Origin of the sequence: Streptomyces sp. NPDC047017 (genome assembly GCF_040644175.1) — a bacterium.
Classification (GTDB): domain Bacteria; phylum Actinomycetota; class Actinomycetes; order Streptomycetales; family Streptomycetaceae; genus Streptomyces.
The window spans coordinates 1-56,241 of the sequence record NZ_JBEYVW010000026.1 but is presented as its reverse complement, the minus strand read 5'-3'; the positions used below and the strand labels follow the sequence as shown (position 1 = coordinate 56,241).

52 protein-coding genes and 1 tRNA gene are annotated in these 56,241 nt (G+C 73.0%); 21 read left to right on the top strand and 32 right to left on the bottom strand.

Features of this window, described 5'->3' with window-relative positions; all coding sequences use genetic code 11:
* The first annotated feature begins 43 nt into the window (after positions 1-43).
* The gene (locus tag ABZ858_RS33265) at positions 44-538 is read left to right on the top strand and encodes an LURP-one-related family protein (protein WP_361387298.1); all 495 of its coding nucleotides are present in this window, start codon (positions 44-46) and stop codon (positions 536-538) included.
* A gap of 57 nt (positions 539-595) precedes the next feature.
* Here ABZ858_RS33265 and ABZ858_RS33260 read toward each other — a convergent pair whose 3' ends face one another.
* Positions 596-1,390: a carbon-nitrogen family hydrolase gene (locus tag ABZ858_RS33260; protein ID WP_361387295.1), complete on the bottom strand. Its 795-nt coding sequence runs from the start codon at positions 1,388-1,390 to the stop codon at positions 596-598.
* 217 nt (positions 1,391-1,607) lie between these two features.
* On the opposite strand from ABZ858_RS33260, the gene ABZ858_RS33255 reads away from it, so the two are divergent.
* Positions 1,608-2,432, top strand: a complete 825-nt coding sequence (locus ABZ858_RS33255; RefSeq protein WP_361387292.1) for a maleylpyruvate isomerase family mycothiol-dependent enzyme — start codon at positions 1,608-1,610, stop codon at positions 2,430-2,432.
* A 209-nt stretch (positions 2,433-2,641) separates the two neighbouring features.
* Here ABZ858_RS33255 and ABZ858_RS33250 read toward each other — a convergent pair whose 3' ends face one another.
* Both ABZ858_RS33250 and ABZ858_RS33245 read right to left on the bottom strand, forming a co-directional pair.
* Complete coding sequence (locus ABZ858_RS33250; protein WP_361387289.1) at positions 2,642-3,958, bottom strand: MFS transporter; 1,317 nt, start codon at positions 3,956-3,958, stop codon at positions 2,642-2,644.
* Positions 3,955-4,605, bottom strand: a complete 651-nt coding sequence (locus tag ABZ858_RS33245) for a GntR family transcriptional regulator (protein WP_361387286.1) — start codon at positions 4,603-4,605, stop codon at positions 3,955-3,957. Before ABZ858_RS33245 ends, ABZ858_RS33250 begins: the two co-directional genes overlap by 4 nt.
* Before the next feature lie 216 nt (positions 4,606-4,821).
* Here ABZ858_RS33245 and ABZ858_RS33240 point away from each other — a divergent pair, with 216 nt between their 5' ends.
* Complete coding sequence (locus ABZ858_RS33240) at positions 4,822-5,724, top strand: serine hydrolase (protein ID WP_361387283.1); 903 nt, start codon at positions 4,822-4,824, stop codon at positions 5,722-5,724.
* Between the two features lie 62 nt (positions 5,725-5,786).
* Here ABZ858_RS33240 and ABZ858_RS33235 read toward each other — a convergent pair whose 3' ends face one another.
* The 3 genes from ABZ858_RS33235 to pdhA (ABZ858_RS33225) are packed head-to-tail and all read right to left on the bottom strand — an operon-like array spanning position 5,787 to position 9,474.
* Complete coding sequence (locus tag ABZ858_RS33235) at positions 5,787-7,238, bottom strand: dihydrolipoamide acetyltransferase family protein (RefSeq protein WP_361387280.1); 1,452 nt, start codon at positions 7,236-7,238, stop codon at positions 5,787-5,789.
* An 11-nt stretch (positions 7,239-7,249) separates the two neighbouring features.
* On the bottom strand, positions 7,250-8,215 hold the full coding sequence (locus ABZ858_RS33230; protein ID WP_361387277.1) for an alpha-ketoacid dehydrogenase subunit beta: 966 nt from the start codon (positions 8,213-8,215) through the stop codon (positions 7,250-7,252).
* A gap of 32 nt (positions 8,216-8,247) precedes the next feature.
* Complete coding sequence (gene pdhA, locus ABZ858_RS33225) at positions 8,248-9,474, bottom strand: pyruvate dehydrogenase (acetyl-transferring) E1 component subunit alpha (RefSeq protein WP_361387274.1); 1,227 nt, start codon at positions 9,472-9,474, stop codon at positions 8,248-8,250.
* 529 nt (positions 9,475-10,003) lie between these two features.
* Here pdhA (ABZ858_RS33225) and ABZ858_RS33220 point away from each other — a divergent pair.
* Entirely contained in the window at positions 10,004-11,020 is a 1,017-nt protein-coding gene (locus tag ABZ858_RS33220) for a phosphotransferase (RefSeq protein WP_361387271.1), read from the top strand.
* Between the two features lie 67 nt (positions 11,021-11,087).
* Here the strand turns inward: ABZ858_RS33220 and ABZ858_RS33215 are convergent, their stop codons facing one another.
* On the bottom strand, positions 11,088-12,683 hold the full coding sequence (locus ABZ858_RS33215; protein WP_361387268.1) for a protein kinase: 1,596 nt from the start codon (positions 12,681-12,683) through the stop codon (positions 11,088-11,090).
* A gap of 419 nt (positions 12,684-13,102) precedes the next feature.
* Here ABZ858_RS33215 and ABZ858_RS33210 point away from each other — a divergent pair, with 419 nt between their 5' ends.
* The gene (locus ABZ858_RS33210) at positions 13,103-14,749 is read left to right on the top strand and encodes a protein kinase (protein ID WP_361387265.1); all 1,647 of its coding nucleotides are present in this window, start codon (positions 13,103-13,105) and stop codon (positions 14,747-14,749) included.
* Between the two features lie 127 nt (positions 14,750-14,876).
* Here ABZ858_RS33210 and ABZ858_RS33205 read toward each other — a convergent pair whose 3' ends face one another.
* Positions 14,877-15,413: a bacterial proteasome activator family protein gene (locus tag ABZ858_RS33205; protein ID WP_361387262.1), complete on the bottom strand. Its 537-nt coding sequence runs from the start codon at positions 15,411-15,413 to the stop codon at positions 14,877-14,879.
* 233 nt (positions 15,414-15,646) lie between these two features.
* Between ABZ858_RS33205 and ABZ858_RS33200 the strand changes: the two genes are divergently transcribed.
* Positions 15,647-16,294 carry a hypothetical protein gene (locus tag ABZ858_RS33200; RefSeq protein WP_361387259.1) on the top strand — a complete coding sequence of 216 codons (648 nt, stop codon included), beginning with the start codon at positions 15,647-15,649 and terminating at the stop codon, positions 16,292-16,294.
* Positions 16,295-16,432: 138 nt separating this feature from the next.
* Here ABZ858_RS33200 and ABZ858_RS33195 read toward each other — a convergent pair whose 3' ends face one another.
* From ABZ858_RS33195 to pdhA (ABZ858_RS33165), 7 genes are all read right to left on the bottom strand, one after another.
* The gene (locus tag ABZ858_RS33195) at positions 16,433-17,413 is read right to left on the bottom strand and encodes an NAD(P)H-quinone oxidoreductase (RefSeq protein ID WP_361387256.1); all 981 of its coding nucleotides are present in this window, start codon (positions 17,411-17,413) and stop codon (positions 16,433-16,435) included.
* 10 nt (positions 17,414-17,423) lie between these two features.
* The gene (locus tag ABZ858_RS33190) at positions 17,424-18,542 is read right to left on the bottom strand and encodes a potassium channel family protein (RefSeq protein ID WP_361387253.1); all 1,119 of its coding nucleotides are present in this window, start codon (positions 18,540-18,542) and stop codon (positions 17,424-17,426) included.
* Positions 18,539-19,981, bottom strand: coding sequence for a molybdopterin molybdotransferase MoeA (locus ABZ858_RS33185; protein WP_361387250.1), 1,443 nt, complete (start codon positions 19,979-19,981; stop codon positions 18,539-18,541). The genes ABZ858_RS33190 and ABZ858_RS33185 overlap by 4 nt, the downstream gene beginning before the upstream one ends.
* Positions 19,978-21,132, bottom strand: coding sequence for an NTP transferase domain-containing protein (locus tag ABZ858_RS33180; protein WP_361387248.1), 1,155 nt, complete (start codon positions 21,130-21,132; stop codon positions 19,978-19,980). The genes ABZ858_RS33185 and ABZ858_RS33180 overlap by 4 nt, the downstream gene beginning before the upstream one ends.
* Positions 21,133-21,194: 62 nt before the next feature.
* On the bottom strand, positions 21,195-22,697 hold the full coding sequence (locus tag ABZ858_RS33175) for a dihydrolipoamide acetyltransferase family protein (protein ID WP_361387245.1): 1,503 nt from the start codon (positions 22,695-22,697) through the stop codon (positions 21,195-21,197).
* Complete coding sequence (locus ABZ858_RS33170) at positions 22,697-23,701, bottom strand: alpha-ketoacid dehydrogenase subunit beta (protein ID WP_361387242.1); 1,005 nt, start codon at positions 23,699-23,701, stop codon at positions 22,697-22,699. The genes ABZ858_RS33175 and ABZ858_RS33170 overlap by 1 nt, the downstream gene beginning before the upstream one ends.
* Positions 23,698-24,837 carry a pyruvate dehydrogenase (acetyl-transferring) E1 component subunit alpha gene (pdhA, locus tag ABZ858_RS33165; protein WP_361387239.1) on the bottom strand — a complete coding sequence of 380 codons (1,140 nt, stop codon included), beginning with the start codon at positions 24,835-24,837 and terminating at the stop codon, positions 23,698-23,700. Before pdhA (ABZ858_RS33165) ends, ABZ858_RS33170 begins: the two co-directional genes overlap by 4 nt.
* Before the next feature lie 190 nt (positions 24,838-25,027).
* Between pdhA (ABZ858_RS33165) and ABZ858_RS33160 the strand changes: the two genes are divergently transcribed.
* Positions 25,028-25,510: an Lrp/AsnC family transcriptional regulator gene (locus ABZ858_RS33160; RefSeq protein ID WP_361387453.1), complete on the top strand. Its 483-nt coding sequence runs from the start codon at positions 25,028-25,030 to the stop codon at positions 25,508-25,510.
* 55 nt (positions 25,511-25,565) lie between these two features.
* On the opposite strand, the gene ABZ858_RS33155 is transcribed toward ABZ858_RS33160, so the two are convergent.
* The 3 genes from ABZ858_RS33155 to ABZ858_RS33145 all read right to left on the bottom strand — a co-directional run bounded on the left by ABZ858_RS33155 (position 25,566) and on the right by ABZ858_RS33145 (position 28,082).
* Complete coding sequence (locus ABZ858_RS33155) at positions 25,566-25,874, bottom strand: hypothetical protein (protein WP_361387236.1); 309 nt, start codon at positions 25,872-25,874, stop codon at positions 25,566-25,568.
* Between the two features lie 106 nt (positions 25,875-25,980).
* Positions 25,981-26,571, bottom strand: coding sequence for a TetR/AcrR family transcriptional regulator (locus tag ABZ858_RS33150; protein WP_361387233.1), 591 nt, complete (start codon positions 26,569-26,571; stop codon positions 25,981-25,983).
* The gene (locus ABZ858_RS33145) at positions 26,568-28,082 is read right to left on the bottom strand and encodes a 3-hydroxyacyl-CoA dehydrogenase (RefSeq protein ID WP_361387230.1); all 1,515 of its coding nucleotides are present in this window, start codon (positions 28,080-28,082) and stop codon (positions 26,568-26,570) included. Before ABZ858_RS33145 ends, ABZ858_RS33150 begins: the two co-directional genes overlap by 4 nt.
* Positions 28,083-28,275: 193 nt before the next feature.
* On the opposite strand from ABZ858_RS33145, the gene paaN reads away from it, so the two are divergent.
* Positions 28,276-29,967 (top strand): phenylacetic acid degradation protein PaaN, encoded by a 1,692-nt coding sequence (gene paaN, locus ABZ858_RS33140; RefSeq protein ID WP_361387227.1) that lies wholly within the window; start codon positions 28,276-28,278, stop codon positions 29,965-29,967.
* 25 nt (positions 29,968-29,992) lie between these two features.
* On the opposite strand, the gene ABZ858_RS33135 is transcribed toward paaN, so the two are convergent.
* From ABZ858_RS33135 to ABZ858_RS33125, 3 genes are read right to left on the bottom strand one after another with little or no spacing between them, the layout of a single operon-like run.
* Positions 29,993-30,739 carry a TrmH family RNA methyltransferase gene (locus tag ABZ858_RS33135; protein WP_361387224.1) on the bottom strand — a complete coding sequence of 249 codons (747 nt, stop codon included), beginning with the start codon at positions 30,737-30,739 and terminating at the stop codon, positions 29,993-29,995.
* Complete coding sequence (locus ABZ858_RS33130; protein WP_361387221.1) at positions 30,736-31,941, bottom strand: HTTM domain-containing protein; 1,206 nt, start codon at positions 31,939-31,941, stop codon at positions 30,736-30,738. Before ABZ858_RS33130 ends, ABZ858_RS33135 begins: the two co-directional genes overlap by 4 nt.
* Entirely contained in the window at positions 31,938-32,885 is a 948-nt protein-coding gene (locus tag ABZ858_RS33125; protein WP_361387451.1) for a DUF5819 family protein, read from the bottom strand. Before ABZ858_RS33125 ends, ABZ858_RS33130 begins: the two co-directional genes overlap by 4 nt.
* Before the next feature lie 373 nt (positions 32,886-33,258).
* On the opposite strand from ABZ858_RS33125, the gene paaA reads away from it, so the two are divergent.
* The 5 genes from paaA to ABZ858_RS33100 are packed head-to-tail and all read left to right on the top strand — an operon-like array spanning position 33,259 to position 36,953.
* Complete coding sequence (paaA, locus tag ABZ858_RS33120) at positions 33,259-34,290, top strand: 1,2-phenylacetyl-CoA epoxidase subunit PaaA (protein ID WP_361387218.1); 1,032 nt, start codon at positions 33,259-33,261, stop codon at positions 34,288-34,290.
* The gene (gene paaB / locus ABZ858_RS33115) at positions 34,287-34,574 is read left to right on the top strand and encodes a 1,2-phenylacetyl-CoA epoxidase subunit PaaB (protein ID WP_361387215.1); all 288 of its coding nucleotides are present in this window, start codon (positions 34,287-34,289) and stop codon (positions 34,572-34,574) included. Before paaA ends, paaB begins: the two co-directional genes overlap by 4 nt.
* Complete coding sequence (gene paaC, locus ABZ858_RS33110) at positions 34,571-35,290, top strand: 1,2-phenylacetyl-CoA epoxidase subunit PaaC (RefSeq protein ID WP_361387212.1); 720 nt, start codon at positions 34,571-34,573, stop codon at positions 35,288-35,290. Before paaB ends, paaC begins: the two co-directional genes overlap by 4 nt.
* Positions 35,284-35,889 carry a 1,2-phenylacetyl-CoA epoxidase subunit PaaD gene (gene paaD / locus ABZ858_RS33105; protein ID WP_361387209.1) on the top strand — a complete coding sequence of 202 codons (606 nt, stop codon included), beginning with the start codon at positions 35,284-35,286 and terminating at the stop codon, positions 35,887-35,889. Before paaC ends, paaD begins: the two co-directional genes overlap by 7 nt.
* Positions 35,889-36,953 (top strand): 2Fe-2S iron-sulfur cluster-binding protein, encoded by a 1,065-nt coding sequence (locus tag ABZ858_RS33100; protein ID WP_361387206.1) that lies wholly within the window; start codon positions 35,889-35,891, stop codon positions 36,951-36,953. The genes paaD and ABZ858_RS33100 overlap by 1 nt, the downstream gene beginning before the upstream one ends.
* Before the next feature lie 89 nt (positions 36,954-37,042).
* Here ABZ858_RS33100 and ABZ858_RS33095 read toward each other — a convergent pair whose 3' ends face one another.
* The 4 genes from ABZ858_RS33095 to ABZ858_RS33080 form a co-directional block, all read right to left on the bottom strand.
* Positions 37,043-37,372, bottom strand: coding sequence for a rhodanese-like domain-containing protein (locus ABZ858_RS33095; RefSeq protein ID WP_361387448.1), 330 nt, complete (start codon positions 37,370-37,372; stop codon positions 37,043-37,045).
* Between the two features lie 120 nt (positions 37,373-37,492).
* Positions 37,493-38,341, bottom strand: coding sequence for a hypothetical protein (locus ABZ858_RS33090; protein ID WP_361387203.1), 849 nt, complete (start codon positions 38,339-38,341; stop codon positions 37,493-37,495).
* A 160-nt stretch (positions 38,342-38,501) separates the two neighbouring features.
* On the bottom strand, positions 38,502-39,938 hold the full coding sequence (locus tag ABZ858_RS33085; RefSeq protein WP_361387445.1) for a DUF2252 domain-containing protein: 1,437 nt from the start codon (positions 39,936-39,938) through the stop codon (positions 38,502-38,504).
* A 293-nt stretch (positions 39,939-40,231) separates the two neighbouring features.
* Positions 40,232-40,315: transfer RNA gene (locus tag ABZ858_RS33080), tRNA-Leu, on the bottom strand.
* A gap of 573 nt (positions 40,316-40,888) precedes the next feature.
* Here ABZ858_RS33080 and ABZ858_RS33075 point away from each other — a divergent pair.
* From ABZ858_RS33075 to pknB, 6 genes are all read left to right on the top strand, one after another.
* A complete protein-coding gene (locus ABZ858_RS33075) occupies positions 40,889-41,785 on the top strand; it encodes a DUF3662 and FHA domain-containing protein (protein ID WP_361387200.1) in 897 nt (298 codons plus the stop codon).
* Positions 41,786-41,795: 10 nt separating this feature from the next.
* Positions 41,796-42,329, top strand: coding sequence for an FHA domain-containing protein (locus ABZ858_RS33070; RefSeq protein WP_361387197.1), 534 nt, complete (start codon positions 41,796-41,798; stop codon positions 42,327-42,329).
* 140 nt (positions 42,330-42,469) lie between these two features.
* Positions 42,470-44,002 carry a Stp1/IreP family PP2C-type Ser/Thr phosphatase gene (locus ABZ858_RS33065; RefSeq protein ID WP_361387194.1) on the top strand — a complete coding sequence of 511 codons (1,533 nt, stop codon included), beginning with the start codon at positions 42,470-42,472 and terminating at the stop codon, positions 44,000-44,002.
* 27 nt (positions 44,003-44,029) lie between these two features.
* Positions 44,030-45,466 carry an FtsW/RodA/SpoVE family cell cycle protein gene (locus tag ABZ858_RS33060; protein ID WP_361387191.1) on the top strand — a complete coding sequence of 479 codons (1,437 nt, stop codon included), beginning with the start codon at positions 44,030-44,032 and terminating at the stop codon, positions 45,464-45,466.
* Entirely contained in the window at positions 45,463-46,947 is a 1,485-nt protein-coding gene (locus tag ABZ858_RS33055; RefSeq protein WP_361387188.1) for a penicillin-binding transpeptidase domain-containing protein, read from the top strand. The genes ABZ858_RS33060 and ABZ858_RS33055 overlap by 4 nt, the downstream gene beginning before the upstream one ends.
* A 169-nt stretch (positions 46,948-47,116) precedes the next feature.
* Positions 47,117-49,144: a Stk1 family PASTA domain-containing Ser/Thr kinase gene (pknB, locus tag ABZ858_RS33050; RefSeq protein WP_361387185.1), complete on the top strand. Its 2,028-nt coding sequence runs from the start codon at positions 47,117-47,119 to the stop codon at positions 49,142-49,144.
* Positions 49,145-49,253: 109 nt separating this feature from the next.
* Here pknB and ABZ858_RS33045 read toward each other — a convergent pair whose 3' ends face one another.
* From ABZ858_RS33045 to ABZ858_RS33025, 5 genes are all read right to left on the bottom strand, one after another.
* Positions 49,254-50,003 carry a class E sortase gene (locus tag ABZ858_RS33045; protein ID WP_361387182.1) on the bottom strand — a complete coding sequence of 250 codons (750 nt, stop codon included), beginning with the start codon at positions 50,001-50,003 and terminating at the stop codon, positions 49,254-49,256.
* Between the two features lie 15 nt (positions 50,004-50,018).
* Positions 50,019-51,071, bottom strand: a complete 1,053-nt coding sequence (locus tag ABZ858_RS33040) for a class E sortase (protein WP_361387179.1) — start codon at positions 51,069-51,071, stop codon at positions 50,019-50,021.
* Positions 51,068-51,742 carry an aminodeoxychorismate/anthranilate synthase component II gene (locus ABZ858_RS33035; RefSeq protein ID WP_361387176.1) on the bottom strand — a complete coding sequence of 225 codons (675 nt, stop codon included), beginning with the start codon at positions 51,740-51,742 and terminating at the stop codon, positions 51,068-51,070. Before ABZ858_RS33035 ends, ABZ858_RS33040 begins: the two co-directional genes overlap by 4 nt.
* Entirely contained in the window at positions 51,739-51,900 is a 162-nt protein-coding gene (locus ABZ858_RS33030; RefSeq protein ID WP_173860855.1) for a hypothetical protein, read from the bottom strand. The genes ABZ858_RS33035 and ABZ858_RS33030 overlap by 4 nt, the downstream gene beginning before the upstream one ends.
* 106 nt (positions 51,901-52,006) lie before the next feature.
* Positions 52,007-52,786, bottom strand: coding sequence for a DUF881 domain-containing protein (locus tag ABZ858_RS33025; protein ID WP_361387173.1), 780 nt, complete (start codon positions 52,784-52,786; stop codon positions 52,007-52,009).
* 152 nt (positions 52,787-52,938) lie between these two features.
* Here ABZ858_RS33025 and crgA point away from each other — a divergent pair, with 152 nt between their 5' ends.
* Positions 52,939-53,199, top strand: coding sequence for a cell division protein CrgA (gene crgA, locus ABZ858_RS33020; RefSeq protein WP_361387170.1), 261 nt, complete (start codon positions 52,939-52,941; stop codon positions 53,197-53,199).
* 299 nt (positions 53,200-53,498) lie between these two features.
* Here crgA and ABZ858_RS33015 read toward each other — a convergent pair whose 3' ends face one another.
* Both ABZ858_RS33015 and ABZ858_RS33010 read right to left on the bottom strand, forming a co-directional pair.
* Positions 53,499-54,395, bottom strand: coding sequence for a rhomboid family intramembrane serine protease (locus ABZ858_RS33015; RefSeq protein WP_361387166.1), 897 nt, complete (start codon positions 54,393-54,395; stop codon positions 53,499-53,501).
* 197 nt (positions 54,396-54,592) lie between these two features.
* Entirely contained in the window at positions 54,593-55,120 is a 528-nt protein-coding gene (locus ABZ858_RS33010; RefSeq protein WP_361387163.1) for a peptidylprolyl isomerase, read from the bottom strand.
* 342 nt (positions 55,121-55,462) lie between these two features.
* On the opposite strand from ABZ858_RS33010, the gene ABZ858_RS33005 reads away from it, so the two are divergent.
* On the top strand, positions 55,463-56,176 hold the full coding sequence (locus tag ABZ858_RS33005; RefSeq protein WP_361387160.1) for a DUF5324 family protein: 714 nt from the start codon (positions 55,463-55,465) through the stop codon (positions 56,174-56,176).
* Positions 56,177-56,241 lie beyond the last annotated feature (65 nt).

Here is a 56,241-nt window from a genome sequence, read left to right as displayed (position 1 = left end):
GCCGGGCGGTACACCGGCTCGCGGCCGGGGAAGCGGTAACGGCATGAGATTCTTCGTACGCGACCGCATCCTCGGCATCGGTGACGACTACTGGATCGAGGACGAGCACGGCAGCAAGGTCTTCCTCGTCGACGGCAAGGCCATGCGGCTGCGGGACACCTTCGAGCTGAAGGACGCCCACGGCCGGGTCCTGATCGACATCCACCAGAAGATGCTCGCCCTGCGGGACACCATGGTGATCGAGCGGGACGGGGAGGCCCTGGCGAAGATCCGGCGCAAGCGGCTGTCGCTGCTGCGCCACCACTACCGGGTGTCCCTGGTGGACGGCACCGAACTGGACGTCAGCGGCAAGATCCTCGACCGGGAGTTCGCCGTCGAGTACGACGGCGAGCTGCTGGCGGTGATCTCCCGGCGCTGGCTGAGCCTGGTGGAGACCTACGGCGTGGACGTCGTACGGGACGACGCCGACCCGGCGCTGATCATCGCGGTGGCGGTGTGCGTGATCCACCTGGCGGAGAAGGAGCGCGACGAGGCGTGACCGGCCTCCCGCCACGGGTCGGCGGCCCGGGTCAGCGATGCGGGTCGGCGGCCCGGGTCAGCGGCGCGGCGGCGCCAGGCCCAGCACCCGGTCCTTGAGCGCCGGGAAGTCCTCCCGGGTCCGCGCGACCGCGCCGGGGTCGAACTCCACCGTGAGGACCTCCTCGTCACGGCCCGCCTCGGCCAGCACCTCGCCCCAGGGGTCCACCACGATCGAGTGACCCGCCTGGGGAACCCCCGCGTGGCTCCCGGCCGTTCCACAGGCGAGCACGAACGCCTGGTCCTCCACCGCCCGCGCCCGGGCCAGCAGCGTCCAGTGCGCGCGCCGGCGCTCGGGCCAGCCCGCCGGGACCACCAGGGCCCCGGCCCCGGCGTCCACCAGGGCACGGAAGAGTTCGGGGAAGCGGAGGTCGTAACAGGTCGCCAGGCCCAGCGTGAGCTGCGGCAGACGGACCGTCACCGGCTCGCGCCCGGCACCCATCAGCACGGCCTCGCCCCGGTCGAAGCCGAAGCGGTGGATCTTGCGGTAGGCGGCGGCCAGATCGCCGGCGGGGGTGAAGACGAGGGAGGTGTTGTAGAGGGTCCCGTCCGGGTCCCGCTCGGGGACCGAGCCCGCGTGCAGCCACACGCCCGCCGCGCCCGCCGCCTCGGCCATCGCCTCGTACGTCGGCCCCTTCAGCGGCTCGGCCGCCCCGCCGAACTCCTCGAAGGCGAAGGCCCCGGTGGTCCACAGCTCGGGCAGCACCACGAGATCGGCACCGGCCTGCTCGCGGACCAGCGCGGCCACCCGCCGCCGCCGTACGCCGACCGGCTCGTCCTCGTCCACGGCGATCTGGATCAGCGAGGCGCGCACATTACCACCGTCCTGGCATTCGAGTTGTCCACACGGCCTACGATCGTCACACGAAAGCACTGCCGGGGTGCCTCACAGCAGCGTAACTTGAGAATCCCCCCTGCTCGAAGCGGAGCGAGAGCCCGGGGGGTGCCAAGACGCCCGCCGACCGCGCCACCTCCGACTGGCAATGCCGCGACAACCTGCCCGTGTACCGACCGCCGAGGGGTCCCGTTCCGTGAGTCTGCATCCCACCCTCCAGCCCTACGCCGATGCCTGGACCCACTCCGTCGAAGCCATATCCGAGCTGGTGCAGCCGCTCGTGGAGGGCGAGTGGAACCGGCGCACCCCCTGCCCGGGCTGGTCGGTGCGCGACGTCGTCTCGCACGTCATCGGCATGGACTGCGAGGCGCTCGGCGACCCGCGCCCCATCCACTCGCTGCCGCGCGACCTGTTCCACGTGACCAACCAGCACCAGCGCTACATGGAGATGCAGGTCGACGTCCGCCGCCACCACACGGCGCCGGAGATGACCTCCGAGCTGGAGTACACGGTCATCCGCCGCAACCGCCAGCTGCGCAACGAGTCCCGCGACCCGGGGACCAAGGTGCGCGGCCCGCTCGGCGCGGAGATCACCCTTGAGGAGTCCATGCGCTACCGCGCGTTCGACATCTGGGTGCACGAGCAGGACCTGCGCGCCGCCCTCGGCCGCCCCGGCAACCTCGACTCGCCCGGCGCCCAGGTCGCCCGCGACCACCTGCTCGACGCGCTCCCGGACGTGGTCGCCGTCAAGGCGGACGCCCCGCGCAGCTCCGCGATCGTGTTCGACGTGCACGGCCCGGTGGAGTTCCTGCGCACGATCCGCGTCGACATCCAGGGCCGGGGCACCCTGGAGACCGTCCCCGCGCTCGGCCCGGCCGCCACCCTCACCCTCGACTGGGAGACCTACGTCCGCCTGGCCTGCGGCCGGGTGTCCCCGGAGGCGGTCACCGACCGCGTCAAGACGGAGGGCGACCCGGACCTGACGACGGCGATCCTGCGGAACTTCACGGTGACGCCCTAGTCCCTGGGCAGGGGCAGGGCCAGAGGCAGGGGCGGGAGCGGGGCGGCCGGCCGCGTCGCATCCGCCCGCCCGCCCGCCCGCCCGGCGTTCGAGGACGAGGCCGTTCGGGCCGAAGCGGGGGTAGCGGGCGGCAGCCCCCGGCGCGGCCGCACCGGCGCGGGTGCCTCACCCACGGACGTGCACACCCGCACCGGCGCGCCGCGCATGCCTCACGCGGGGACGTGCACCGTCTCCACCCGGCTCGCCACCAGCCGCTCCCGCTCCCTGCGGGCCGCCCGGCCGCGCAGCCGCAGGATCTGGCTGACGCCGAGCGTCTGGAGGACGAACACGGCGCAGAACGCCACCCGGTAGTCGTCGCCCGTGGCGTCCAGCAGCACCCCGATCGCGAACAGTGTCGTCATCGAGGCGGTGAAGCCGCCCATGTTGGTGATGCCGGAGGCGGTGCCCTGCCGTTCGGCCGGGTTGGCCGGCCGGGCGAAGTCGAAGCCGATCATCGAGGCCGGCCCGCACGCCCCGAGCACCGCGCACAGCACGGCCAGCAGCCACATCGGCGCCCGCCCGCCGGGCCACGCCAGGGTCGCCGCCCACAGGGTCGCGGTGGCGGCGACCGTGCCCAGCGCCAGCGGCAGCCGGGCCGTGTGGTGCCGGGCGACGATCTGCCCGTAGACGAGCCCGACGGCCATGTTGGAGAGCACCACGAGGGTGAGCAGCTCCCCGGCCGTACCCCGCGACAGCCCCTGCGCCTCCACCAGGAACGGCAGCCCCCACAGCAGCAGGAACACCATCGCCGGGAACTGGGTGGTGAAGTGCACCCACATGCCCAGCCGGGTCCCCGGTTCGCGCCAGGACGCGGCGATCTGCCGGCGCACGTACGCGGCGCCCTGGTGCGGCTGCGGCTCCGGCTCGTGGCCCTCGGGGTGGTCCTTGAGGAAGAGGACGAGCAGCACGAGGACCAGCACTCCGGCCAGCGCGCTGCCCGCGAACGCCCAGGTCCAGCCCAGGCCGTGCAGCAGCCGGGCGACGACCAGCGTGGACACCAGGTTGCCGGCCATGCCGACCAGTCCGGCGAGCTGCGCGACCAGCGGCCCGCGCCGGGCCGGGAACCACCGGGTGCCCAGCCGCAGCACGCTGATGAAGGTCATGGCGTCCCCGCAGCCCAGCAGCGCGCGGGAGGCGAGCGCCGCGCCGTAGGACGCGGAGAAGGCGAAGCCGAGCTGCCCGGCCGTGAACAGCACCACGCCGATGCCCAGCACCTTCTTGGTGCCGAGCCGGTCGACCAGCAGGCCGACGGGTATCTGCATGCCCGCGTAGACGAGCAGTTGGAGGATGGAGAACGTGGACAGCGCGGAGGCGCCGACGTGGAAGCGGGCGGCGGCGTCGAGCCCGGCGACGCCCAGCGACGTACGGAAGATGACGGCGACGAAGTAGACGGCGACGCCGGTGCTCCACACCGCCACGGCCCGCCGGCCGCCGGGCGGGTCGCCGGGCAGGACGGCTGCGGCGGTGGTGCCGGTCGGGGCGCTCATCGGACCTCACCCCGCGCCAGGTGCGAGAACCAGCTGACGTGCCGGTGCACGACGTCGACGGCCGCCTCCGCGTCCCCGGAGCGCAGCGCGTCCAGGATCTCCTGGTGCTCGGCCAGGGTCTTGGCGATCCGGTCGGGGTGGGAGTGCATGACGGCGACGCCCATCCGCAGCTGCCGGTCGCGCAGTTGGTCGTAGAGGCGGGAGAGGATCTCGTTGCCGCCGCTGCGGACGATCTCGGCGTGGAAGCAGCGGTCGGTGACGGCGGCGGCCGCCAGATCGCCGGCGGCGGCCTGCCGCTTCTGCTCGGCGAGCAGTTCCTCCAGCCGCCCGATCAGCGCGGCCGGGGCCGGGACGGCCTTCCTGGCCGCGTGCTCCTCGACCAGCTGGCGGGTCTCGACGACGTCCGCGATCTCCTGGGCGGAGACGGGCAGGACGAGCGCGCCCTTCTTCGGGTAGAGCCGCAGCAGCCCCTCGACCTCCAGCCGCAGCAGCGCCTCGCGCACCGGCGTGCGCGACACCCCGACGGCCTCGGCGAGTTCGCCCTCGGTCAGCAGGGTGCCGCCCTCGTAACGGCGGTCCAGCACGGCTTGTTTGACGTGGGTGTACACACGGTCGGCGGCGGGGGGCTGCTTCACGGCCAGGCTCATGCGGACAGCATAGATACAACACGTACGCATGAAGCGCCCCGTCCACCATCCGGACGGGTTCCGGTCAATCCGGCGCTACCACTGCTTCACCCCGACGCGCCCGGGCAGACGCACAACCATGTGTGCTAGTTACCTGTCTTACAGACGCGGCCCCCCTCTGTGGGCATTCAACTAGGTCGCACATCAGGGGCATTCGACATAATCGGGGTACCTCACTTGAATACCGGCATCCAGGCATTCCGGCTCCGCAGGACAGCGGCCGTCGCCATGACGACCGGCGCCGTGCTCGCCGCAGGCGCCTTCGCCGCGGCACCCGCGCAGGCCGTCGCCACGCCGTCCGTGGCGGCGAAGGGCGGCTACGCGATGAACAACGCGAACGGCGCCTCGCTGTACACGAAGAACGCGGACACCCGGCTCTCCACCGGCTCCACCACGAAGATCATGACCGCCAAGGTCGTCCTGGCGCAGCGCAACCTGAACCTCGACACCAAGGTCACCGTCCAGAAGGCGTACAGCGACTACGTCGTCAAGAACAACGCCTCCCAGGCCCACCTGATCGTGGGCGACAAGGTGACCGTCCGCCAGCTGCTGTACGGGCTGATGCTGCCCTCGGGCTGCGACGCCGCGTACGCGCTCGCCGACAAGTTCGGCACCGGCTCGACGCAGGCCGCGCGCGTGAAGTCCTTCATCGGCAAGATGAACAGCGCCGCCGCGGAACTGAAGCTGAAGAACACGCACTTCGACTCGTTCGACGGCATCGGCAACGGCAAGAACTACTCGACCCCGCGCGATCTGACGAAGATCGCCAGCAGCGCGATGGCGAACGCCAACTTCCGCGCGGTCGTCAAGACCAAGTCGTACACGGCCAAGACCATCACCAAGACGGGCAGCACCCGCACGATGGCCGCGTGGACGAACACCAACACGCTGCTGAGCAGCTACAAGGGCACCATCGGCGTGAAGACCGGCTCCGGCCCCGAGGCCAAGTACTGCCTGGTCTTCGCCGCCACCCGGGGCAACAAGACCGTCATCGGCACGGTCCTGGCCTCGACCTCGGTCAACCAGCGCGGCACCGACGCCACGAAGCTCCTGAACTACGGCTTCGCCCGCCTCGGCTGATCCCGGCGCACCCGCCAAGGGCCCGCTGCCTCCACGGCAGCGGGCCCTTCGCACACCGGCCGTCAGGCCCAGGTGATCAGCCGCTTGGGCTGCTCCAGGATCGCGGCCACGTCGGCCAGCACCTTGGAGCCCAGCTCGCCGTCGACCAGACGGTGGTCGAAGCTGAGCGCCAGCGTGGTGACCTGGCGGGGCTTCACCTTGCCCTTGTGCACCCAGGGCTGGAGCTTGATCGCGCCGACCGCCAGGATCGCGGACTCGCCCGGGTTGAGGATGGGCGTGCCCGTGTCGACGCCGAAGACGCCGACGTTGGTGATGGTCACCGTGCCGCCCTGCATCGCCGCCGGGGACGTCCGGCCCTCGCGGGCGGTGGACACCAGCTCGCCCAGCGCCCGCGCGAGCTGCGGGAGGGTCTTGTCGTGGGCGTCCTTGACGTTCGGCACGATCAGGCCGCGCGGGGTGGCCGCCGCGATGCCCAGGTTGACGTAGTGCTTGACCACGATCTCCTGGGCGGCCTCGTCCCAGGAGGCGTTGACGTCCGGGTTGCGCTTGATGGCGACCAGCAGGGCCTTGGCGATCAGCAGCAGCGGGTTGACCCGCAGGCCCTGCATCTCCTTGTCCTGCCGCAGCTCCTCGACGAGCTTCATCGTGCGCGTCACGTCCACCGTCACGAACTCCGTGACGTGCGGGGCGGTGAAAGCGGAGCCGACCATCGCGGCGGCCGTCGCCTTGCGGACGCCCTTCACCGGGACGCGGGTCTCGCGGGCACCGTCCTGGGCCGCGGCCGGGGCGGGAGCGGCCGCCGGGGCCTCGGCGGTCACCGGGGCCGGGGCGGCCACCGCCGCCGACACCGCCGCGTGCACGTCCTCGCGGGTGATCACGCCGTCCGGGCCCGAGGGGACCACGGTGGACAGGTCCACGCCCAGGTCCTTGGCGAGCTTGCGCACCGGCGGCTTGGCCAGCGGGCGCTCCTGCCCCAGGGCGCCGGCCGGCGCGGCATGGCCGTTCAGCTCCGGCTGGGGCGCCGCCGGCGCCTGCGGGGCGGCGGCCTGCGCGGCCGGAGCCTGCGGGGCCGGGGCCTGCGCGGCCGCGGGCTGGGCGCTCTTGCGCGGGCGCCGCTTGGCGGCGGCGGTGGAGACGCCGTAGCCCACCAGGACCGGCTGGCGGCCCTCCGGCTTCGCCTCCTCCACCGGCTCCGGCGCGGCCGCCGGGGCGGCCTGGGCCGGGACCTCGGCCTGCTCCCCGGCCGGGGCGGCGCCCGCCACGGCCACCGCGATGATCGCCGTGCCCACGTCCACCGTGGTGCCCTCGGGGAAGCGCAGCTCGCGGACCACCCCGTCGTACGGGATGGGCAGCTCGACGGCCGCCTTGGCGGTCTCCACCTCGCAGACCACCTGGCCGTCGGTGACCGTGTCACCGACCTGGACGTACCACTTGAGGATCTCGGCCTCGGTCAGGCCCTCGCCGACATCCGGCATCTTGAACTCACGCACGGACGCATCGGTCATCGTCGTCACGAACCTCTCCCTCAGTACGCCAGCGAGCGGTCGACGGCGTCGAGCACGCGGTCCAGGTCCGGCAGGTACGACTCCTCCAGGCGCGCCGGCGGATACGGCGCGTGGTACCCGCCGACCCGCAGGACGGGGGCCTCCAGGTGGTAGAAGCAGCGCTCGGTGATCCGGGCGGCGATCTCCGCGCCGGAACCGAAGAACACCGGCGCCTCGTGCACCACCACCAGGCGGCGGGTCTTCTCCACCGACGCCTGCACCGAGTCGAAGTCGACCGGGGAGACCGAGCGCAGGTCCAGGACCTCCAGCGACCGGCCCTCCTCGGCGGCCGCCGCGGCGACCTCCTGGCACAGCTTCACCATCGGGCCGTAGGCCGCCAGGGTCAGGTCGGTGCCCTCGCGGACGATGCGCGCCTTGTGCAGCGGGGCGGGAATGGCCTCGGTGTCGACCTCGCCCTTGTCCCAGTAGCGCCGCTTGGGCTCGAAGTAGATCACCGGGTCGTCGCTCTGGATGGCCTGCTGCATCATCCAGTACGCGTCCGAGGAGTTCGAGGGGGAGACCACCTTGAGGCCCGCCACATGGGCGAACAGCGCCTCCGGGGACTCCGAGTGGTGCTCCACCGCGCCGATGCCGCCGCCGTAGGGGATGCGGATCACGACCGGCATCTTGACCTTGCCCAGCGAGCGCGCGTGCATCTTCGCGAGCTGGGTGACGATCTGGTCGTACGCCGGGAAGACGAAGCCGTCGAACTGGATCTCCACCACCGGGCGGTAGCCGCGCAGGGCCAGGCCGATGGCGGTGCCCACGATGCCGGACTCGGCGAGCGGGGTGTCGATGACCCGGCTCTCGCCGAAGTCCTTCTGCAGCCCGTCCGTCACCCGGAACACACCGCCGAGCTTGCCGACGTCCTCGCCCATGATCAGGACCTTGGGGTCGGTGTCCAGGGCCCGGCGCAGCGACTCGTTGATCGCCTTGGCCAGGGGCATGCTCTTCACTGTCACAGCCTCCGCGGCCATCCTCAGACCCCCTCTGCGTCCGCGAACGACGCCTGGTAGGCGGCGAACTGGGCGCGCTCCTCGTCGACGAGCGCGTGCCCGTCCGCGTACACGTTCTCGAAGATGGCGAAGTGGTCCGGGTCGGGCATGGCACGGACCGCTTCGCGCACTCGCCTGCCCAACGTCTCGCTCTCCGCCTCGAGTTCCGCGAAGAATCCCTCGTCCGCGTGGTTTGACGCCTCCAGGTGGCGGCGCAGCCGCAGCAGCGGGTCCTTCGCCTCCCAGGCGGCCCGCTCGTCGTCGTGCCGGTAGCGGCTGGGGTCGTCGGAGGTGGTGTGGGCGCCCATGCGGTAGGTGTACGCCTCGACCAGGGTGGGGCCCTCGCCGGCCCGGGCCCGCTCCAGCGCCCACCGGGTGACCGCGAGGCAGCCCAGCACGTCGTTGCCGTCGACCCGGACGCCGGGGAAGCCGAAGCCCTGCGCGCGCTGGTAGAGCGGCACCCGGGTCTGCTTCTCGGTCGGCTCGGAGATCGCCCACTGGTTGTTCTGGCAGAAGAACACGACCGGGGCGTTGTAGACCGCGGAGAAGGTGAAGGACTCCGCCACGTCGCCCTGGCTGGAGGCGCCGTCGCCGAAGTAGGCGATGACCGCCGAGTCCGCGCCGTCCTTGGCGACGCCCATGGCGTAGCCGGTGGCGTGCAGCGCCTGGGAGCCGATGACGATCGTGTACAGGTGGAAGTTGTTGCCGTTGGGGTCCCAGCCGCCGTTGTTCACACCGCGGAACATGCCGAGCAGGTTGGTCGGGTCGACCCCGCGGCACCAGGCGACGCCGTGCTCCCGGTAGGTCGGGAAGACGTAGTCGTCGTCGCGCAGGGCACGCCCTGAGCCGATCTGGGCGGCCTCCTGGCCGAGCAGCGAGGCCCACAGGCCCAGCTCGCCCTGGCGCTGCAGGGCGGTGGCCTCGGCGTCGAAGCGACGGGTGAGCACCATGTCGCGGTACAGCCCGCGCAGGTCTTCGGGGGTGATGCCGGCGACGTACTTGTCGTACTCGGCGTTCTTGACGCGCTTGCCCTCGGGCGTCAGCAGCTGGACGAGCCCGGGCTCGGCGCCGTCCCCGGCCGTGCCCTTCCTGGCGGTGGTGCGGGTGGTGCGCTTGGTGCCGGTGGTGCCGGCCGCCTTGGTGCCGGACGTCCCGGCCTTGCTTGCGGCGCTGCGTCGCGATGTGCGCGCGGCAGTGCTCTCCACGGTCACGTGTGCTCCTCCGTCGGTCCGGCCCCCGGGGTTGCCGGTAGGCCAGTGCGGCTCACCTGTTCTGGACCAACCGGGCACGGGGTGGGTGCCACTCGGCCGGGAACAGGCGTGACAGGTGCCCCGGCGAGCGCCCTGCAACAGCCACGTTACCCAGTGCTTCACATTTCTGTGAAACCCCTCCTGACCTGCGCGTTTCCTTGGATTTCCAAGTATTTTCGCTTGGACGTCCGAGTAAAGCGCCGGGCACGGGGGGCAGCCGCTGGTCACAGCCTTGCAGGGGGCCGGAACACCGGCACGTTATCCCGGTCACCCCACGGTCGGGAAGGGTTCACGAGTGGCCGGAACCGCTCTTGACGGAGCACGCGCCCGGACGGCCGAGGGGCGGGAAACCGGGGCGAAGGGGCAACGGCACGGTGATCTCATGTGACCGAAAGCGACTACCGGGGACTGTCTGTGACAAGGCCCAGCTCACGGCCTCGCCCGGTGCCCTAACATCTGGCGCGTGCCGCGCTCATGTGTACCACCCTCTGTGCCCCACGCGCCCCCACTGCGCGTCTTGCTGCGGCAGTACGCCGCCGGTTCCGCCCTCACCTGCGAACCGGTCGACCAGGGCCTGCTCAACCGCGGCTACCGGCTGTGCACCACCCGCGGCCGCTACTTCCTCAAGCACCACTTCGACCCGGACACCGCCGACCCGGCGGCCATCGCCCGCCAGCACCGCGCCACCCGGCGCCTGGCCGACCTGGGCGTCCCGGTGGCGCCCGCGCTGGCCGGCCGGGACGGACGCACGGTCGTGGTCGTCGGCGGCCACGCCTACGCCCTGCACCCCTGGATCGACGGCCGGCACCGGCACGGCGGCCAGCTCACCACCGGGCAGTGCGCCCGCCTGGGCGCCCTCCTGGGCGCCGTGCACGCCGGCCTGGAGCGCGTGATGCCGCCCAAGGCGCGCACCCGCCCCGCCACGAGCCCCCACCCGGTGGAGAGCGCCGACCCGGACGACACCTTCGCCCTGATCGACGAGCTGCTCGGCCGGGTCCGCCGCCACCGGCCCCCGGACACCTTCGACGAGCTGGCCCGGCACCGGCTGCTGGAACGCCGCGCGCTGCTGGAACAGCACGCCGGCCGGCGTCCCCCGCCGGGCGGCCCGGTGGGCTGGGTGCACGGCGACTTCCATCCCTTCAACCTGCTCTACCGGGGCGACGCGCCCGCCGCGATCGTCGACTGGGACCGGCTGGGCGTGCAGCCGCGCGCGGAGGAGGCGGTACGCGCCGCCGCGATCTTCTTCGTCCGGCCCGCCGGCACCCTGGACCTGCCCAAGATCAGGGCGTACGCGGGCGCGTACCGGCGCGCCGCCGGGGCCACGCCCTCGGAGCTGGCGGCGGCCGTGCACCGGGTGTGGTGGGAGCGCCTGAACGACTTCTGGATGCTGCGCTGGCACTACGAGCGCCACGACACCCGCGCGGACCCCCAGTTCCCGGCCGCCTCGGCGCTCGCCGTGTGGTGGACCCGGGAGTACGACGCGGTGTGCGGGGCGTTCGCGGGGTGAGGACCCGGAGGCACACGTACGCGCGCGGGGAGCCCGGTCAGGCTTCCCGCGCGCGCGTGAAGGGTGATCAGCCGCCGGCCGGGGGGTTTCCGGTGGACCCGGCGTCGCCGCCCCCGTTGCCCGGGGAGTTGGACGGCTGCCCGGGGTCGGGCGACGTGTCGTCCGTGGGCGGCGGGGTCGACGGGTTGTGGCTGCCCGACGGGTTCGTCGGCTCGTCGCTGGTGTCGTCCGTCGGGGTGTCGGACGGCGTGTGCGACGGCCGGTGCGAGGGCGTGTAGTCCCAGCCGGGGCCGCCCGTGTTGTCGTCCGGGTCGGACGCGGTGTCCGAGGGGGAGTCCGTCGACCGGTCGCTCGGGGAGGAGCTGGGCTGCTGGTCGTCGGTGGTCTGGCTGCTCGTCGGCGACTGGGTGGTGCCGGGCGAGCCGCCACCGTCGCCGCCGGTGCTGTGCAGCGCCAGCGCCACACCCGCCGCGATGGCGATCACCGCGAGGACGGCCAGGATCCACAGCTTGCCGCGGCCGCCGCCCCGGTTGCCGTGCCCGTCGAAGCCGCCGTCGTCCCGGTTGCCGTACCCGGCGGGCAGGATCGGCTGCGGGATCTGCGTGGTGCCGGCCTGGGCGTCGCCCGTGTGCGGCATCACCGTCGTACCGGCGAAACCGCCCGCCGGGGTGTGCCGGCCGTCCGGCACCGCCACCGGGCCGGTGTTCCAGGTGCCGGTGTGCCCGCCCTGGTCGTAGAGCATCTGCAGCGCGTACTGGACCATGCCGCGCATCTCCTCGGCCGTCTGGAACCGGTCGTCCGGTTCCTTGGCGAGCGAGCGCATGACCAGGCCGTCCAGCTCGGGCGGGCAGGCGCCCTCCGAGGTCGCCGACGGCGGCACCGGCACGTCCTGGACGTGCTGGTAGACCACCGACAGCGGGGTCTCGCCGATGAACGGGGGCCGCAGCGCGAGGAGTTCGTACAGCAGGCAGCCGGTCGCGTACAGGTCGGAGCGGTGGTCGACGGCCTTGCCGAGGGCCTGCTCCGGGGAGAGGTACTGCGGGGTGCCCATGACCATGCCGGTCTGCGTCATCGTCGTGGACGCGCCGTGCAGGGCGCGGGCGATGCCGAAGTCCATCACCTTCACCGCGCCGTTGTCGGTGATGATGACGTTGGCCGGCTTGATGTCGCGGTGCACGATGCCGTGCTGGTGCGAGTAGGCGAGCGCCTCCAGCACCCCGGAGACGATGATCAGGGCCTGCTCGGGGCCCGGCGCCTCGGCGTTGAGCAGCAGGTCGCGGATGGTGCGGCCCTCGACCAGCTCCATCACGATGTACGGCACGGACTGGCCGCCGACGAAGTCCTCGCCGGAGTCGTACACGGCGACGATCGCGTGGTGGTTGAGGCCGGCGACGGACTGGGCCTCGCGGGTGAAGCGGGCCTTGGAGACGGGGTCCTCGGCCAGATCGGCGCGGAGCAGCTTGACCGCGACGGTACGGCCCAGACGCACGTCCTCGGCCGCGAACACCTCGGCCATGCCGCCCCGGCCGAGCCGGCGGGTCAGCCGGTAGCGGCCGTCGCCGACCAGGCCGCCGTTGCCCCACATCTCCGGCGCGTCCGACATGCCGCCGCCGCCAGTCGCCTCGGGGTCGGACGGGCCCTGGGCGCGCTGCGTCTGTGCCATCAGTCCTCGCCGTCGTTTCTGCCCGCGGTGCGTGCGCGGTGTTGTCACGGTCTCCGTCGGCCACGCTACAGGCTCCGCGCGGGCCACCGGTCCAGGTTCGCCGCCGGGAGAGGCCCGAGACGGACCGGTCATCAAACCCCGGGCGGCCGCTGTCGTGCAAATCACGTGTACCGGCCGTATGGCCGCTGTAACGCTTCCGCGACGCTTCTTTCGCGTACGGTCACGGAACGGGCACCGAGCTTGACGTGTCACCGCCCTGGGGCAGACTTGGCCGGGAATAACACATTCGATCATCGAGATCCGGACATGAGGTCAGGTCAGGTCCGATGCCGGGACCGGTCGAGGACCGGTCGACGGACAGCCGATCGCGCGAGCACAGCAGCTAGCCGGCCCGCGCGCGCCTATGGGGGACGCAGAAGATGAGCCAGGACGGCGCACAGGGCCGTTTCGCGGGGCGGGCGTTGGCCGGCGGCCGCTACCAGCTGCGTGACGTGCTCGGCGAGGGCGGCATGGCCTCGGTGCACCTCGCCTACGACTCCGTGCTCGACCGCCATGTCGCGATCAAGACGCTCCACACCGAGCTGGGCCGGGAGGCGGCGTTCCGCGAGCGGTTCCGCCGCGAGGCCCAGGCCGTGGCGAAGCTCACGCACACCAACATCGTCTCGGTGTTCGACACCGGCGAGGACGATCTGGACGGCATGACGACGCCGTACATCGTCATGGAGTACATCGAGGGCCGGCCGCTGGGCTCGGTGCTCGACGAGGACGTCCGGCAGCAGGGCGCGATGCCCGCCGACAAGGCCCTCAAGGTCACCGCCGACGTGCTGGCGGCCCTGGAGATCAGCCACGAGATGGGCCTGGTCCACCGGGACATCAAGCCGGGCAACGTGATGATGACCAAGCGCGGCGTCGTCAAGGTGATGGACTTCGGCATCGCCCGCGCGATGCAGTCCGGCGTCACCTCGATGACCCAGACCGGCATGGTCGTCGGCACCCCGCAGTACCTCTCGCCCGAACAGGCCCTGGGCCGCGGCGTGGACGCCCGCTCCGACCTGTACTCGGTCGGCATCATGCTCTTCCAGCTGGTCACCGGGCGGCTGCCGTTCGAGGCGGACTCGCCGCTGGCCATCGCCTACGCGCATGTCCAGGAGGAGCCGGTCACACCCTCCTCGGTCAACAGCTCGCTGCCCCCGGCGGTGGACGCGCTGGTCGCCCGCGCGCTGAAGAAGAACCCCAACGAACGCTTCCCCAGCGCCGAGTCCATGCGCGACGAGTGCCTGCGCGTGGCCGCCTCCTTCCAGCCGGCCCCGCCCAGCATCGTGCCGGGCGCCCGGACGTCGAGCGGCGCGGGTGTCGGCTCGGCGGTCTTCCCGCCGGTCGACGCGGCACCGCCGTCCGTGGGCAGCGTGCAGACGCCGTACCAGCCCGCGCCGCCCACCCCGAACCCGTACGGCTCCGCGGCCCCTTCACCGGCGTACGGCTATCCGCAGCAGGGCGCCGGTTTCGGGACACCCGCCCCCTCGCCGTACGCCCCGCAGTCCTCGACCCCGCCGCCGTACTCCGTCCCGGCCGCCTCCCAGGGCGGCGCGGCGGGCGGGTCCTCGGGCGGCGGGCGGAACAACAAGCCGGTGATCCTCGGGTCGGTCGCCGTCGCCGTCATCGCGGTCGTCGGCCTGATCGCCGCGCTGGTCATGAAGGGCGGCGGGGACGGCGACGCCCAGGGCGGGGACGGCACCCCCACCACCGGCGCCTCGACGTCGCAGGCCGCCGACCACCGCGGCCCGGACACCTCCAAGACCATCGAGGCGACCGAGTGCTCGGAGCCGGAGAAGTCGTACGACGACCCGAACAAGATCCGGGTCCCGGACTTCCAGTTCAAGTACATCGGGTCGGTCAAGGAGTGCTTCCAGGCCGCGGGCTGGAAGATGAAGATCACGCCCGTCGACGAGAACACCTACGGCGAGGGCGCGGTGATGGACCAGTTCCCCGCCTCCGGCACGGACATCGACCCGAAGAACCCGCCGCAGATCGAGCTGAAGGTCTCGACCGGCAACCCGGCCTCCTGACGGGCCGCCCCGCGCGGGGCACGTACGACGAAAAGAGGAGGCCCGGCAGCCTGGCTGCCGGGCCTCCTCCTTCGTTTCACCGCGCGTCCGGACGTACCCCTACAGGTCGCCCCGGATACGCCCTTCCCTACAGGTACGGCCCGCCCGAGCGGCCGCCCGGCTGGTCCTCGCCGCCCTCGTGGCCGATGCCCGGGGGCAGGGCGCGGCGCATCTGCTCCAGCTGGGCCCGGGCCGCCATCTGCTGGGCGAACAGGGTCGTCTGGATCCCGTGGAAGAGCCCCTCCAGCCAGCCCACCAGCTGCGCCTGCGCGATACGCAGCTCGGCGTCACTGGGGATGCTCTCGTCCGTGAACGGCAGGGACAGCCGCTCCAGCTCCTCCACGAGTTCCGGCGCCAGGCCGTCCTCCAGCTCCTTGACCGAGCTGGCGTGGATCTCCTTGAGCCGGGCCCGGCTGGCCTCGTCCAGGGGAGCGGCGCGGACCTCCTCCAGCAGCTGCTTGATCATGCTGCCGATCCGCATGACCTTCGCGGGCTGCTCCACCTGCTCCGTCACGGGGGTCTCGCGCGAGTCGTCGTCCCCACCGCCGCCGAGTGCCATGCCGTCCTGGCCCACGACCAGGATCTGCGGGTTCTCCGGCGACCGTTCGTTCCTCGGCATCTCCATGCGGCCATTGTCGCGCACCCGCCCGTCCCGTCCTCCGGGCGCCCCCCGGGTGCGTCCGTCCGCCGCGCCCGTGACGGGGCGGCCGGTCCGGACCGTGCGGTGGATTCGACCTGGCGGCCGTACCCGGAATGCCGGATCGGGCCAGTGATGTGAGGGTTGTACCACCAAGGCGCCGCGCCACCGCTCCACCGGGCGCGCCTGTGAACCGTCCGGCACCGTGAGGGGGTCCCGACGTGACTCCATGGCCGCGTCTCGCCCTGCGCGTCACGGGGCCGCTGCTGGTGCTGGGGGCGGTCGTCCTGCCCGGTGCTCCCGCCGCGGCGTGCTCCCCGGCGGACGTGCCGTCCTCCTCCGCCTCGGCGTACGCCACGACGTCCGCGTCCCCGGTCGCGGCGTCCCGCCCGGCCACCGGCACCCCGGCACGGCCGTCCCGCTCCCCCGCCGCGTCCGGGTCCACGGCCGCCTCCTCCGCGGCCCCCTCCCCGGCGTCCGCCTCCTCGACCGCCGCCGACCGGAACGCGGCACCGTCCGGCTCCGCACCGGCGCGCGCCGGGAGCACGGCGGACGAGGAGCGGCAGCGGCCCGGCCGGCCGCACGGCCCGCGGACCGAGGGGAAGGGCGACGAGGGCGGCGGCGGCCCACGGCGTCACCGGCGCGGGGACCCCGGTGACACGAGCCGCGCACCGGCGCCCTCGCCGTCGCCGACGGCGGCCACCCGTCCGGTCGCCCGGCCCCCCGGCACGATCGCCCCGGCGACCGAGACCCGGGGCGGCCAGGCGGGCGGTCCCGTCCTGGGCCTGCTGCCACTGGGCAGCGGACTGGTCCTGATCGGCCTCGGCCTGGGCCTGACCTTCATCGCCCTGCGGGTGCGCGGACCCTAGGACCCGCGCACCGGACGGGACTCACGGCCTGCGGACCCGGCGGGGCCGCTCGGGGCACTGCTCGGGGCCGTTCAGATCCCTTTTTCGGGTCCGGTCGGGGCACTGCTCGGGACCGGTCAGGACCCTGCTCGGGTCCGGTCAGGGCACCACCAGCAGCACCTTGCCGATGTGCCCGCTCTCCTCGACGATCCGGTGGGCGGCCGCGGCGTCGGGCATCGGCACCTCCCGGTCGACCACCGGCCGCACGGCGCCGTCGGCGAGCAGCGGCCACACGTGTTCGCGTACGGCGGCGACGATGGCCGCCTTCTCACCGAGCGGACGGGCGCGCAGCGAGGTCGCGCTGACCGCCGCCCGCTTGCTCAGCAGGGCGCCGATGTCCAGCTCGCCCTTGGCGCCGCCCTGCATGCCGATGATCGCCAGCCGGCCGTTGACGGCGAGCGCCCGGATGTTGCGGTCGAGGTACTTGGCGCCCATGTTGTCGAGGATGACATCGGCGCCCGCCCCGTCCGTGGCCTGCCGGATCTCCTCGACGAAGTCCTGCTCGCGGTAGTTGATCAGGATGTCGGCGCCCAGCTCGGCGCACTGGTCCAGCTTCTCCCTGGTGCCCGCCGTGACGGCGACCCGGGAGCCCGCGGCCCGGGCGAGCTGGACGGCCATCGTGCCGATGCCGCTGGAGCCGCCGTGCACGAGCAGGGTCTCGCCGGGGCGGAGGTGGGCCACCATGAAGACGTTCGACCAGACGGTGCAGACCACCTCGGGGAGCGCGGCGGCCTGCCGGAGGTCGACGCCCTCGGGCACCGGCAGCAGCTGGCCGGCCGGTACGGCCACCTTCTCGGCGTAGCCGCCGCCCGCGAGCAGTGCGCACACCTCGTCGCCGACCGCCCAGCCGGTCACCCCGGGCCCGAGGGCGGCGATCCGTCCGGAGCACTCCAGGCCGGGCAGGCGCGAGGCGCCGGGCGGCGGCTCGTAGTGCCCCTGCCGCTGGAGGATGTCGGCCCGGTTGACGGCGCCGGCCACCACCTCGACCAGCGCTTCCCCCTCACCGGGCACGGGATCCGGTACCTCGTCCCACACCAACGCGTCGGGGCCACCGGGTTCGGGAATCGTGATCGCATGCATGGCGCCGACGCTACTCCTCGCCGGGCGCCCCACCCTGTCGGCCCAGGGGGCGGGTGTCCGGGGTGACCTGGGTGCCCGGGGTGGCGCGGACAATGGTGATCAGGCGGTCCGTCAACTGCAGTTCGGCGACGGCGGGATCGTCGTAACCGAGCACCCGGTGCCCGCGCAGGACGCTCACCACCAGATCGTCCGACTCCCGCGGGCTCCTGCCCACCTCGGCCTTCATGACAGGGCGTTCGACCATGTCCAGCCCGCTGCCCTGCTGGATGAGGTCCTCCATGACCATGCCGGCGGCGGGGCTGAGCACGGACAGCCCCAGCAGCCGTCCCGCCGCGCTCGCGCTGGTGATCACCGCGTCCGCGCCGGACTGCTTGAGCAGCGGCGCGTTCTCCTCCTCGCGCACGGCGGCGACGATCTTCGCCGTCCGGTTGAGCTGGCGGGCCGTGAGGGTCACCAGGACGGCCGTGTCGTCCCGCTGGGCCGCGATGATGATCTGCCGCGCCCGCCGCACCTCGGCGCGCCCCAGCACCTCGCTGCGCGTGGCGTCGCCGACCACGCCCGCATACCCCTCCGCGGTGGCCGCCTCGATCGCCTTGGCACTGGGGTCGACCACGACGACCTGCTGTTTCTTCAGCCCCGTCGCGCAGACGGTCTGGATCGCCGACCTCCCCTTCGTGCCGAAGCCGACGACGACGGTGTGCTCGCGCAAGGTGGCCCTCCAGCGGCTCAGGCGCCATTCCTCGCGGGTGCGCTCGGTGAGGACTTCGAGCGTGGTGCCGACGAGGATGATCAGGAACAGCACGCGCAGCGGCGTGATGACGAGGATGTTGGTGAGCCGGGCGCTGTCACTGACCGGGGTGATGTCGCCGTACCCGGTGGTGGACAGGGTCACCGTCGCGTAGTACGCCGCGTCCAGGAGGTCGACGGAGCTGTCGGCGTTGTCGTGGTACCCGTCCCGGTCGGCGTAGACGACGAGCACGGTCAGCGCCAGGACCAGCAACGCCATGGCCAGCCGCCTGCCGACCTGGCGTATCGGGCGGTCCACCACTTTTCTCGGCAGTCTCACCCGGTGGGTCACGAGATGTTCGTCCGCCTGGCGGGCGATCGCGTCATGGCCCGGAAGTTTCACGTGAAACACACCCCGATCCCGGCGGCGGCCCAGGGCAGATCGAGCAGCTCGGTCTCCTGCCCCGGCCGGGCACCGCCCGGCGGTACGACGGCCAGCGCGTCGGCCGCCGCCACCCCGCGCAGCATGGCGGGCCCGTTGTAGTGCAGCACGGCCGCGTGGTCGCCGCGCAGCACCACGGGCACGAGCCGGGTGTCGTACGGGTGCCCGTGCACGGCGCTGTGCAGTGGCAGCGCGTACGGCTCCGGGGCCGGCCGGGCGGCCAGCGTCCGCAGCAGCGGCTCGGCGAGGGTGAGCAGGCCGGAGACGGCCGCGAGGGGGTTGCCGGGCAGGCCGACGAGGTGCTGGTCCTCCTTGGTGCGGGCCAGCAGCATGGGGTGGCCGGGCCGCACCGCGACCCCGTTCACCAGCAGTTCGGCACCGATCCGGCGCAGCGTGGGGTGGACATGGTCGACGGGTCCCGCCGCGGTCCCCCCGGTGGTGACGATCAGGTCGGCCTCGGACCGGGTGAGGGCCTTGTGCAGGGCCCTGGCGTCGTCCCCGATCCGGCGCACGCCGGTCACCTCGGCGCCGAACGCGCGCAGCCAGGGCGGCAGCATCGGCCCGAGCGCGTCCCGGATCCGGCCCTCGTGCGGCAGCCCCTCGGTGAGCAGCTCGTCCCCGAGGACCAGGACCTCCACGCGGGGGCGGGGCACCACGGTGACCGTGTCGTACCCGGCGGCCGCGGCCAGGCCCAGCACGGCCGGGGTGACCAGGGTGCCGGCGGGCAGCAGCTGCTCCCCGCCGCGGCACTCCTGGCCGCGCGGGCGGATGTCCTGGCCGTGGCCCATGTCGCGCAGGGAGTGCAGCTTGCCCTTGGCGTCGGTGCGGCCGTGCTCGGTGCGCAGCACGGCGGTGGTGTCCTGGGGGACGCGGGCGCCGGTCGCGATCCCGACCGCCTCCCCGTCGGTCAGCGGCTCGGGCTGGGCGTGCCCGGCCAGCGCGCCGCCTTCGCGCACGTCCCAGGGGCCGGGCCCGGCGACCGCCCAGCCGTCCATCGCGGAGGTGTCGAAGGAGGGCAGGTCGGTGAGGGCGGCGAGCGGCTCGGCCAGGACCAGGCCCAGGGCGGCGTCCAGCGGGACGGAGACGGGCGGACGGCCGCCACCGGCGCGGCCGGCCCGGGCCGCGGTCTCCCGGGCCCGGGGCCAGGAGATGGCCTGGTCGCCGGGGACGGCGGGGTCGCCGCAGTCGGCGGCGGGGGTGCCGTGGCCTTGCTGGGCCTGGCCGGGGGCGGAGATGGGGCCGGGAGCGCCGGAGGCGTGGCCGGGGGAGGGGACGCCGCCGGGGGCCGGCCCGTCGCCGCCGCCCGGGGTGCGGCCGCTGCCTTCCTTCACAAGTGCGAGGGCCTCCTCGACGTCGAGATCCTCGGCGTCCACGCCGGTCCGCACGCCGCGGGCGGTCATCCGGCGGCGTCCGGGCGGGTGTCGGGGCGGGTGTCTGGGCTGGGGGTGTTGGGCGTGGGGGTGGGGCCGGCGCCGGAGCCAGTGCCCGTGCCGGCGGTGGGGGTGGGGCCGGAGCCGGTGGTGGGCGTCGGGGTGGCGTCCGGGCGGGTGTCGGGGGTGGCGTCGGGGGCCACGTCGGCCTCGCCCTCGGCCGGCGTCCCCTCGGCCGTCGTCCCCTCGTCCGCCCAGCGCAGGGCGAGGGCGGCGGCCTTGCGGGCGGCCTCGGCGACCGCCTCGGGGCCCGCCCCGGCGCGGGCGGCCGCGTAGCCGACGAGGAAGGTGGTCAGGGGAGCCGCGGGCCGGGCCACGCCGTGGGCGGCGTCACGGGCGAGGTCGAGCAGCACGCCCGTGTCGACGTCCAGGTCGATGCCCAGCTCGTCCTTGACTGCGGAGATCCATTCATCCAGCACGTGCCCATGCTCCCTGATGCGTGCCCTGGCGATGGCGATGTCGTCCCAGGTGTCGCAGTCGAACGACGCGAGGTGATCGGGAACGCGGGTGAGGCCGAGCCCGGCGGTCAGCCGGCGCAGCGGCAGCCCGGTGAGCGTGCCGTGCTCCCGCACCAGCTCCGCCAGCCCGCGGCGCAGCGCCCCCGCACGGTAGGCGGCGACAAGCGGCTGGTCGCGCCCGTCGGCGTCGGTGAGCAGGGCGGCGTCGGCGCGGCCGGTGACCGGGGCGGCGTCGGTGCCGTCCGGGGGCAGGGCGGCCAGCAGCCGCCGTACCGTGGCCGGTTCGAGGAACGGGAGGTCGGCCGAGAGGACGACGACCCGTTCCGCCGTGGTGTGCCGCAGCCCGGCGGCGAGCGCGGCGAGCGGGCCGCCGCCGGGCGGTTCCTCGCGCGCCCAGCGCACCGGCCGTGCCGTGGGCCGCGGCCCGGCCACGACGACGGTGGTGCGCGCGTCGGCGCAGGCGCCGAGCACGCGGTCCAGTAGAGCGCGCCCGCCGACCCGCATCCCGGGCTTGTCGGCGCCGCCGAGCCGCCGCGCGGCACCACCGGCCAGCACGACGGCGTCGTAGACCGGCGCGAGGCCGCTGCCCGGCAGGCCGGGTGCGCCGGGTGCGCCGGGTGCGCCGGGTGCGCCGGGTGCGCCGGGTGGCTCGTGGGCGGTCATCCACCGAGTATGCGTCCCGCCCCCGGGCCCCGGGAACGCGGGCGCGGGCGCGCCCCCCGCCGTCACAACGTGCGCAGCAGCACCGCCGGCTGTTCCACGCAGTCGGCCACGTACCGCAGGAACCCGCCCGCCGTACCGCCGTCGCAGACCCGGTGGTCGAAGGTCAGCGAGAGCTGCACGACCTGCCGCACCGCCAGCTCGCCCTCGTGCACCCACGGCTTGGGGACGATGCGGCCCACGCCGAGCATGGCGGCCTCGGGGTGGTTGATGATCGGGGTGGAGCCGTCCACGCCGAACACGCCGTAGTTGTTCAACGTGAAGGTGCCGCCGGTGAGTTCCCCGGGGGTGAGGGTGCCCGCGCGGGCCGCCTCGGTGAGCCGGGCGAACTCGGCGGTCAGCGCATCGGCGTCCCGCGTGTGCGCGTCCCGCACGACGGGCACGACCAGCCCGCGATCGGTCTGCGCGGCGAAGCCCAGGTGCACGCGCTCCAGCCGGACGATCTCCCTGGCCTCGGTGTCGACCGTGGAGTTGAGTTCCGGGTGGCGGGCGAGCGCGGCCGTGCAGATCCGGGCGAGGAGCGCGAGCAGCGAGACCTTCGGACCGCCGGACGCGTTCATCGCCGTACGGGCGCGCAGCAGCTCCGTGGCGTCGGCGTCCACCCAGCAGGTCGCGTCGGGGATCTCGCGGCGGCTGCGGGACAGCTTGTCGGCGACGGCACCGCGGACGCCCTTGAGCGGCACCCGGGTACCGGCGGCCGCCGCCGTGACGGGCCCGCCCGCACCGGACGGGACCACCGGCGCCGGCGTCGCCTCGGCCGCGGCCCGCCCGGGGGCCGTACCGGCCCTGACGGCGTCCTCGACGTCCGCGCGCAGGATCAGCCCTTCGGGCCCCGAGCCCGCGAGACCGCGCAGGTCCACCCCGTTCTCCCGGGCGAGCCGGCGCACCAGCGGGGAGATCACGGGAACGGGCCCGCCGGCCAACCGCCCGGCCGCGGCCGCCACTTCCCCGTCGACCACCTCGGCAGCACCGGCGACACCGGCCACACCGGCGACACCGGCGACACCGGCGGAACGAGCACCTCCAGCACCTCCAGCCGCACCGGTCTTACCAGTCCCGCCGGTCCCACTGGTCCCACTGGTCCCACTGGCCGTGCCACCCGCCCCGACGACCGGCCGCACCCTCCGCCGCCGCGCCGGCGGCGCCCCCGTGCCGTACCCGACCAGCACGTTCCCGGACCCACCGGAGTCCGCGGAGTCACCGCCCCCGCCCCCGGCAGCCGCCCCGGAAGCCCCAGCGCCCCCCGGCGCCCCGGCGGACGCCTCCCCCACCGCGACCGTCAGCAGCGGCGCGCCCACGGGAAGTTCCTCGCCCTCCTTGCCGAAGCGGGCGGTGACCACACCCCCGTAGGGGCAGGGCACCTCGACCATCGCCTTGGCGGTCTCGACCTCGACGACCGGCTGGTCCACGGCGACGACGTCGCCCACCTCGACCAGCCAGCGGACGACCTCCGCCTCCGTCAGTCCCTCCCCCAGGTCGGGGAGCCTGAACTCCAGCACCTGTGCCATCAGCTCTCGGCCTCCCACTGCAGGCGCGCCACCGCGTCCAGGATCCGGTCGACGCCGGGCAGGTGGTGCCGCTCCAGCATCGGCGGCGGGTAGGGGATGTCGAACCCGGCCACCCGCAGCACCGGCGCCTCCAGGTGGTGGAAGCAGCGCTCCATGACCCGGGCGGCGATCTCCCCGCCCGGACCGCCGAAGGAACCCGCCTCGTGCACGACGACCGCCCGTCCGGTGCGCCGCACCGACGCGCACACCGTCTCGTCGTCGAACGGCACCAGCGAGCGCAGGTCGACGACCTCCAGGTCCCAGCCCTCGGCCGAAGCCGCCTCGGCGGCTTCGAGGCAGACGGGCAGGGAGGGGCCGTAGGTGATGAGGGTGGCGCTGCGGCCGGTGCGCCGCACCACGGCGCGGCCGATCGGGTCGACCGCGGGCGGCTCGTCCGGGTTCCAGGTGTCCTTCGACCAGTACAGCCGTTTGGGTTCGAGGAGGACGACCGGGTCGTCGGAGGCGATCGCGGCGCGCAGCAGCCCGTAGGCGTCGGCGACGGTCGCGGGCGTGACGACATGGATCCCGGGGGTCGCCATGTAGTACGCCTCGGAGGAGTCGCTGTGGTGCTCGACGCCCCCGATGCCGCCGCCGTAGGGGATGCGGATCGTCAGCGGCAGGGGCGTCCTGCCACGCGTGCGGTTGCGCATCTTGGCGACATGGCTGACGAGCTGTTCGAACGCCGGGTAGGCGAAGGCGTCGAACTGCATCTCGACGACCGGGCGCAGGCCGTACATGGCCATGCCGACGGCGGTGCCGAGGATGCCGGCCTCGGCCAGCGGCGTGTCCATGCAGCGCTCCTCGCCGAACTCCGCGGCGAGGCCGTCGGTGACGCGGAAGACACCGCCGAGGGTGCCGACGTCCTCGCCCATCACGTGCACGGCGGGGTCGGCGGCCATCGCGTCGCGCAACGCGCGCGTGAGGGCCTGGGCCATGGTGGCCGGTTTGAGGGCGACGGTGGTCATCGGGCCGTGCCCTCCTCCGGCTCGGCCGCCAGCTCCGCCCGCAACAGCTCGCGCTGTTCGCGCAGTTGCGGGGTCGGCTCGGCGTAGACATGGGTGAACAGGTCCATGGGGTCGAGCACCGGGTCCTGGTTCATGCGCTCGCGCAGCCGCGCGGCCATGGCCTCGGCGGCCTCGCGGGCGGTCGCGAGGCCCGCCTCGTCGATCAGCCCGCGCGTGGTCAGCTCGCGTTCCAGCAGGCCGACCGGGTCGTGGTCGCGCCAGGTCGCCACCTCCGCGTCGCCCCGGTAGCGGGTGGCGTCGTCGGCGTTGGTGTGCGCGTCGATGCGGTACGTCACCGCCTCGACCAGGGTGGGGCCGCCGCCCGCGCGCGCGTGCCGTACGGCGTCGGCGAGCACCTCGTGGACGGCCGCGGCGTCGTTGCCGTCGACCAGGCGGCCCGGCATGCCGTACCCGACGGCCTTGTGGGCGAGGGAGGGCGCGGCGGTCTGCTTGGCGAGCGGCACCGAGATGGCGAAGCCGTTGTTCTGCACCAGGAAGACGACCGGGGCGCGGCGGACCGCGGCGAAGTTCAGCGCCTCGTGGAAGTCGCCCTCGCTGGTGCCGCCGTCGCCGACCATGGCCAGGGCGACCACGTCGTCGCCCGTGAGCCGGGCGGCGTGGGCGAGGCCGACGGCGTGCGGAAGCTGGGTGGCCAGCGGGGTGGACAGCGGGGCGACCCGGTGCTCGCCGGGGTCGTAGCCGGTGTGCCAGTCGCCGCGCAGCAGCGTGAGGGCCTCGACCGGGTCCACACCGCGGGCGACGACGGCGAGCGTGTCGCGGTAGCTGGGGAAGAGCCAGTCGCGCTCTTCGAGGGCGAGCGCGGCGGCGACCTCGCAGGCCTCCTGGCCGGTGCTGGAGGGGTAGACGGCGAGCCGGCCCTGCTTGGTGAGGGCGGTGGCCTGGGTGTTGTACCGGCGGCCGAGGACCAGCTGCGCGTACAGACGGCGCAGCAGCTCCGGATCGGCCTTCGCGGCCGCCTCCGTGCCCAGGACGCGGTGGGGCTCGGCGTCGGGCAGCAGCGGCGCGGGGTCGGTACGGGGCTGCCAGGCGGGCGGCGGTGATGGCCGGTAAGCGCCTCGCTGCTCCATGACCGTCATGACGGCACCTCCTCGTGCGGACGGCTACGGGAGGCGCGTCGGCTGTGACCCGCCTCACCTACCGATTGTTCGGTCGTCGGCACAATTTGGCTACAGGCGGCCCCAGGCTGTGGACAAACGGTTCTCCACAGCCTGGGATGGACGCAGCGCGTCCATGGTGGAGAGGCGGGAGGACATGGCACCTGAACAAATGGCCGAGGGTCCGGACGGCACCGCCCCCTCGGCGGCCCGCCCGCTGGACGCCATCGACCAGGACATCCTGCGGATGCTCCAGACGGACGGCCGCGCCTCGATACGGTCGGTCGCCGAACGGGTGCACGTCTCGCGCGCCAACGCCTACGCCCGCATCAACCGCCTCGTCGAGGACGGCGTCATCCGCGGCTTCGGCGCCCGCGTCGACCATGAACGCGCTGGGCAGGGCACGTCCGCGTACATCACGCTGAAGATCGTGCAGAACTCCTGGCGCACGGTGCGCGAGGAGCTGCGCCGGCTGCCCGGCGCCTCCCACATCGCCCTGGTGGGCGGCGACTTCGACGTACTCCTGCTGGTGCACACCCCGGACAACCGGGCCCTGCGCGAGGTGGTGCTCACCCGGCTCCAGGCCATTCCCGAGGTGCTCAGCACCCGCACCCTGCTGGTGTTCGAGGAGGAGGACCTGGAGCCACAGGGGTGAGGTGCGGGCTTCGTGCCCGACGCGGAGCCGCGCGGGTGGCGGCGCGGCCGTGCCGTCAGTGCGAGGCCGCCGCCGCGCCCATCAGCAGCATGGCCATCAGCCCCGGCAGGAGTGCGCAGCCCAGTCCGGCACCCGCGCTCAGCATCCGCGGTGTCCGTGCGGGGCGGCGGTGCGGCAGCAGCCAGGCGAGGGCGAGCAGGCCGGTCGCCCAGTAGAGCACGCCGCCGAAGGCGCCCGGGCCGTCCTGGGACGCGAACCAGCGGTACTCCGCCACCAGGAACGGCAGTCCCAGCAGGGTGGCCACGAGCGGCGCCCGCCACCACGTGGGGTGGCCGGCGCCCGGCCGTGAGTCGTCGCGAGGCATGCGTCCAGCCCATCACCGGCGGCGGGCCGGGGCATCGGGCGGCGTACTCATCTCTCCCGGCGCCCCGCCCGCGCGCGTACCCACGCCGCCGGGGCCCCGGGGGCGGTCAGCCGGCGCTGCGCAGTCCTCCGAAGACCAGGTGGGTGACCGCCTCGGCCACCTCGCGCTCGCTCATGCCGCGCCCGTCGGGCCGGTACCACTCCACGATCGAGTTGATCATCCCGAAGACGAGCCGGGTGGCGAGCCGCACCTCCACGTCGCCGCGCACGTCGCCCTCGGCCGCCGCCGCCGTCAGCAGCTCGGCCACCCGGTGGTCGAACATGCGGCGCCGCTCCAGCGCCCAGCGCTCGGTCTCGGTGTTGCCGCGCACCCGCAGCAGCAGCGTGACGTACGGCAGTTCGGCGATGAGCACCTCGACCATGCGCCGTACGACGTACTCCAGGCGCCCGGAGGCACGCCCCACGCGCGCGTGCTCCTCGTCGAGGATCCCGAAGAGCCCGTCCAGCGCCCGGCTGACGGCACGGCGCAGCAGCTCCTCCTTGCCGGAGACATGGTGGTAGATCGACGACTTGGAGATGCCGGCCGCCTTGGACAGGTGCTCCATGGAGGTGCCGTCGTAGCCGCGCTCGTTGAAGACCCGCACGGCCACCGAGAGCAGCGTCTGCGGGGTGTACGTGTCGCGTCTGGCGGTGGTCATGAGGCGGCCTCCCGCTTGTCGGTGGCGTACGCGTGGCGGTAGAGCGCGAGGGAGGGGGCGTAGCGTCCGCAGGGGTCGCGCAGGTGCAGGTCGTCCAGGAGGCCGTAGGCCCAGGTGCGGCCGAGGCGGCGGCTCCACTCGAAGGGGCCGAGGGGGTAGTTGACGCCCAGCCGCATCGCGGTGTCGATGTCCTCCTCGGTGGCCACGCCCTTGGCGACGGCGTCGTGCGCCAGGTCGACGATCCTGGCGACCGTGCGGGCGACGATCATGCCGGGGACGTCCCCGATGACGCTGACGTCCTTGCCGAGCGCCTGGAACAGGCCGATGGCCTCCGTCAGGGTCTGCGGGGCGGTGTCCTGGGAGGCGGACAGGGCGATCCGGGTGGCCCGGCGGTAGTCGAGCGCCAGGTCGAAGTAGACGACGTCCCGGAACTCCACCGAGGTCTGCCCGTCGGCGAGGACGAGCTGTCCGCCGCTGGGCAGCACCAGGCGGGTGCCGTGGTCCTCGTCCTCCTCGCGCACGGGGACGCCCGCCTCGCGGATCAGCGCGAGCAGTTCGGCGGCCGGGCCCAGGTCGCCCTCGGCGACGACGTACGCGGGCGGCCGGGCGCGCTCGGCGGTGTGCGGCTCGGGGCGCTCGGCGCCCTCGCCGTGGTCGTACCAGCCGTGGCCGCTCTTGCGGCCGAGCCGGCCGGACTCGACCAGGCGCCGCTGGGCCAGCGAGGGCGTGAAGCGCACGTCCTGGAAGAAGGACCGCCACACGGAGTGCGTGACGGACTCGTTGACGTCCTGCCCGATGAGGTCGGTCAGCTCGAAGGCGCCCATCCTGAACCCGCCGGACTCGCGCAGCACGGCGTCGATGGTGGCCGGGTCGGCGGCCTGGCCCTCGTACACGGCGAACGCCTCGGCGTAGAAGGGGCGCGCGATGCGGTTGACGATGAACCCGGGCGTGTCGGCGCAGGCCACCGGGGTCTTGCCCCAGGCGCGGGCCATCTCGTACGCGCGCGTGGCCGACGTGACGTCCGTGGCGAACCCGGAGACGACCTCGACCAGCGGCATCAGCGGCGCCGGATTGAAGAAGTGCAGGCCCACGAAGCGGCCGGGGTTGCGCAGCGCGCCGCCGATGGCGGTCACCGACAGGGACGAGGTGTTGGTGGCGAGCAGGCAGTCGTCGGCGACGACGTCCTCCAGCTCCTTCAGCAGGTCCTGTTTGGCGTCCAGGCGCTCCAGGACGGCTTCGACGACCAGCGCGCAGTCGGCGAGTCCGGCCAGGCTCGCGGCGGGCTCCAGCCGGGCGCGGGCCGCGTCCCGGTCGGCGCCGGTGAGCCGGTCCTTCGCGACGAGCCGGTCGAGCCGGGCGCCGATCGCCGCGGCCGCCTCCGCGGCCCGCCCGGGCACGGCGTCGTACAGCCGTACGACATGGCCGGCGGCCAGCGCGACCTGGGCTATGCCCTGGCCCATGGTGCCGGTGCCGACGACGGCCACGGGGCTGCTGAGGTCCAGTGCTGTCATGTGCGCGATCCTCCCGCACGGCGTTTTCCACCGGCGCGGCGGTCCCCCCGCCGGGACTTTTCCACAGATGCGGCGGAGCCTCTTGTCCCGACCGATCGTTCGGTTACTCTAACTCTGACCGGCTGTCCCCGCCCATGTTTCTGCCAGGTCATGAGCTCGACGAGGAGCTCGTGAGACAAGGAGTTGGTCCCGCATGGCCGCCGAACCGACCGCGCACGAGCTCATCGCCCGCCACCGGCCCACTCTCGACCAGGCCCTGGAAGCGATCCGCACCCGCGCGTACTGGTCGCCCCACCCCGAGCACCCCAAGGCCTACGGCGAGCACGGCAGCCTGGACGCGGCCGCGGGCAAGGCCGCCTTCGACGCCGTCCTGGGCACCCGCCTCGACCTCGGCCAGCCCGGCACGGACGACTGGGTGGGCGGCGAGGTCTCGCCGTACGGCATCGAGCTGGGCGTGACGTACCCGCACGCGGACATCGACGTGCTGCTGCCCGCCATGAAGGCAGGGCAGCGGGCGTGGCGCGACGCGGGGCCCGAGACGCGTGCCGCGGTCTGCCTGGAGATCCTCCAGCGGATCAGCGACCGGACGCACGAGTTCGCGCACGCGGTCATGCACACCTCCGGCCAGGCGTTCATGATGGCGTTCCAGGCGGGCGGCCCGCACGCCCAGGACCGCGGCCTGGAAGCGGTAGCCTACGCCTACGCGGAGCAGGTGCGCACCCCCGCGAGCGCCGAGTGGTCCAAGCCGCAGGGCAAGCGCGACCCGCTCACCCTCACCAAGGAGTTCACCCCGGTCCCCCGGGGCATCGCCCTGGTCATCGGCTGCAACACCTTCCCCACCTGGAACGGCTATCCGGGCCTGTTCGCCTCCCTGGCCACCGGCAACGCGGTCCTGGTCAAGCCCCACCCGCGCGCGGTGCTGCCGCTCGCGCTCACCGTCCAGGTCGCCCGCGAGGTGCTGGCCGAGGCCGGCTTCGCCGCCGATCTGGTGGCCCTGGCCGCCGAGCGGCCCGGCGAGGGCATCGCCAAGGCCCTGGCCACCCGCCCCGAGATCAGGATCATCGACTACACCGGCTCCACCGCCTTCGGCGACTGGCTGGAGGCCAACGCCCGCCAGGCGCAGGTCTACACCGAGAAGGCCGGCGTCAACACGGTCGTCGTCGAGTCGACCGGGAACTACCGGGGCATGCTGGCCAACCTGGCCTTCTCCCTGTCCCTGTACAGCGGCCAGATGTGCACCACCCCGCAGAACCTGCTGATCCCCCGCGACGGCATCCGCACCGACGAGGGCCCCAGGTCCTTCGACGAGGTGACCTCGGACCTCGCTCAGGCGGTCGGCGGCCTGCTCGGCGACGACGCCCGCGCGAACGCCCTGCTCGGCGCGATCGTCAGCCCGGACGTCAAGGCCCGCCTGGAGGCCGCGGCGGCCCTCGGCGAGGTCGCCCTCGCCTCCCGCGAGGTCGTGCACCCGGACTTCCCGGACGCGGTGGTCCGCACCCCGGTGATCGTGAAGCTGGACGGCGCCAAGCCGGACGGCGAGGCCGCCTGCATGAGCGAGTGCTTCGGCCCGGTCTCCTTCGCCGTGGCGGTCGACTCGGCCGCCGGCGCGGTGGAGCTGCTGGGGCGCACGATCCGCGAGAAGGGCGCCATGACGGTGGGCGCCTACACGATGGACGACGAGGTCGCGCGGGCGGTCGAGGAGGTCTGCCTGGAGGAGGCCGCCCAGCTGTCGCTGAACCTCACCGGCGGGGTGTACGTCAACCAGACGGCCGCCTTCTCCGACTTCCACGGCTCCGGCGGCAACCCGGCGGCCAACGCGGCCCTCACCGACGGCGCGTTCGTGGCGAACCGCTTCCGGGTGGTGGAGGTCCGCCGGGAGGCGTAGCCCCGCGCCCGGCCCGGGCAGCCGCTCAGGGTGCGCCCCCGGTGGCACTCCAGTGGTACAGCGTCATCGCCACACTGGTGGCGAGGTTGTAGCTGGAGACCTGGGGGCGCATCGGCAGCGCCACCAGGTGGTCGGTGCGGGCCCGCAGCTCGGCGGAGAGCCCGCTGCGCTCGGAGCCGAAGGCGAGGACGGCGTCGTCGGGCAGCTTCAGCCCGCGGATGTCCTCGCCCTCGGGGTCGAGCGCGAACAGCGGCCCGCGCGGGAGTTCCGCCACGGCCAGCCGCTCCACGACGGTCGCGAAGTGCAGGCCCGCGCCGCCGCGCACCACGGTCGGGTGCCAGGGGTCGAGGGTGCCCGTGGTGACCACCCCGGTCGCGCCGAATCCGGCGGCCAGCCGGATCACCGCCCCCGCGTTGCCCAGGTTGCGCGGCTGGTCCAGGACGACGACCGGCGCACGGCGGGGCGTGCGCGCCAGTGCCCGCAGCCCTTCCTCGCGGGAGGGCCGTACGGCGAGCGCGGCCACGGCGGTGGGGTGCGGGCGCGGCACCAGCGAGGCGTATGTCTCGCGGGGCACCTCGGCCAACAGCGCGTCCAGCGCGGGCCGTACGTCCGGCGCCAGTTCGCCGGCGAGGGCGAGGGCCGCCACACGGTCGGCGGCGACCGCCACCGGGACCTCGGCCCCGAAGCGCAGCGCGTGCTTGAGGGCGTGGAAGCCGTCCAGCAGTACGGCGCTGTCCGCGAGCCGGTGCCAGGCGCCTACGGGGTCGTTCATGCCGGGAAGCCTACGCGGGCGGGCTCGGCGTCCTCCGGCGAGCGCGGCTCCTCCCTCTCCGGCCGGCCCGCGCGCCGCGGCAGGCGTCCCCCCGCGCGTGCCGCCCACGCGCCCAGCCGGTGCAGGAACGGCGTCGGCAGGAACACCGCGTCCGTCGCGATCATCGCCAGCGAGAAGAACGGCAGCCCGAGGACGACCGCGATCACCGCGTGCTCGGTCATCATGGCGACCAGCAGGACGTTCTTCACCCGCCGGTTGAACACCGTGAACGGGAAGGCGACCTGCACGATCACCGTCCCGTAGGTGGCGAGCATCATCATCGTCCCGCTGGAGGACAGCAGGCCGGCCAGGTGCGGCCAGGGCGAGAAGTAGTCCAGGTGGAGCGGGTAGTAGACGGCGGTGCCGTCCTGCCAGCGCGAGCCCTGGATCTTGTACCAGCCGGCCGTCGCGTAGACCACGCAGGCCTCCGCCATGATGACGAGCAGGGCGCCGTTGTGCAGCAGCCGGGCGACGACGTCGAGCAGGATCCGTGGCTGGTCCCACCCGGCGCGCCGCCCGACGGCCCAGTACAGCGCCTGGGCCGCCCACACCGACCACACCAGGGCGGGCACCAGCCACTCGCCCTGTGTCCTGCCCGCCGCGGTGACCGCGGCCAGGGCGAGACCGAGCAGGCCCCACAGCGCGGGGCCGACCCGGTCGGGCACCCGCTCCCCGCGCGCGCGGGCCGCCCGGTCGCGGGCGGCGCGGCGCGCGTCCAGCGACCACACCTGCCCGCACCGGGTGAACACCAGGTAGATCGACATCAGGTGCAGGACGTTGTCCCCGCCGTCACCGATGAAGACACTGCGGTTCTGCAGCGAGAGCACCCCGAGCATGAACAGCACGGACATGGTGCGGGTGCGCCAGCCCAGCAGCAGCAGCACGCTCGACAGCACGGCCAGCCCGTAGACGGTCTCGAACCAGAACTGGCCGCGGAACCACATCAGGGCGGTGAAGGCGCCGTTGTCCCCGGTCAGCCGCCGGGCGAGGGCCCAGCTCCACGGGCCGTCGGGCCCGTACATCTCCTGGCGGTGCGGCAGCTCGCGCAGCAGGAACAGCAGCCAGGTCGCGGAGAAACCGATGCGTATCACGGCCGTCTGGCAGGGGCCGAGCGCCGCGTCGGTGACCCGGGCGACACCGGCCGAGAACGGGGGACGGTTCACGCCACACCTCCCTGGGCCTCGCCGGCCGGGACCGCCCACCAGGGCAGCAGCCGGTACGCGGGCGTGGTCGACACCTTCTCCCCGCTCCAGGCGGGCGGGGGCACGTTGATGGTCCGGACGCGGACCTGGACGCGTTCGAGCCGGCCGCCCGCACCGGCCGCGTGCGCGCGGTCGAGCCGCAGCACCACGATGCGGCGCAGGTACTGCTCCGACAGGGCGCCGCGCGGGCCCGTGGCGCGGCTGTCGCCGTCGTGCGTGTCGGCGTAGAAGTCCAGCGCGCGGCGCAGCTCGTTCTGCTGGGTGTGGCTGGGCAGCAGGTTCCCCTCGATGGCCCGGCCGTCCTGCGCGGACAGGTCGTACCAGCCGGTGGTGCGGAGGTCTCCGCCCGCCGAACCGGTCTCGGCCCGCACCTGTACGCCGATGTTCTGCTGCAACGGGTTCGGCGCGAACAGCTTCCAGTTCTGCTCGAACTCCGGGTAGATCCATTCGTCGACGGCCTTGCCGTGCTCTTTCGACACCGTGTTCGACGGCGCGACATGCAGGAACACCATGCCGAGGTGCACGCAGACGGCCACCGCGACGACCGCGAGCGCCAGCGCCGCGCCCGCCTGATAGAGGGGGGAGAGCGCGGCGATCCCCTCGGCGGCACCGGGGGCAGGGGTGCCGGGCGCTGGAGCGGTGCCGGGTGCGGAGGGGGCGGCGGGTCCGGAAGGGTCAGCGGGCCCGGAAGAGGCGGCGGGCCCGGTGCCGGCGGGCGGGAGGGCCGCCGGGTCCGCGGGGCGTTCCGCCCCGCCGGACGACCGCGGCCGGGGGAGCGAGCCCGGTCCGGCGGGTGGGACCGACGCGCCGGCTCCGGCGGCACCGTCCGCCGTGTCCGTTCCCTCCGGCCCGTCCGGCTTGTCCGGCTTGTCCGGGGCGTTCGAACCCCCGCCGTACGCTTCCATCACGCCCCGTTTCCCGATCCCGGCCCGTTCTCGGACTGCACGGAACGGTACTCACGCCCACCCGTGCGGCACAGCCCGATCACACGGGTGCGGCCCGGCCGGGACCGCGCTCGGCGGCATTCCGTACCGGTCTGTCGCCTTCACCCGAATGACACGGCGGACGCCGCACCGGAAACTCCCGCCCGCGAACCGGGCGGGGCCCCGTGACGCCTCGCGCCCCGGCCCCGGCGGCCGTCCACGCGGTTGTCCACAGGGCGGACCGGCAGTTGTCCACAGCGGTTGACACCCTACGGCGGCGGGCCGCACCATGGAATTCGCCGGACCGAACGATCGGTCGGGACAGTATGGAGAAGCCGAGGTCGAGGGGGACCCCATGGCCACAGCAGCCGCGCACCGGACAGCCGGCGCCCCGGCGCACGACGCCGCGGACGGCGCCGCGGGATCCGACGTCCACCAGCGGGCCTTCGACGCCGCCGTGGCCGCGGACGAGCGCGTCGAGCCGCGGGACTGGATGCCCGACGCCTACCGCGCGACGCTCGTCCGGCAGATCGCCCAGCACGCCCACTCCGAGATCATCGGCATGCAGCCCGAGGCGAACTGGATCACGCGCGCGCCCTCCCTGCGCCGCAAGGCCATCCTCATGGCCAAGGTCCAGGACGAGGCCGGCCACGGCCTGTACCTGTACAGCGCGGCCGAGACCCTGGGCACCAGCCGCGACGAGCTGCTCGACAAGCTGCACAGCGGCCGCCAGAAGTACTCCTCGATCTTCAACTACCCCACCCTGACCTGGGCGGACGTGGGCGCGATCGGCTGGCTGGTGGACGGCGCCGCGATCACCAACCAGGTCCCGCTGTGCCGCTGCTCCTACGGCCCGTACGCGCGCGCCATGGTCCGCATCTGCAAGGAGGAGTCCTTCCACCAGCGCCAGGGGTACGAGCTGCTGCTGGCCCTGAGCCGGGGCACCCCCGAGCAGCACGCGATGGCCCAGGACGCGGTGGACCGCTGGTGGTGGCCGTCCCTGATGATGTTCGGCCCGCCCGACGACGCCTCCCAGCACTCGGCGCAGTCCATGGAGTGGAAGATCAAGCGCCATTCGAACGACGAACTGCGCCAGCGCTTCGTCGACATCTGTGTCCCCCAGGCCGAGTCCCTGGGCCTGACCCTCCCCGACCCGGACCTGAAGTGGAACGAGGAGCGGGGACACCACGACTTCGGCGCCATCGACTGGACCGAGTTCCGGGACGTCCTCAAGGGCAACGGCCCGTGCAACGAACAGCGCATCACCCAGCGCCGGCGGGCGCACGACGAAGGCGCCTGGGTACGGGAGGCGGCCGCGGCCCACGCGGCCAAGCACAGCGGCGCCGCCGGCGACACCGGCGGCAGGACGGGAGCGGAGCAGGCATGACGAACACCGACTGGCCCCTGTGGGAGGTCTTCGTGCGCTCCCGGCGCGGACTGTCCCACACCCACGCCGGCAGCCTGCACGCCCCGGACGCGGAGATGGCCCTGCGCAACGCCCGCGACCTGTACACGCGGCGCGGCGAGGGCGTGTCGATCTGGGTGGTCCCGTCCGCGGCGGTCACCGCCTCCTCCCCGGACGAGAAGGACCCCTTCTTCGAGCCGGCCGCCGACAAGCCCTACCGGCACCCCACGTTCTACGAGATCCCCGAAGGGGTGAAGCACCTGTGACGGCCACGATTCCCGCGACCGCCGCCCTGGCCCTGGGCGACGACGCCCTGGTGCTCTCCCACCGCCTCGGCCAGTGGGCGGGCCACGCCCCCGTGCTGGAGGAGGAGGTCGCCCTCGCCAACATCGCCCTCGACCTGCTGGGCCAGGCCCGGGTGCTGCTGTCGACGGCCGGCGACGAGGACGAACTCGCGTATCTGCGCGAGGAGCGCGCCTTCACCAACCTCCAGCTCGTCGAGCAGCCCAACGGCGACTTCGCGCACACCATCGCCCGCCAGCTGTACTTCTCCACGTACCAGCATCTGCTGTACGCCCAGCTCGCCACCGGGGACGGCGAGTTCGCCCCGCTCGCCGGGAAGGCCGTCAAGGAGGTCGCCTACCACCGCGACCACGCCGAGCAGTGGACGCTGCGCCTGGGCGACGGCACCGACGTCAGCCATGAGCGGATGCGGCGGGCCTGCGAGGCGCTGTGGCGGTTCACCGGCGAGATGTTCCAGCCGGTGCCGGGCCTGGACGCCGACTGGGCCGCCCTGGAGGCGGCCTGGCTGGAGTCCGTGGGCGGCGTGCTGCGCCGGGCCACCCTGGACCTGCCCGAGGGGCCGCGCTCCGGCGCCTGGACGGCGGGCGCGGGCCGGCAGGGCCTGCACACCGAGCCGTTCGGCCCGATGCTGGCCGAGATGCAGCACCTGCACCGCAGCCACCCGGGGGCGACATGGTGACCGCGGCGACCGCGCTGGAGGGCGAACTGCTGCGGCTGGCGGGCTCGGTGCCCGACCCCGAACTGCCCGTGCTCTCCCTGGCGGAGCTGGGCGTGGTCCGGGCGGTGCGCCTGCGCGACACCGACGCGGTCGAGGTCGAGCTGACCCCCACCTACACCGGCTGCCCCGCGATCGAGACCATGTCGATGGACATCGAGCGGGTGCTGCGCGGACACGGCATGCGGGAGGTCACCGTCCGCACGGTGCTCGCCCCGGCCTGGTCGACGGACGACATCACCGCCGAAGGGCGGCGCAAGCTGCGGGAGTTCGGCATAGCGCCGCCCCGCGTACGCACGCCCTCCGCCCCCGTCCCGCTGGCCCTCGGCCCCACCCGCACCGGCCCACCCCGGTCCACCGTGCCCCCCGGACCCACGGGGTCCACCGGGCAGCACCGCACCCCCTCGGTCCCGGCCTCGGCACCAGCCCCGGACCCCGTCCCCTGCCCGCACTGCGGCTCCGCCGACACCGAGTTGCTCAGCCGGTTCTCCTCCACCGCGTGCAAGGCGCTGCGCCGCTGCCTGGCCTGCCGGGAGCCCTTCGACCACTTCAAGGAGGTGTGATGGCCCGCTTCCACTCGCTGACCGTGACGGCGGTCGACCGGCTCACCGACGACTCCGTCGCCCTCACCCTCGCCGTGCCGCCCGAGCTGCGCGAGGAGTACCGGCACGCGCCGGGCCAGCACCTCGCGCTGCGGCGGGTGGCCGACGGGGCCGACATACGCCGGACGTACTCGATCTGCTCACCGGCCCCGGACCCCGCCGGCGAGGGACCGCGGAGCCTGCGGATCGGCGTGCGGCTGGTGGAGGGCGGCGCCTTCTCCACGTACGCCCTCAAGGAGATCGCCGCCGGGGACGCGCTGGAGGTCATGACCCCGGCGGGCCGGTTCACGCTGGAGCCCGCGCCCGGGCTGTACGCGGCGGTCGTCGGCGGCAGCGGCATCACCCCGGTGCTGTCCATCGCCGCCACCCTGCTGGCCCGCGATCCGGCGGCCCGTTTCTGCCTGATCCGCAGCGACCGCACGACCGCCTCGACCATGTTCCTGGAGGAGGTCGCCGACCTGAAGGACCGCTACCCCGAGCGGTTCCAGCTGGTGACGGTGCTCTCCCGGGAGGAGCAGCAGGCCGGACTGCCCTCCGGGCGGCTCGGCCAGGAGCGGCTGACGGCGCTGCTTCCGGCGCTGCTGCCGGTGCCGGAGGTGGCGGGCTGGTTCCTGTGCGGGCCGTACGGCCTGGTGGAGGGGGCCGAGCGGGCGCTGCGCGGACTCGGGGTGGCCCGGTCCCGGGTCCACGAGGAGATCTTCCACGTGGACGCGAGCACGGCATCCGTGTCCACGTCGGCCGCTCCCGCGCACAGCACGGTCACCGTCCGGCTCGACGGCCGCGGCGGAACGTGGCCGGTGCGAGAGGGGGAGACGCTGCTGGAGACGGTCCTGCGCAACCGGTCCGACGCGCCCTACGCCTGCAAGGGCGGCGTCTGCGGAACCTGCCGGGCCTTCCTGGTCACGGGCGAGGTGCGCATGGACCGCAACTTCGCGCTGGAGCCGGAGGAGACGGAGGCGGGTTATGTGCTGGCCTGCCAGTCGCGTCCGACGACGGAGGCGGTGGAGCTGGACTTCGACCGCTGAGCACCGCCGAGGACAAACCCCGCGCCCCCCCCCGGGCCCCGGGCCCCGGAGACCGGGGACCCGGAGGCTCGGGGAGCACGCGGCGAGGCTCAGAGGACGTGGCCGGGCCGGCCCTCGTCGGTGATCACGGGGCGGCCCGAGGCGGCCCAGACCTGCATGCCGCCGTCGATGTTCACCGCGTCGACGCCCTGCTGGACGAGGTACATCGTGACCTGCGCGGACCGGCCGCCCGAGCGGCAGATCACATGGACCCGGCCGTCCTGGGGCGCCGCCTCGGTCAGTTCGCCGTAGCGGGCCACGAAGTCGCTGATGGGGATGTGCAGCGCCCCTTCGGCGTGGCCCGCCTGCCACTCGTCGTCCTCGCGGACGTCCAGCAGGAAGTCGTCGTCCTTGAGGTCCGCGACCTCGGCCGTGGGCACACCAGCTCCGAAATGCATGGGTCCGACGCTACCCGACACGGACGCGGACGCGCCCCCGTCCGCCGCGCGCTACGGACGGCACACGGCGGAAGGCGCGCCGCAGCCGGCCCGCGCCGGTCGTCAGCCTGGCCCCCGCAGCGCGGCCAGTTCCGTCTCGCGCTGCGCGACGTCGTCCCGGAGCCTGGCGCCGATCTCGTCGAGCAGCCCGTCGGGGTCGTCGGGGGCGAGCCGGAGCATCGCGGCGAGCGCGCTGTCCTCCAGTTCCTTGGCGACCAGCGTGAGCATCTCCTTGCGCCGGGACAGCCACTCCAGGCGGGCGTACAGTTCCTCGCCGCGGCTCGGCAGGTGCTCGGCGGGGGCCGGGCCGGCGGCCCATTCCGCGGCCAGTTCGCGCAGTTCGTTCTCGTCGCCGCGGGCGTAGGCGGCGTTGACCCGGGTCATGAACTCCTCGCGCCGCTCGCGCTCGCCGTCCTCCTGCGCCAGGTCGGGGTGGGCCTTGCGGACCAGCTCGCGGTAGCGGCCGCGGGCCTCCTCGCTGGGGCGCACCCGCTGCGGGGGCCGCACCGGCTGGTCGGTGAGCATCGCCGCGGCCTCCGGGAACAGGCCGTCGCCGTCCATCCAGCCGTGCAGGAGTTCCTCGACGCCGGGGACGGGGGCGAGCCGGGCCCGGGCCTCCCGCGCCGCGCGCAGGTCCTCGGGGTCGCCGCTGCGCGCGGCCCGCGCCTCCGCGATCCGCGCGTCCAGCTCCTCGATGCGGGCGTAGAGCGGGCCGAGCCTCTGGTGGTGCAGCCGGGAGAAGTTCTCGATCTCGACCCGGAAGGTCTCCACCGCGATCTCGTACTCGATGAGCGCCTGCTCGGCGGCGCGTACGGCGCGCTCCAACCGCTCCTCGGGCCGCGCCGCAGCCGCCTCGGACGTCGCCCGATCCGCTCCGGCGACGCCGCCCTGCTCAGCTTCCGGGGTCGTCACCCGACCAGCCTAGGCCACGGCGGCGCCGCCCCGGCCCAGGCACACGAGCCACCCCCGCCCCGCCGCACCCCGTCCCGCCGCACCCCCGTCCCGCTGCCCTCTCCTCACGCCCCGCGCACCCCCGTCCCGCTGCCCTCTCCTCACGCCCCGCCCCGTCCCGCTACACCCCCGTCTCCGCCGCCAGCCGCCCCGTGCGCACCGCGGTCAGCAGGTCGGCGTGGTCCGCCTCGGTGCGGTCGGCGTAGGTGACGGCGAACGCGGCGATCGCCTCGTCGAGTTCCTGGTTCTTGCCGCAGTAGCCCGCGATCAGGCGGGGGTCGGCGCTGTGCGCGTGGGCGCGGGCCAGCAGGGCGCCGGTCATCCGGGCGTAGTCGTCGATCTGGTCGGCGGGCAGGGCGGCCGGGTCGACGCTGCCCTTGCGGTTGCGGAACTGGCGGACCTGACAGGGCCGTCCCTCCACCGTCGTCCAGCCCAGCAGGATGTCGCTGACCACCTGCATGCGCTTCTGGCCGAGCACCACCCGCCGGCCCTCGTGCGCCGGCTCGTGCGCGTCGGCCGCCCCGGACTCCCCCGGCACCGGGAAACCGGCCCTCGCCAGGTGCGGCAGCAGCACGGACGGCCGCGCCTCCTTCACCTGGAGCACCAGCGGCTCGCCCCGGTGGTCGAGCAGCAGCACGACGTAGGACCGGGTGCCCACGCTGCCGGTGCCCACGATCCGGAAGGCGACGTCGTGCACCGCGTGCCGGGCCAGCAGCGGCAGCCGGTCCTCGGAGAGCGTGGCCAGGTACCGCTCCAGGGCGGCGGCCACCGCCGCGGCCTCCGCGTCCGGCACCCGCCGCAGCACCGGCGGGGCGTCCACGAAGCGCCACCCGCCGTCCTCCAGGCGCTCGGTCGCCTTGGCCGCGAACCGTCCGCTGGTGTTGGCCCGCGCCTTCTCCGAGACCCGTTCCAGGGTGCCGAGCAGGTCGTGGGCGTCGGTGTGGGAGACGAGTTCCTCGTCGGCGATGGCGTTCCAGGCGTCCAGGACCGGGAGCCGGGCCAGCAGGCGCATGGTGCGGCGGTAGGCGCCCGCCGCGTCCTGGGCGGCGGCGCGGCAGCGTTCCTCGTCGCAGCCCGCCTCGCGGCCGGCGAGCACCAGGGAGGCAGCGAGCCGCTTGAGGTCCCACTCCCAGGGGCCGTGGACGGTCTCGTCGAAGTCGTTCAGGTCGATCACCAGGCCGCCGCGGGCGTCGCCGTACAGGCCGAAGTTGGCCGCGTGGGCGTCGCCGCAGATCTGCGCGCCGACGCCGGTGACGGGGGTGCGGGCGAGGTCGTACGCCATCAGTCCGGCGGAGCCGCGCAGGAACGCGAACGGCGTGGCCGCCATCCTGCCGACCCGGATCGGGATCAGCTCCGGTATGCGGCCGTGGTGTGACTCCTCGACGGCGGCCACCGCGTCCGGCCGGCCGGCGTCCGCCTCGAAGGCGGCGTGCGCGGACCGGGCGACGCGCTTGCGCAGCGCCTTGCCCTCCGCCTTGGGCGACCCGCCACCGGGCCACCGCGCGAACCCGGGCACCACCGGCACCCGCCCGTCCCGCCGATCACGCCCGTCCCGCAGGTCCCGGCCGTCCCCGCCCCCGGTCACCGTCGTCGCCACCACGTCATCCCCCTCAGCCCCCACCGCACCCGCACACACACCCGCGCACGGTCACATACACGTCATCTCGACGGCCCGACGCTACAGCGGCCCCCACCCGAACACACCGCCCCCGCGCCCGGCTCCCACGGCAGCTCCCCCGGCCCCGGGCGACCCGCACCGCCTGAGAGCTTCCTCACAACCCCGCCCACCGGCCCTCGCCCCACGGCAACGCAAAAGTCCCGCAGGTCGATGACCTGCGGGACTTTCAGCTGTGCGCGAGGGGGGAGTTGAACCCCCACGCCCTTGCGGGCACTGGAACCTGAATCCAGCGCGTCTGCCTATTCCGCCACCCGCGCATTGGGTGTGTCTTCCGATTCCGTTCCCTTTTCTTTCGGGCCCGGCGCCTTCCGACATGCAGAACATTAGCACGCCCCGGCGGGTGGATTCACATCCCTTTCCCCAGGGCAGACGTCCTGCCCCGGCACGTACTCCCCACCCGCCCGCGGCCGCCCCACCGCCCCCGACCGCTCCCGGCCGCCCCCGGACGCCCCCGGACGGACCGTCCCCTGCCACCGCGTTCCGTCTCAGTCCGTACCTGTTCACGTATCAACCTCGTACCGGTCCCGGCCGTCTCCCCAGGAGCCGGGGCGGCTCCCCGGCCGGGTGCGGGACACTGGTCCGTGGCCGCCTCTACGATCCTGGGCAGAAGTACCGCAGAGGTACGGCGGAAGTACGCAGGAGTACGAGCCGCCGGGGGTACGAACCGGAGAGCAGCGTCGACAACCCGTCGACCGGGCCGACAGGGGGAACCAGCCGATTTACCGGCGCGTGGATACGATCAGTAAGCAGTACCAGGTAAGCAGTACCCGTCAGCACGACGGCAGGACCCGCAGCGACGGCCGCCACGGCCACCACGGAGGAGGTGCCCCATGGGAGTCCTGAAGAAGTTCGAGCAGCGTCTCGAAGGTCTGGTCAACGGCACCTTCGCCAAGGTCTTCAAGTCCGAGGTCCAGCCCGTGGAGATCGCGGGCGCACTCCAGCGCGAGTGCGACAACAACGCGACCATCTGGAACCGCGACCGCACGGTCGTGCCCAACGACTTCATCGTGGAGCTGAGCGCGCCGGACTACGAGCGGCTCAGCCCCTACTCCGGGCAGCTCGGCGACGAGCTGGCCGGCATGGTGCGCGACTACGCCAAGCAGCAGCGCTACACCTTCATGGGACCGATCAAGGTCCACCTGGAGAAGGCGGACGACCTCGACACCGGCCTGTACCGGGTGCGCAGCCGTACGCTCGCCTCCTCCAGCGACCAGCAGGCCGCCCCCCAGGGCCCCTCGCAGGGACCGCCCCAGGGACCGCAGCCGGGCCGCCCGGCCGCGGCACCCGGCCGCGGCGCCCCCCAGGGCGGCTACGGCTACCCGCCGGCCGCCCCGCCGGCCGCGGGACCCGCGGGCGCGCCCCCCATGCCGGCCTCGCCGCCGCCCGGCGGATACGGCCACCCGCCGGCCGCCCAGCGGCCCGCGCAGGCCCCGGCGGCCGCCGGCCGCACCCGCTACTGGATCGAGATCAACGGCACCCGCCATCAGATCTCCCGCGCGACGCTGGTGCTGGGCCGCAGCACCGACGCCGACGTGCGGATCGACGACCCCGGCGTCTCCCGCCGGCACTGTGAGATCCGGACCGGAACGCCCTCGACGATCGCGGATCTCGGGTCCACCAACGGCATCGTGGTGGACGGGCAGCACACCACCCGCGCTACGCTCCGCGACGGCTCGCGGATCGTCGTGGGCAGCACCACCGTTATCTATAGGCAAGCCGAAGGGTGAACCGGGGGCAATGTCAGAGCTGACCCTCACGGTCATGCGGCTGGGTTTCCTGGCCGTACTGTGGCTGTTCGTGATCGTGGCCGTGCAGGTCATCCGCAGCGACCTGTTCGGTACGCGCGTCACCCAGCGGGGGACCCGCCGGGAGGCCGCACGGCCCCAGCAGACCGGCCGGCAGGCGGCCCGCCAGGCAGCGGCGGCCGCGCCCCCGCAGCAGCGCGGGCAGCAGAGCGGCGGCGGCCGGCGCCGCAACGCCCCGACCAAGCTGGTGGTGACCGAAGGCACCCTCACCGGCACCACGGTCGCGCTGCAGGGCCAGACGATCACCCTGGGCCGCGCGCACGACTCCACGATCGTGCTGGACGACGACTACGCCTCCAGCCGCCATGCCAGGATCTACCCGGACCAGGGCGGCCAGTGGATCGTCGAGGACCTCGGGTCCACCAACGGCACGTACCTGGACCGGTCCCGGCTGACGACCCCGACGCCGATCCCGCTGGGCGCCCCGATCCGCATCGGCAAGACCGTCATCGAGCTGCGGAAGTAGTGCTACGTCATGAGTGAGCGCGAGCGGAGCGAGCACGCAGCGGCAGGCCGTCACCCGGTCTCCGGCGCGCTCCCGACCGGAGGGTGGGCAGTGTGGCTCGACACGATCGGCTGTACCCGGAGCCGACGGGCGAGGTGCGCATGAGTCTGTCACTGCGCTTCGCCGCCGGATCGCACAAGGGCATGATCCGCGAGGGCAACGAGGACTCCGGTTACGCCGGCCCGCGGCTGCTCGCGATCGCCGACGGCATGGGCGGCCAGGCAGCCGGCGAGGTCGCCTCCTCCGAGGTGATCTCCACCATCGTCGCCCTCGACGACGACGTACCCGGCTCCGACATCCTCACCTCGCTCGCCACCGCGGTGCGGCGCGCCAACGACCAGCTCCGCTCCATGGTCGAGGAGGACCCCCAGCTGGAGGGCATGGGCACCACGCTCACCGCCCTGCTGTGGACCGGCCAGCGGCTCGGCCTGGTGCACGTCGGCGACTCGCGCGCCTACCTGCTGCGCGACGGCGTGCTGACCCAGATCACCCAGGACCACACCTGGGTGCAGCGCCTGGTCGACGAGGGACGCATCACCGAGGAGGAGGCCAGCACCCACCCGCAGCGCGCCCTCCTCATGCGCGCCCTCGGCAGCGCCGAGCACGTCGAGCCCGACCTGTCGATCCGCGAGGTCCGGGCCGGCGACCGGTACCTGATCTGCTCGGACGGCCTGTCCGGCGTCGTCTCCCACCAGACGATGGAGGAGACCCTCGCCGGCTACCAGGGCCCGCAGGAGACCGTGCAGGAGCTGATCCAGCTCGCGCTGCGCGGCGGCGGCCCCGACAACATCACCGTCATCGTGGCCGACGTCCTCGACCTGGACACCGGCGACACCCTCGCCGCCCAGCTCTCCGACACCCCGGTGGTGGTCGGCGCGGTCGCCGAGAACCAGCACCACCTGCACGACAACGGCATCATGCAGACCCCGGCCGGCCGCGCCTCCGGCCTCGGCCGCCAGGTCCCCGGGCAGGGCGGCGGCGAGTTCGGCCCGCCCGGCTCCGGCGACACCACCGGTTACGTCCCGACGGACGGCCTCGGCTACGGCGACGACGACTTCGTCAAGCCGCGCAAGGGCCGCGGGTGGCTCAAGGGCTCCCTGTACGGGGTGCTCGCCCTCGCCGTCATCGGCGGCGGCCTCTACGGCGGCTACCGCTGGACGCAGACGCAGTACTTCGTCGGCGTCAACGACGAGCACGTCGCGCTCTACCGGGGCATCAGCCAGGACCTGGCCTGGGTGAAGCTGTCCAAGGTGGAGACCGACCATCCCGAGATCGAACTCAAGTACCTGCCGCCGTACCAGCAGAAGCAGGTCAAGTCGACTATCTCCGAGGGCGGTCTGCAGGACGCGCGCAAGAAGGTCGACGAGCTGTCGGTGCAGGCGTCCGCGTGCAAGAAGGAGGCGGAGCGCGTCACCGCCGGCGCCCCGAGCGGCGCGAAGACGGGCCAGGGCAAGGCCGGCGGCACGGGAACCACCCGGACCGCCTTCACGTCCAAGGCACCGAAGCCGAACCCGTCGGCGGACACACCGCCGTCCACGTCTCCGTCCACGACCGCGACCGCGCCCACACCCAGCCCCGGCCCCACTCTCTCGGAGGAAGAGCAGAAGGTCGTCTCGCTGTGCGGTAAGCAGTAGCCAAGCCGTGAGAGGCCCTGTCACACGATGAGCAGTACTACCAACTCGCCGACGCACCACACGTCCACGATCGGCGCCATCGGCGCGCCGAGCCGCCGCAACACCGAGCTGGCGCTGCTGGTCTTCGCCGTCGCCATCCCGGTGTTCGCGTACGCCAACGTGGGCCTGGCCATCAACGACCAGGTGCCCTCGGGCCTGCTGAGCTACGGACTGGGCCTGGGCCTGCTGGCCGGCGTCGCCCATCTCGTCGTCCGCAAGTTCGCCCCGTACGCGGACCCGCTGCTGCTCCCGCTGGCCACGCTGCTCAACGGCCTCGGACTGGTGGTGATCTGGCGGCTGGACCAGTCCAAGCTGCTCCAGTCCATCCACCAGGCCGGCAACAAGGCACCCACCCAGCTCATGTACACGGCCATGGGCATCGCGCTGTTCGTCGTCGTCCTGATCTTCCTCAAGGACCACCGCGTCCTGCAGCGCTACACGTACATCTCCATGGTCGGCGCGCTGGTCCTGCTGCTGCTGCCGCTCGTGCCGGGCCTGGGCGCCAACATCTTCGGCGCCAAGATTTGGATCTCGGTCGCCGGTTTCAGCATCCAGCCCGGTGAGTTCGCCAAGATCGTCCTGGCCATCTTCTTCGCCGGCTACCTGATGGTGAAGCGGGACGCGCTCGCCCTGGCCAGCCGCCGCTTCATGGGCCTGTACCTGCCCCGCGGCCGCGACCTCGGCCCGATCCTGGTGGTCTGGCTGATGTCGATCCTCATCCTGGTCTTCGAGACCGACCTGGGCACCTCGCTGCTGTTCTTCGGAATGTTCGTCATCATGCTGTACGTCGCCACCGAGCGGACCAGCTGGATCGTCTTCGGTCTGCTGATGTCCGCGGGCGGCGCGGTCGGCGTGGCGGGCATCGAGCCGCACGTGAAGTCGCGTGTGCAGGCATGGCTCGACCCGATGCACGAGTACCTGCTGAGCCACAACGGCGTGAAGGGCCACTCCGAGCAGCTCCAGCAGGCCCTGTGGGCGTTCGGCTCCGGCGGCACCCTCGGCTCCGGCCTCGGCCAGGGCCACTCCGAGCTCATCCGGTTCGCCGCCAACTCCGACTTCATCCTCGCCACCTTCGGCGAGGAGCTGGGCCTGGCGGGACTGATGGCGATCCTGCTGATCTACGGCCTGATCGTGGAGCGCGGTGTGCGCACCGCGCTGGCCGCCCGCGACCCGTTCGGCAAGCTGCTCGCCGTGGGCCTGTCCGGCGCCTTCGCGCTCCAGGTCTTCGTCGTCTCCGGCGGCGTGATGGGCCTGATCCCGCTGACCGGTATGACGATGCCGTTCCTGGCGTACGGCGGTTCCTCCGTCATCGCCAACTGGGCACTGATCGGCATCCTGATCCGGATCAGCGACACCGCGCGCCGCCCGGCGCCCGCGCCCGCCTCGAACCCCGACGCCGAGATGACCCAGGTGGTCCGCCCGTGAACAAGCCCCTGCGCCGGATCGCGATCTTCTGCGGCCTGCTGGTCCTCACCCTGCTGCTCCGCGACAACTGGCTCCAGTACGTCAAGTCCGACAGCCTCAAGAACGCCGACGACAACCGCCGCGTGACCATCGCCCGCTACTCCACGCCGCGCGGCGACATCATCGTCGACGGCTCCCCGATCACCGGGTCCACGGAGACCAGGACCAGCGGGATCAACGACCTGAAGTACAAGCGGACGTACAAGGACGGCCCCATGTGGGCGCCGGTCACCGGCTACGCCTCGCAGGCCTTCGGCGCCACGCAGCTGGAGAGCCTCGACGACAAGATCCTCACCGGCAACGACGACCGGCTCTTCTTCCGCAACACCCTCGACATGATCACGGGCAAGCCGAAGCAGGGCGGCAACGTCGTCACCACGCTCAACGCGGCGGCCCAGAAGGCGGCGTACGACGGCCTCAAGGGCCACGGCAAGGGCGCCGTCGTCGCGCTCGAACCGTCCACGGGCAAGATCCTGGCGCTGGCCTCCTACCCGTCGTACGACCCCGGGTCCTTCGCCGGCACCTCGAAGGCGGACGGCGACGCCCGCAACAAGCTGCTGAAGGACAAGGACCCGAACGACCCGACGCTGAACCGGGCGCTGCGCGAGACCTATCCGCCGGGCTCCACCTTCAAGATCGTCACGGCGGCCGCCGCGCTGGAGAACGGCCTGTACACCTCGGCCGAACAGCCCACCGACTCGCCGGACCCGTGGACCATGCCGGGCACCCGCACCCCGCTGCCCAACGAGGGCGACATCCCCTGCAAGAACGCCGACATGCGCCAGGCGCTGCGGTGGTCCTGCAACACCGTCTTCGGCAAGATCGGCGCGGACCTCGGCAACGCCAAGATGCTCGCCGAGGCGAAGAAGTTCGGCTTCACCGAGTACCAGGACACCCCGGTCCGGGCCTACCCCTCGGTGTTCTCGGACAACATGAACAAGTCGCAGACCGCGCAGTCCTCGATCGGCCAGTTCAACACCGCCGCCACCCCGCTGCAGATGGCCATGGTCGTCTCGGCGGTCGCCAACGACGGCAAGCTGATGAAGCCGTACATGGTCGACAAGCTCCAGTCGCCCAACCTCGACACGCTGGAGCAGACCCAGCCGGAGGAGCTGAGCCGGCCGCTGTCGTCGAAGAACGCCCAGATCCTCCAGTCGATGATGGAGACCGTGGTCCAGCAGGGCACGGGCAAGAACGCGCAGATCGGCGGCGGCGTCAAGGTCGGCGGCAAGACCGGTACCGCCCAGCACGGCGTCAACAACAGCGGCAAGCCCTACGCCTGGTTCATCTCCTACGCCAGGACCAGCGACGGCAGCGCGCCGGTCGCGGTCGCCGTGGTGGTCGAGGACGACTCGGCCAACCGCGACGACATCTCCGGCGGCGGCCTCGCGGCGCCCATCGCCAAGAACGTCATGGAGGCGGTCATCAACTCCAAGAAGTGACCCCTGTCACGTCCCCTTCACATCGGTGCATGGTGCGATACCGGTCCTGTATCGGGTGACGGGCTCGGCCAGGTCACACAGAGCGATCCGGGTACGGTAGGCCCGGACGGCAGCTCCGGCGGCACGCACCGTGCCCGCCGGGACCGACGGAGAGGGCTGGTAGGTAGCTATGGAAGAGCCGCGTCGCCTCGGCGGCCGGTACGAGCTGGGCCACGTGCTCGGCCGTGGTGGCATGGCGGAGGTGTACCTCGCGCATGACACCCGCCTGGGCCGCACCGTGGCGGTGAAGACACTCCGCGCCGACCTGGCGCGCGACCCTTCCTTCCAGGCCCGGTTCCGCCGGGAGGCCCAGTCGGCCGCCTCGCTCAACCATCCCGCGATCGTCGCGGTCTACGACACAGGCGAGGACTACATCGACGGGGTCTCCATCCCGTACATCGTGATGGAGTACGTCGACGGGTCCACCCTCCGTGAGCTGCTGCACAGCGGTCGCAAGCTGCTGCCCGAGCGGGCCATGGAGATGACCATCGGCATCCTCCAGGGCCTGGAGTACGCCCACCGCAGCGGCATCGTCCACCGCGACATCAAGCCCGCCAACGTCATGCTGACCCGCAACGGCCAGGTCAAGGTCATGGACTTCGGCATCGCCCGCGCCATGGGCGACTCCGGCATGACCATGACGCAGACGGCCGCGGTCATCGGCACCGCCCAGTACCTCTCGCCCGAGCAGGCCAAGGGCGAGCAGGTCGACGCGCGCTCCGACCTGTACTCGACGGGCTGCCTGCTCTACGAGCTGCTCACCGTCCGCCCGCCCTTCGTCGGTGACTCCCCGGTCGCGGTGGCCTACCAGCATGTCCGCGAGGAGCCGCAGTCGCCCAGCGTCTTCGACTCCGAGATCACGCCCGAGATGGACGCGATCGTGCTGCGCGCGCTGGTCAAGGACCCCGACTACCGCTACCAGTCGGCCGACGAGATGCGCGCCGACATCGAGGCCTGCCTCGACGGCCAGCCGGTCGCGGCCACCGCCGCCCTGGGCGCGGTCGGCTACGGCGGCTACCCCGACGACCAGTCGACCACCGCGCTGCGCTCCGACCCGGGGGCCGGCGCCGCCACGACGATGCTGCCGCCCATGGGCCCGGACGACGGCGGCTACGGCTACGACGACCGGCCCGACCGGCGCGGCGGCCGGCAGAAGAAGAAGTCCAACGCCTCCACGATCCTGCTGATCGTCGCAGGGCTGCTGGTCCTCGTCGGCGCCATCCTGATCGGCAAGTACGCCTTCAGCGGCCACGGCTCGGGCAGCGACTCGGTCTCCGTGCCGAACTTCGTGGGCCAGACCAAGCAGGACGCCTCGGTCTCGGCGGACAACGTCGGCCTGAAGGCCGCCTTCACCCAGAAGGAGTGCGAGGACCAGCCCAAGGGCCACGTCTGCTCGCAGGACCCGGCGCCCAAGTCCGACCTCAAGAAGGGCGAGACCGTCACCCTGGTGGTGTCGAAGGGCGCGCCGAAGGTCCAGGTCCCCGGTGTGGTCGGCCTCAGCCTCGACGACGCCAAGGCGAAGCTCGAAGGCAGCGACTACCAGTTCAAGGTCGAGACGCAGACCCGCGAGTCGCCCGAGGACCCGAACAGCGTCCTGGAGCAGAACCCCACCACCGGCAGCCAGGTGGAGAAGGGCTCGACGGTCACCCTGATCGTCGCCAAGGCCCCCGACAAGGCCACGGTCCCCGACGTCACCGGCAAGTCCTGCGACGACGCCAAGGCCCAGATGCAGGCCGGCAACCTCACCGGCAACTGCACCGAGGTGCCCGTCACCGATCCCAGCCAGGACGGCAAGGTCGTCCAGACCGTCCCGTCCGCCGGCAGCCAGGTCGACAAGGGCTCGCAGGTGACCGTCCAGGTCGGCAAGGTCCAGCAGCAGCCGCAGAAGCAGGTGCCGAACGTCCGGGGCAAGAAGGTCTCGGAGGCGGTGCAGCTGTTGCAGCAGGCCGGCTTCACCAACATCAAGTTCAACGGCAGCAACGACGGCAACGCGTTCGTCATCAACCAGGACCCGCAGGCCGGCCAGCAGACCGACAACCCCGGCGGCACGCAGATCACCCTGACGACGTTCGGCGGCGGTGGCGGTGGTGGCGGCGGGAACGGCCACGGCGGCGGCGGGAACAACCAGGACAACGACGGCGGCGGCCTCTTCGACTGACCGCACGGCTCGGGTGACCGCACGGCTCGGGTGACCGCACAGCACAGAGCCCCGGCTCCCTCCCCCTCGCGGGGTGGGAGCCGGGGCTCCGTCGTCGCGGCCCGCGAGGTCAGCGCAGTTCCGCCGGCGGGGTCCGCTCGCTGTCGACCTTGTCCACGCGCACCAGCTCGCCCCAGACCACGTACCGGTGGCGGGAGGTGTACACGGGGGTGCAGGTGGTCAGCGTGATGTAGTGGCCGGGCTTCGTCACACCCGACTCCTCCGGCACCCGGTCCAGGACGTCGATGTCGAACTTGGAGGTCTCCGGGAGGATGTCGTAGACCTTGTAGACGTACCACTTGTCCTTGGTCTCGAAGACGATCGGGTCGCCCTTCTCCAGCTTGTCGATGTTGTGGAACTTCGCGCCGTGGCCGTCCCGGTGCGCGGCGAGCGCGAAGTTTCCCTCCTTGCCGGTCATCGGCAGGGCCGCCTTGACGGGGTCGGTGTAGTAGCCGGCCACGCCGTCGTTCAGGACGTCCGTGGACGTGCCCTTCTTGACCAGCACCTCGCCGTTGTGCATGGCGGGCACGTGCAGGAAGCCGATGCCGTCCTTGGTGTCCAGCGCGCCGGGGCCGCCGGGGGCGGAGTGCGCCCACCGGTCGCGGACCTTGTCGCCCTGCCGGTCGGCCTTGCGGTCCGCTATGACGTTCGTCCACCACAGGGAGTAGACGACGAACAGGCCGAGCACCAGGCCCACCGTGATGAGGAGTTCGCCGAGCACGCTGACGGCGAGGGCCGGCCGGCCGGAGCCTCGGCGGCGCGGGCGCCGCGCGGTGCTGTCGTCGGTGTGCTCTGCCGTGTCGTCCGTGGTCGCTGCCACCAGTTCCTCTGCCCTTTAACTGACGAGCGCATCCGGCTTGCCCTTGCTGCGCGGCCGTTCCTCGACCATCCTGCCCCAGACGATCAGCCGGTACGTGCTGGTGAACTCCGGCGTGCAGGTGGTCAGCGTGATGTAGCGGCCCGGTCCGGTGAAGCCCGAGCCGGCCGGGACCGGGTCCAGGACCCGGACGTTCGCCGGCGAGGTCACCGGCAGCGTCGACGTCATCCGGTAGACGAAGTACGTGTCCTGCGTCTCCACGACGATCGCGTCGCCCGGCTTGAGCTTGTTGATGTACCGGAACGGCTCCCCGTGCGTGTTGCGGTGGCCCGCGAGCCCGAAGTTGCCGGTCTTCGCGTCCGGCATCGCCGTGTTCAGGTCGCCCGGCCCGTAGTGCCCGACCATCCCCTTGTCCAGCACCTTCGTCTTGCTGGTGCCCTCGGCGATCGGCGCCACCACGTCCAGCGCGGGGATGTGCAGGATGGCGAAGCCCTGCCCCGGCTCGAAGGCCCCCGGGCTGCGCCGGCCGCTCGCCCAGTCGTCCTGGAGGTGGTGCGCCTCGGAGCCGGCCTGCGCGTGCGCGCGGATGTTGGTCCACCACAGCTGGTAGGTGACGAACAGCAGCAGCACCACGCCGGTGGTGATGAACAGCTCGCCGATGATCCTGCTGGCGACGACCGCCGGACCGGGCCGGCGCGCCCGCGCCTGCCTGCGGGCCTCCACCCGGGAGAGCGGGGCGGACACCCCGTTCCGGGCCGGGGAGGGCTCCGCGGGGCGTACGCCGGCGCCACGGCGCCCGTGACGGTGCCTGGCGGCCTTTCTGCGGGCCGCACGGCCCTCGTGGGGCCCCGCCTCCGTCCGGGAGGCGGGCGGGGCGGCAGCGGCCCGACAGGGCGGCAACTCGCCGGAGACCCGCAGCGCCATCGTCTCGTCGTCGGCGGGGGGCGGATACGGCGCCGCCGAGCCCTGCGGGTCGTACGGCGCCGGGGCGTACGGCTGTCCGGAGGCGTCCTGGGCCCCCGTGCCGTGCCGGCCGGCGCCGGACTCGCGCTCGGGGCGCAGCGCGGTCACGCCGTGGCCCTGCCCACCACCGGGGCGAGCCCCGCCGACCTCGCCACGGCACCCTGGTCGCCGCACTCCACCAGCCAGTTGGCCAGCATCCGGTGCCCGTGCTCGGTCAGCACCGACTCGGGGTGGAACTGGACGCCCTCGACCGCCAGCTCCCGGTGGCGCAGCCCCATGACGATGCCGTCCCGGGTGCGGGCGGTGACCTCCAGCTCGGCGGGGACGGTCGCCGGCTCGGCGGCCAGCGAGTGGTAGCGGGTCGCGGTGAAGGGGGAGGGCAGCCCGGCGAAGACGCCCCTGCCGGTGTGCTCGACCGGGGAGGTCTTGCCGTGCAGCAGCTCGGGCGCCCGGTCCACCACACCGCCGTAGGCGACCTGCATGGACTGCATGCCCAGGCAGACACCGAAGACGGGGACGCCGGTGGCGGCGCAGTGCCGGACCATGTCCACGCACACGCCGGCCTGCTCGGGCGTGCCGGGGCCGGGCGAGAGCAGCACGCCGTCGAAGCCTCCCCCAGTCTCGGCTCCGCTCGACCGGGAGGTGCCCCCACGGGCGTGCGCCGTCGAGACCTCGTCGTTGCGCAGCACCTCGCACTCGGCACCCAGCTGGTACAGGTACTGGACGAGGTTGAAGACGAAGCTGTCGTAGTTGTCGACGACGAGAATCCGCGCACTCACTGGTTGTCCACCGTCACATCGTTGAAGGGAAGCAGCGGCTCGGCCCACGGGAAGACGTACTGGAACAGGACGTAGACCACGGCCAGGACCAGCACCAGTGAGACCAGCGCCTTCAGCCACGCGTTCCCCGGCAGATGCCGCCAGATCCAGCCGTACATGCCGTCCCTTCCGTTTCAGCACGGCACCGGACTCACGCCGTACGCCACCAGACTAGCGGCGCGGCGCGGCGCGTTCGGCGGCCTCCGCGGGGTGCACCCGGACGTGCTATGCGACGGGCTCGGCGTAGTGCAGGTCCACCGTGCCCGAGTAGCCGGGCAGGGTCGTCGTCCCGTCCTCGGCGACCTTCCAGCCCAGGCCGTAGACGTTGACGTACACCATGTAGTTCTGGATCGCCGGGGAGTCGGCGAGCGCCTTCTTGAGCTTGTCCGGGTCCCCGACCGCCGTGATCTTGTACGGCGGTGAGTAGACGCGGCCCTGGAGGATCAGGGTGTTGCCCACGCAGCGCACCGCGCTGGTGGAGATCAGCCGCTGGTCCATGACCTTGATCCCCTGGGCGCCGCCGTGCCACAGCGCGTTGACCACGGCCTGCAGGTCCTGCTGGTGGATGACCAGGTAGTCCGGCTGCGGCTCGGGGTAGCCGGGGAGCTTGGCGGTGGCGTTGGGGGGCGCGTCGTTGAGGGTGACGGTGACGGCCTCGCCCTTGACGGGCCGGGTGCCCGCGCTGTCGGCCAGGCCGGCCAGCTTCCGGTCCTGGGTCCGGGTGCTGCCGCCGTCGCTCTTGGCGAGGGACTCGACGGCGTCGCGCAGGGCCGCGTCGCTCTCGTCCAGCTCCTTGTTCTTGCGGCTGCGTTCCTGGACGAGGTCGGACAGCTTCAGCAGGGAGGTGTCCGTGCGGATGTTGGTGCCCTTGGCGGTGTCGAAGCTCGTGAAGAAGATCAGCCCGGCCAGCGCGAAGACGGCCGCGGTGAGGACCCGCACGGGCGGGAATCGGCGGGTGCGGGCCGGTTCGTCACGCGGCCCCGGGGAGTCGGCGGAATTGCTCAACGTACCCTTATCTCCTTCGACGCCGCGGAAGCACTACGCTAACGGACGCCCGGGGGAGCGCTCGGGGACCCCTCGGTGTTCCCCTTGTACGCTGCCCCGAGCCAGTCCAGTTACCTGCGCGGCCACGCAGCGCATCGACAGGAGAGACCCTCGTGCCGAAGTCACGTATCCGCAAGAAGGCCGACTACACGCCGCCGCCCGCTGCCACGAAGCAGGCCACGGCCATCAAGCTGGAGAGCCGCGGCTGGGTGGCGCCGGTCATGCTGGCGATGTTCGTCATCGGCCTGGCCTGGATCGTCGTCTTCTACGTGACCGACGGCTCGCTGCCCATCGACGCGCTGGACAACTGGAACATCGTGGTGGGCTTCGGCTTCATCGCCGCCGGGTTCGGCGTCTCCACGCAGTGGAAGTAGGCCCGGCCACCGGGTGAACGCAGTTCTGCCCACGGCTATCCGCTGAGTTATCCACAGGCTGGTCGAATTTCCACACAAAGCCTGGGGAAAACCCGACGATCTGTGGATAACCAGTCTGCCGTTGACGCCGGTACGACTGTCACACCCTTCCGGAACGCCCGGCTGCCCCCTGCCTGACCTGCTATGACACAGGTGAGCGACAGGGGGCACAGCTGTTCCCGCACTCCGTGCACAAGATTCACCACACACTGTGGACAACCCGGCTCACCCGGGTCCCGGGGGGTGGGCCGGGCCGTGTCTCAGGCGAGCTGGGCCGTTCTGAGCAGCGTCATGACCACCACGGCGGCCAGCACCAGCGCGCAGCTGCCGTATTGCACCAGCGTCCGCCGCCGGCGCGGGGCGTGCACCATGGCGTACCCCACCAGCACCCCGGCGACCAGGCCGCCGATGTGGGCCTGCCAGGCGATGTTGCCCCAGCCGAAGGTGAAGATCAGGTTGATCACCAGCAGGGCGACGACCGGACGCATGTCGTAGCGCAGGCGGCGCATGAGCACGGCGGTGGCGCCGAAGAGGCCGAAGATCGCGCCGGAGGCGCCCAGCGAGGGCTGGTTGGGGGCGGCGATCAGATAGGTGAGGGCGCTGCCGGCCAGCCCGGAGGCGAAGTAGAGCGCCAGATAGCGGGCGCGGCCGAGCGCCGCCTCCAGCGGGCCGCCGATCCACCACAGGCTGAGCATGTTGAACAGGATGTGGATATAGCCGGCGTGCAGGAACATCGCCGTCAGCAGCCGGTACCACTGGCCCTGCGCGATGCCCTCGACCGAGCCGAGCAGCGGCACGTACGCCTGGCCGAGGAGTTCGAACCGCTCGGTGAAGCGGTCGCCCATGGACTGCTGGACCAGGAAGAAGACCAGATTGAGCCCGATGAGCACCTTGGTGAGCAGCCGGGGGTCGGCCGTGAGCGTGCCGCCGGCCAGGGTGCGGGGCCGGGACGCGGCGGGTGCCGGGCCGGTGCCCGAATCGCCGCGCACGCAGTCGGGGCACTGGTGGCCGACGGACGCGCTGACCATGCACTCGGGGCAGATCGGCCGCTCGCAGCGGGTGCAGCGGATGCCGGTCTCCCGGTCCGGGTGCCGGTAGCAGGTGGGCACGCCCTGGCCGCCCTGCCCGGCCGGCGGGCTGCCTGGTGCCTGGTCCATGGGGTCCCCTCACATTCGTCCCGGGCGGTGTACGGCTCATCGTGGGCAACGCACCGCCCCGCCCATCCTTACGGACGAGCGGGGCGTTTTGTTCCCGTCGGGACGCTGTCCCGGCCGTGCTGAAGGGCGCGGGGCTCTCCGGATCAGCCCAGGCCCTGGCGGGTCCCGACGACGACCTGGCGGGTCTCGACGACGACCTAGCGGGTCTCGACGACGACCGACTCGATGACGACGTCGTCGACCGGGCGGTCGTTGCGCGGGTTGGTCCTGGTGGCCGCGATGGCGTCCACGACCTTCTGGCTCGCCGGGTCGGTGACCTCGCCGAAGATGGTGTGCTTGCGGGTCAGCCACGCCGTCGGGGAGACGGTGATGAAGAACTGCGAGCCGTTGGTGCCCGGGCCGGCGTTGGCCATCGCCAGCAGGTAGGGCTTGTTGAAGGAGAGGTCCGGGTGGAACTCGTCCTTGAACTCGTAGCCGGGGCCGCCGGTGCCGTTGCCCAGGGGGTCACCGCCCTGGATCATGAAGCCGCTGATCACACGGTGGAAGACCGTGCCGTCGTAGAGCCTCGCGGTGGACTTCTGGCCGGTGGCCGGGTCGGTCCACTCGCGCTCGCCCTGGGCGAGTTCCACAAAGTTCCGGACCGTCTCGGGGGCGTGGTTCGGCAGCAGCCGCACCTCGATGTCGCCGTGGTTGGTCTTCAGGGTGGCGTAGAGCTGCTCAGCCACGATCTGCCTTCCGTTGTCCTCTGTGACAACCCCGATCCTCGCACGCGCGGTGTCGTACGGCGCCCGGCGACCGCTCCGGTGCGCCGATCCACCGGAACGGGTGGCGAAATACGGGCGAGTCCGCCCGTGCCCGGGGCGCGGCGCGGCGATCCGTGGCATTGTCGGCAGCAAGCTCCTTTTGTTCCGTATTCGTCCTGCCCCGTACTCGTCCTGCCCCGTCTCCGTCCGCTCCCCCGCATGACCCGGTTGCGCGTCCTCACATGCCTCCGGGCCCGTTGACAGGCATGATCCGTAAAAGGGTGGACAGTCGAATTACCGTACGCCACCGAGGAGGAGGAACCCGTGACCCGCATCGACAGCGTGCGCGCCGCGACCGGCTCGGCGAAGGACAGCGTGCTGCACGCCGCGGAAGTGGTGGCGCCCTACGCCGACACGGCCAAGGACAGGGCCGCCCACTACGCGCACGAGGCACGCGTACGGCTCGCGCCGAAGGTGTCACTCGCCGCCGACCAGGCCCGCGTCCAGTACGGGGCCCATGTCGCGCCCCGCCTGGAGCAGGCCCGGTGCCAGGCCATGACCTATGTGCCCCCGAAGATCGACCAGGCCGCCCAGGAAGCCGCCGAGCGCACCCGCAAGGCGGCCCGGCAGGCCGCCGACTACTCCAGGCCCAGGATCGAGCAGGCGATGGCGGCCGCCGCGCCGGTCGCGGACGAGGCCGCCGCGCGCGGTGCCGCGGCGCTGGTCGCGCTGCGCGGCCAGGTCCCGGCCCAGAAGATCCAGAAGCTGGCCCGCAAGCAGAGCCGCCGGGGCCGGGCCGGCCGGGTCGTCAAGGTGCTCGCCGTGGCGGGTGTGCTGGCCGGCGGTGCCTTCGCCGTCTGGAAGTGGTGGGACAAGCAGGCCAACCCCGACTGGCTGGTCGAGCCGCCGGCCGCGACCGAGGTCCCGGAGACGGGCCGGCTGGCCTCGGTGGACGGCAGCGGCCAGGCGGTGCTGGACCCGGAGGTCCAGGCGAAGCAGACCGAGGAGGAGTCGGCACACCGCGACGAGGAGGGCTGATCCCGGTCCGGCGCGAGCGGGTGCGGGGCGTGGAGGTGGGGCGGCAGACCTGTGGTCTGCCGCCC

Excerpts from the sequence above, each read along its gene's own strand:
- ABZ858_RS33205 (WP_361387262.1), bottom strand. The coding sequence starts at position 15,413 with ATGGAGATGCCGAGGAACGAACGGTCGCCGGAGAACCCGCAGATCCTG.
- ABZ858_RS33250 (WP_361387289.1), bottom strand. The coding sequence starts at position 3,958 with ATGAGCGCCCCGACCGGCACCACCGCCGCAGCCGTCCTGCCCGGCGAC.
- ABZ858_RS33065 (WP_361387194.1), top strand. The coding sequence starts at position 42,470 with ATGAGTCTGTCACTGCGCTTCGCCGCCGGATCGCACAAGGGCATGATC.
- pknB (WP_361387185.1), top strand. The coding sequence starts at position 47,117 with ATGGAAGAGCCGCGTCGCCTCGGCGGCCGGTACGAGCTGGGCCACGTG.
- paaD (WP_361387209.1), top strand. The coding sequence starts at position 35,284 with ATGGTGACCGCGGCGACCGCGCTGGAGGGCGAACTGCTGCGGCTGGCG.
- ABZ858_RS33215 (WP_361387268.1), bottom strand. The coding sequence starts at position 12,683 with ATGGCACAGACGCAGCGCGCCCAGGGCCCGTCCGACCCCGAGGCGACT.
- ABZ858_RS33230 (WP_361387277.1), bottom strand. The coding sequence starts at position 8,215 with ATGCCCCTGGCCAAGGCGATCAACGAGTCGCTGCGCCGGGCCCTGGAC.
- pdhA (WP_361387239.1), bottom strand. The coding sequence starts at position 24,837 with ATGACGGTCATGGAGCAGCGAGGCGCTTACCGGCCATCACCGCCGCCC.
- ABZ858_RS33210 (WP_361387265.1), top strand. The coding sequence starts at position 13,103 with ATGAGCCAGGACGGCGCACAGGGCCGTTTCGCGGGGCGGGCGTTGGCC.
- ABZ858_RS33060 (WP_361387191.1), top strand. The coding sequence starts at position 44,030 with ATGAGCAGTACTACCAACTCGCCGACGCACCACACGTCCACGATCGGC.
- ABZ858_RS33135 (WP_361387224.1), bottom strand. The coding sequence starts at position 30,739 with ATGAACGACCCCGTAGGCGCCTGGCACCGGCTCGCGGACAGCGCCGTA.
- paaN (WP_361387227.1), top strand. The coding sequence starts at position 28,276 with ATGGCCGCCGAACCGACCGCGCACGAGCTCATCGCCCGCCACCGGCCC.
- ABZ858_RS33160 (WP_361387453.1), top strand. The coding sequence starts at position 25,028 with ATGGCCGAGGGTCCGGACGGCACCGCCCCCTCGGCGGCCCGCCCGCTG.
- ABZ858_RS33245 (WP_361387286.1), bottom strand. The coding sequence starts at position 4,605 with ATGAGCCTGGCCGTGAAGCAGCCCCCCGCCGCCGACCGTGTGTACACC.
- ABZ858_RS33125 (WP_361387451.1), bottom strand. The coding sequence starts at position 32,885 with ATGGAAGCGTACGGCGGGGGTTCGAACGCCCCGGACAAGCCGGACAAG.
- ABZ858_RS33155 (WP_361387236.1), bottom strand. The coding sequence starts at position 25,874 with ATGCCTCGCGACGACTCACGGCCGGGCGCCGGCCACCCCACGTGGTGG.
- ABZ858_RS33150 (WP_361387233.1), bottom strand. The coding sequence starts at position 26,571 with ATGACCACCGCCAGACGCGACACGTACACCCCGCAGACGCTGCTCTCG.
- ABZ858_RS33075 (WP_361387200.1), top strand. The coding sequence starts at position 40,889 with ATGGGAGTCCTGAAGAAGTTCGAGCAGCGTCTCGAAGGTCTGGTCAAC.
- ABZ858_RS33195 (WP_361387256.1), bottom strand. The coding sequence starts at position 17,413 with ATGCATGCGATCACGATTCCCGAACCCGGTGGCCCCGACGCGTTGGTG.
- ABZ858_RS33185 (WP_361387250.1), bottom strand. The coding sequence starts at position 19,981 with ATGACCGCCCGCGGCGTGCGGACCGGCGTGGACGCCGAGGATCTCGAC.
- paaB (WP_361387215.1), top strand. The coding sequence starts at position 34,287 with ATGACGAACACCGACTGGCCCCTGTGGGAGGTCTTCGTGCGCTCCCGG.
- ABZ858_RS33030 (WP_173860855.1), bottom strand. The coding sequence starts at position 51,900 with ATGTACGGCTGGATCTGGCGGCATCTGCCGGGGAACGCGTGGCTGAAG.
- ABZ858_RS33170 (WP_361387242.1), bottom strand. The coding sequence starts at position 23,701 with ATGACCACCGTCGCCCTCAAACCGGCCACCATGGCCCAGGCCCTCACG.
- ABZ858_RS33175 (WP_361387245.1), bottom strand. The coding sequence starts at position 22,697 with ATGGCACAGGTGCTGGAGTTCAGGCTCCCCGACCTGGGGGAGGGACTG.
- ABZ858_RS33180 (WP_361387248.1), bottom strand. The coding sequence starts at position 21,132 with ATGACCGCCCACGAGCCACCCGGCGCACCCGGCGCACCCGGCGCACCC.
- paaA (WP_361387218.1), top strand. The coding sequence starts at position 33,259 with ATGGCCACAGCAGCCGCGCACCGGACAGCCGGCGCCCCGGCGCACGAC.
- ABZ858_RS33015 (WP_361387166.1), bottom strand. The coding sequence starts at position 54,395 with ATGGACCAGGCACCAGGCAGCCCGCCGGCCGGGCAGGGCGGCCAGGGC.
- ABZ858_RS33265 (WP_361387298.1), top strand. The coding sequence starts at position 44 with ATGAGATTCTTCGTACGCGACCGCATCCTCGGCATCGGTGACGACTAC.
- ABZ858_RS33100 (WP_361387206.1), top strand. The coding sequence starts at position 35,889 with ATGGCCCGCTTCCACTCGCTGACCGTGACGGCGGTCGACCGGCTCACC.
- ABZ858_RS33070 (WP_361387197.1), top strand. The coding sequence starts at position 41,796 with ATGTCAGAGCTGACCCTCACGGTCATGCGGCTGGGTTTCCTGGCCGTA.
- ABZ858_RS33145 (WP_361387230.1), bottom strand. The coding sequence starts at position 28,082 with ATGACAGCACTGGACCTCAGCAGCCCCGTGGCCGTCGTCGGCACCGGC.